At 67.0% G+C, this 50,110-nt stretch carries 50 protein-coding genes and 4 pseudogenes; 25 read left to right on the top strand and 29 right to left on the bottom strand.

Translation table 11 applies throughout. The annotated features are described in order from the left end of the window. Window positions 1-1,066, top strand: a 1,066-nt coding sequence (locus A5645_RS28415; protein WP_216638332.1) for a hypothetical protein, incomplete at its 5' end; no start/stop codon positions are given. On the opposite strand, the gene A5645_RS21740 is transcribed toward A5645_RS28415, so the two are convergent. After that, a complete protein-coding gene (locus tag A5645_RS21740) occupies window positions 1,050-1,559 on the bottom strand; it encodes a DoxX family protein (RefSeq protein ID WP_065035046.1) in 510 nt (169 codons plus the stop codon). The two genes, A5645_RS28415 and A5645_RS21740, sit on opposite strands and share 17 nt — an antisense overlap. A gap of 114 nt (window positions 1,560-1,673) precedes the next feature. Here A5645_RS21740 and A5645_RS21735 point away from each other — a divergent pair, with 114 nt between their 5' ends. Both A5645_RS21735 and A5645_RS21730 read left to right on the top strand, forming a co-directional pair. Continuing rightward, window positions 1,674-3,305 carry a pyruvate, phosphate dikinase gene (locus A5645_RS21735; RefSeq protein WP_081288483.1) on the top strand — a complete coding sequence of 544 codons (1,632 nt, stop codon included), beginning with the start codon at window positions 1,674-1,676 and terminating at the stop codon, window positions 3,303-3,305. Then, window positions 3,302-3,907: a winged helix DNA-binding protein gene (locus tag A5645_RS21730; protein ID WP_065130979.1), complete on the top strand. Its 606-nt coding sequence runs from the start codon at window positions 3,302-3,304 to the stop codon at window positions 3,905-3,907. The genes A5645_RS21735 and A5645_RS21730 overlap by 4 nt, the downstream gene beginning before the upstream one ends. 1 nt (window position 3,908) lies before the next feature. Here the strand turns inward: A5645_RS21730 and A5645_RS21725 are convergent, their stop codons facing one another. The 3 genes from A5645_RS21725 to A5645_RS21715 all read right to left on the bottom strand — a co-directional run bounded on the left by A5645_RS21725 (window position 3,909) and on the right by A5645_RS21715 (window position 6,637). Continuing rightward, the gene (locus A5645_RS21725) at window positions 3,909-5,150 is read right to left on the bottom strand and encodes a WS/DGAT domain-containing protein (RefSeq protein WP_065130985.1); all 1,242 of its coding nucleotides are present in this window, start codon (window positions 5,148-5,150) and stop codon (window positions 3,909-3,911) included. Window positions 5,151-5,154: 4 nt separating this feature from the next. Continuing rightward, window positions 5,155-6,060, bottom strand: coding sequence for an alpha/beta fold hydrolase (locus tag A5645_RS21720; protein WP_065035043.1), 906 nt, complete (start codon window positions 6,058-6,060; stop codon window positions 5,155-5,157). Window positions 6,061-6,163: 103 nt separating this feature from the next. Further along, window positions 6,164-6,637: a VOC family protein gene (locus A5645_RS21715; RefSeq protein ID WP_065035042.1), complete on the bottom strand. Its 474-nt coding sequence runs from the start codon at window positions 6,635-6,637 to the stop codon at window positions 6,164-6,166. 103 nt (window positions 6,638-6,740) lie between these two features. Here A5645_RS21715 and A5645_RS21710 point away from each other — a divergent pair, with 103 nt between their 5' ends. Genes A5645_RS21710 through A5645_RS21695 form a run of 4 tightly spaced genes read left to right on the top strand, consistent with a single transcriptional unit; the run spans window position 6,741 to window position 10,197 of the window. After that, entirely contained in the window at window positions 6,741-7,604 is an 864-nt protein-coding gene (locus A5645_RS21710) for an SDR family NAD(P)-dependent oxidoreductase (protein WP_065130978.1), read from the top strand. A gap of 33 nt (window positions 7,605-7,637) precedes the next feature. Then, on the top strand, window positions 7,638-8,708 hold the full coding sequence (locus A5645_RS21705; protein WP_065130977.1) for an NAD(P)H-dependent amine dehydrogenase family protein: 1,071 nt from the start codon (window positions 7,638-7,640) through the stop codon (window positions 8,706-8,708). Next, entirely contained in the window at window positions 8,705-9,340 is a 636-nt protein-coding gene (locus A5645_RS21700) for a TetR/AcrR family transcriptional regulator (protein WP_065130976.1), read from the top strand. Before A5645_RS21705 ends, A5645_RS21700 begins: the two co-directional genes overlap by 4 nt. Continuing rightward, window positions 9,337-10,197 carry an alpha/beta fold hydrolase gene (locus tag A5645_RS21695; protein ID WP_065130975.1) on the top strand — a complete coding sequence of 287 codons (861 nt, stop codon included), beginning with the start codon at window positions 9,337-9,339 and terminating at the stop codon, window positions 10,195-10,197. Before A5645_RS21700 ends, A5645_RS21695 begins: the two co-directional genes overlap by 4 nt. 108 nt (window positions 10,198-10,305) lie before the next feature. Here the strand turns inward: A5645_RS21695 and gnd are convergent, their stop codons facing one another. Together gnd and A5645_RS21685 are read right to left on the bottom strand one after the other, a co-directional pair. Continuing rightward, window positions 10,306-11,328, bottom strand: coding sequence for a phosphogluconate dehydrogenase (NAD(+)-dependent, decarboxylating) (gene gnd / locus A5645_RS21690; protein ID WP_065035038.1), 1,023 nt, complete (start codon window positions 11,326-11,328; stop codon window positions 10,306-10,308). A 13-nt stretch (window positions 11,329-11,341) separates the two neighbouring features. After that, window positions 11,342-12,745 carry a glucose-6-phosphate dehydrogenase gene (locus A5645_RS21685; RefSeq protein ID WP_065130974.1) on the bottom strand — a complete coding sequence of 468 codons (1,404 nt, stop codon included), beginning with the start codon at window positions 12,743-12,745 and terminating at the stop codon, window positions 11,342-11,344. A gap of 139 nt (window positions 12,746-12,884) precedes the next feature. Here A5645_RS21685 and A5645_RS21680 point away from each other — a divergent pair, with 139 nt between their 5' ends. Then, window positions 12,885-13,706, top strand: a complete 822-nt coding sequence (locus A5645_RS21680; protein WP_065130973.1) for an adenylate/guanylate cyclase domain-containing protein — start codon at window positions 12,885-12,887, stop codon at window positions 13,704-13,706. On the opposite strand, the gene A5645_RS21675 is transcribed toward A5645_RS21680, so the two are convergent. Next, window positions 13,661-13,864: a hypothetical protein gene (locus A5645_RS21675; protein WP_065130984.1), complete on the bottom strand. Its 204-nt coding sequence runs from the start codon at window positions 13,862-13,864 to the stop codon at window positions 13,661-13,663. The genes A5645_RS21680 and A5645_RS21675 overlap by 46 nt on opposite strands. Before the next feature lie 42 nt (window positions 13,865-13,906). On the opposite strand from A5645_RS21675, the gene A5645_RS21670 reads away from it, so the two are divergent. Beyond that, on the top strand, window positions 13,907-14,599 hold the full coding sequence (locus A5645_RS21670) for a guanylate cyclase (RefSeq protein WP_065035035.1): 693 nt from the start codon (window positions 13,907-13,909) through the stop codon (window positions 14,597-14,599). Here A5645_RS21670 and A5645_RS21665 read toward each other — a convergent pair. The 3 genes and pseudogenes from A5645_RS21665 to A5645_RS21655 form a co-directional block, all read right to left on the bottom strand. Next, the gene (locus A5645_RS21665; protein ID WP_065130972.1) at window positions 14,592-14,915 is read right to left on the bottom strand and encodes a putative quinol monooxygenase; all 324 of its coding nucleotides are present in this window, start codon (window positions 14,913-14,915) and stop codon (window positions 14,592-14,594) included. The genes A5645_RS21670 and A5645_RS21665 overlap by 8 nt on opposite strands. 25 nt (window positions 14,916-14,940) lie before the next feature. After that, window positions 14,941-15,453 (bottom strand): OsmC family protein, encoded by a 513-nt coding sequence (locus tag A5645_RS21660; protein ID WP_065130971.1) that lies wholly within the window; start codon window positions 15,451-15,453, stop codon window positions 14,941-14,943. Window positions 15,454-15,799: 346 nt separating this feature from the next. After that, window positions 15,800-16,320 (bottom strand): annotated as a pseudogene (locus A5645_RS21655) (hypothetical protein); the annotation flags it as partial. 307 nt (window positions 16,321-16,627) lie between these two features. Between A5645_RS21655 and A5645_RS21650 the strand changes: the two are divergent. Then, window positions 16,628-16,858 (top strand): annotated as a pseudogene (locus A5645_RS21650) (Fe-S protein); the annotation flags it as partial. Window positions 16,859-16,866: 8 nt separating this feature from the next. Here A5645_RS21650 and A5645_RS21645 read toward each other — a convergent pair. Further along, on the bottom strand, window positions 16,867-17,427 hold the full coding sequence (locus A5645_RS21645; RefSeq protein WP_065035032.1) for a VOC family protein: 561 nt from the start codon (window positions 17,425-17,427) through the stop codon (window positions 16,867-16,869). 62 nt (window positions 17,428-17,489) lie between these two features. Between A5645_RS21645 and A5645_RS27895 the strand changes: the two genes are divergently transcribed. Then, window positions 17,490-17,984, top strand: a complete 495-nt coding sequence (locus A5645_RS27895; RefSeq protein WP_065035031.1) for a hypothetical protein — start codon at window positions 17,490-17,492, stop codon at window positions 17,982-17,984. Here A5645_RS27895 and A5645_RS29540 read toward each other — a convergent pair. Further along, window positions 17,891-18,259, bottom strand: coding sequence for an Mtp family mycobacterial-type pilin (locus A5645_RS29540; RefSeq protein ID WP_495525039.1), 369 nt, complete (start codon window positions 18,257-18,259; stop codon window positions 17,891-17,893). The genes A5645_RS27895 and A5645_RS29540 overlap by 94 nt on opposite strands. 125 nt (window positions 18,260-18,384) lie before the next feature. On the opposite strand from A5645_RS29540, the gene A5645_RS21635 reads away from it, so the two are divergent. Then, window positions 18,385-18,774, top strand: coding sequence for a DUF732 domain-containing protein (locus A5645_RS21635; RefSeq protein ID WP_065130970.1), 390 nt, complete (start codon window positions 18,385-18,387; stop codon window positions 18,772-18,774). Window positions 18,775-18,792: 18 nt separating this feature from the next. On the opposite strand, the gene A5645_RS21630 is transcribed toward A5645_RS21635, so the two are convergent. Further along, window positions 18,793-19,191, bottom strand: a complete 399-nt coding sequence (locus A5645_RS21630) for a VOC family protein (RefSeq protein ID WP_065130969.1) — start codon at window positions 19,189-19,191, stop codon at window positions 18,793-18,795. A gap of 86 nt (window positions 19,192-19,277) precedes the next feature. Continuing rightward, window positions 19,278-19,703, bottom strand: coding sequence for an ester cyclase (locus A5645_RS28865; RefSeq protein WP_065130968.1), 426 nt, complete (start codon window positions 19,701-19,703; stop codon window positions 19,278-19,280). On the opposite strand from A5645_RS28865, the pseudogene A5645_RS29535 reads away from it, so the two are divergent. The 3 genes and pseudogenes from A5645_RS29535 to arr all read left to right on the top strand — a co-directional run. Beyond that, window positions 19,605-20,276 (top strand): annotated as a pseudogene (locus tag A5645_RS29535) (DUF6670 family protein); the annotation flags it as partial. The gene A5645_RS28865 and the pseudogene A5645_RS29535 sit on opposite strands and share 99 nt — an antisense overlap. Window positions 20,277-20,296: 20 nt before the next feature. Continuing rightward, window positions 20,297-20,812, top strand: a complete 516-nt coding sequence (locus A5645_RS29530; RefSeq protein ID WP_495525040.1) for a DUF6670 family protein — start codon at window positions 20,297-20,299, stop codon at window positions 20,810-20,812. A gap of 375 nt (window positions 20,813-21,187) precedes the next feature. Beyond that, the gene (arr, locus tag A5645_RS21615) at window positions 21,188-21,586 is read left to right on the top strand and encodes an NAD(+)--rifampin ADP-ribosyltransferase (protein ID WP_065130982.1); all 399 of its coding nucleotides are present in this window, start codon (window positions 21,188-21,190) and stop codon (window positions 21,584-21,586) included. A gap of 139 nt (window positions 21,587-21,725) precedes the next feature. Here arr and ychF read toward each other — a convergent pair whose 3' ends face one another. Beyond that, window positions 21,726-22,811 (bottom strand): redox-regulated ATPase YchF, encoded by a 1,086-nt coding sequence (gene ychF, locus A5645_RS21610; RefSeq protein ID WP_065130966.1) that lies wholly within the window; start codon window positions 22,809-22,811, stop codon window positions 21,726-21,728. Window positions 22,812-22,895: 84 nt separating this feature from the next. Between ychF and A5645_RS21605 the strand changes: the two genes are divergently transcribed. Further along, complete coding sequence (locus A5645_RS21605; protein WP_065130965.1) at window positions 22,896-24,107, top strand: DUF6542 domain-containing protein; 1,212 nt, start codon at window positions 22,896-22,898, stop codon at window positions 24,105-24,107. 18 nt (window positions 24,108-24,125) lie between these two features. Here A5645_RS21605 and A5645_RS21600 read toward each other — a convergent pair whose 3' ends face one another. Continuing rightward, window positions 24,126-25,142: a 4-hydroxy-3-methylbut-2-enyl diphosphate reductase gene (locus A5645_RS21600; RefSeq protein WP_065130964.1), complete on the bottom strand. Its 1,017-nt coding sequence runs from the start codon at window positions 25,140-25,142 to the stop codon at window positions 24,126-24,128. Between the two features lie 89 nt (window positions 25,143-25,231). Here A5645_RS21600 and A5645_RS21595 point away from each other — a divergent pair, with 89 nt between their 5' ends. From A5645_RS21595 to A5645_RS21580, 4 genes are all read left to right on the top strand, one after another. Then, window positions 25,232-25,843: a lipid droplet-associated protein gene (locus A5645_RS21595; RefSeq protein ID WP_065130963.1), complete on the top strand. Its 612-nt coding sequence runs from the start codon at window positions 25,232-25,234 to the stop codon at window positions 25,841-25,843. Then, the gene (xseA, locus tag A5645_RS21590; protein WP_065130962.1) at window positions 25,840-27,096 is read left to right on the top strand and encodes an exodeoxyribonuclease VII large subunit; all 1,257 of its coding nucleotides are present in this window, start codon (window positions 25,840-25,842) and stop codon (window positions 27,094-27,096) included. The genes A5645_RS21595 and xseA overlap by 4 nt, the downstream gene beginning before the upstream one ends. Next, window positions 27,089-27,325, top strand: coding sequence for an exodeoxyribonuclease VII small subunit (locus tag A5645_RS21585; protein ID WP_065130961.1), 237 nt, complete (start codon window positions 27,089-27,091; stop codon window positions 27,323-27,325). Before xseA ends, A5645_RS21585 begins: the two co-directional genes overlap by 8 nt. A gap of 66 nt (window positions 27,326-27,391) precedes the next feature. Further along, entirely contained in the window at window positions 27,392-28,522 is a 1,131-nt protein-coding gene (locus A5645_RS21580) for a 3-beta-hydroxysteroid dehydrogenase (protein WP_065130960.1), read from the top strand. A gap of 8 nt (window positions 28,523-28,530) precedes the next feature. On the opposite strand, the gene A5645_RS21575 is transcribed toward A5645_RS21580, so the two are convergent. Beyond that, window positions 28,531-30,057, bottom strand: a complete 1,527-nt coding sequence (locus tag A5645_RS21575) for a carboxylesterase/lipase family protein (protein ID WP_065130959.1) — start codon at window positions 30,055-30,057, stop codon at window positions 28,531-28,533. A gap of 74 nt (window positions 30,058-30,131) precedes the next feature. On the opposite strand from A5645_RS21575, the gene A5645_RS21570 reads away from it, so the two are divergent. Continuing rightward, window positions 30,132-31,274 carry an AI-2E family transporter gene (locus A5645_RS21570; RefSeq protein WP_065130958.1) on the top strand — a complete coding sequence of 381 codons (1,143 nt, stop codon included), beginning with the start codon at window positions 30,132-30,134 and terminating at the stop codon, window positions 31,272-31,274. On the opposite strand, the gene A5645_RS21565 is transcribed toward A5645_RS21570, so the two are convergent. Next, entirely contained in the window at window positions 31,255-32,052 is a 798-nt protein-coding gene (locus A5645_RS21565) for a dienelactone hydrolase family protein (protein WP_065035014.1), read from the bottom strand. The two genes, A5645_RS21570 and A5645_RS21565, sit on opposite strands and share 20 nt — an antisense overlap. 30 nt (window positions 32,053-32,082) lie before the next feature. Then, on the bottom strand, window positions 32,083-32,727 hold the full coding sequence (locus A5645_RS21560) for a DUF4245 domain-containing protein (RefSeq protein ID WP_065035013.1): 645 nt from the start codon (window positions 32,725-32,727) through the stop codon (window positions 32,083-32,085). Window positions 32,728-32,782: 55 nt separating this feature from the next. Between A5645_RS21560 and glpX the strand changes: the two genes are divergently transcribed. The 3 genes from glpX to A5645_RS21545 all read left to right on the top strand — a co-directional run bounded on the left by glpX (window position 32,783) and on the right by A5645_RS21545 (window position 36,367). Continuing rightward, on the top strand, window positions 32,783-33,871 hold the full coding sequence (glpX, locus tag A5645_RS21555; protein ID WP_155768112.1) for a class II fructose-bisphosphatase: 1,089 nt from the start codon (window positions 32,783-32,785) through the stop codon (window positions 33,869-33,871). Between the two features lie 26 nt (window positions 33,872-33,897). Then, window positions 33,898-35,316, top strand: a complete 1,419-nt coding sequence (locus tag A5645_RS21550) for a class II fumarate hydratase (RefSeq protein WP_065035012.1) — start codon at window positions 33,898-33,900, stop codon at window positions 35,314-35,316. A gap of 76 nt (window positions 35,317-35,392) precedes the next feature. Further along, window positions 35,393-36,367 carry a hypothetical protein gene (locus tag A5645_RS21545; RefSeq protein WP_065130957.1) on the top strand — a complete coding sequence of 325 codons (975 nt, stop codon included), beginning with the start codon at window positions 35,393-35,395 and terminating at the stop codon, window positions 36,365-36,367. 6 nt (window positions 36,368-36,373) lie between these two features. Here A5645_RS21545 and A5645_RS21540 read toward each other — a convergent pair whose 3' ends face one another. From A5645_RS21540 to glyA, 5 genes are all read right to left on the bottom strand, one after another. Then, the gene (locus A5645_RS21540; protein ID WP_436405516.1) at window positions 36,374-37,831 is read right to left on the bottom strand and encodes an adenylate/guanylate cyclase domain-containing protein; all 1,458 of its coding nucleotides are present in this window, start codon (window positions 37,829-37,831) and stop codon (window positions 36,374-36,376) included. A gap of 34 nt (window positions 37,832-37,865) precedes the next feature. Beyond that, on the bottom strand, window positions 37,866-38,741 hold the full coding sequence (locus A5645_RS21535) for a polysaccharide deacetylase family protein (protein WP_065130956.1): 876 nt from the start codon (window positions 38,739-38,741) through the stop codon (window positions 37,866-37,868). A gap of 86 nt (window positions 38,742-38,827) precedes the next feature. Beyond that, window positions 38,828-40,129, bottom strand: coding sequence for an RNA 5'-3' helicase PhoH2 (phoH2, locus tag A5645_RS21530; RefSeq protein ID WP_065035009.1), 1,302 nt, complete (start codon window positions 40,127-40,129; stop codon window positions 38,828-38,830). Window positions 40,130-40,349: 220 nt separating this feature from the next. After that, window positions 40,350-41,177 (bottom strand): acyl-ACP desaturase, encoded by an 828-nt coding sequence (locus A5645_RS21525; protein WP_065035008.1) that lies wholly within the window; start codon window positions 41,175-41,177, stop codon window positions 40,350-40,352. A gap of 174 nt (window positions 41,178-41,351) precedes the next feature. Next, complete coding sequence (gene glyA, locus A5645_RS21520) at window positions 41,352-42,632, bottom strand: serine hydroxymethyltransferase (protein ID WP_065035007.1); 1,281 nt, start codon at window positions 42,630-42,632, stop codon at window positions 41,352-41,354. A gap of 134 nt (window positions 42,633-42,766) precedes the next feature. Between glyA and coaA the strand changes: the two genes are divergently transcribed. Beyond that, on the top strand, window positions 42,767-43,705 hold the full coding sequence (gene coaA, locus A5645_RS21515) for a type I pantothenate kinase (protein ID WP_065035006.1): 939 nt from the start codon (window positions 42,767-42,769) through the stop codon (window positions 43,703-43,705). Here coaA and A5645_RS29155 read toward each other — a convergent pair whose 3' ends face one another. From A5645_RS29155 to A5645_RS21490, 5 genes and pseudogenes are all read right to left on the bottom strand, one after another. Then, a complete protein-coding gene (locus A5645_RS29155) occupies window positions 43,706-45,682 on the bottom strand; it encodes a PE family protein (protein WP_065130980.1) in 1,977 nt (658 codons plus the stop codon). Window positions 45,683-45,936: 254 nt separating this feature from the next. Further along, window positions 45,937-46,350 (bottom strand): hypothetical protein, encoded by a 414-nt coding sequence (locus A5645_RS21505; RefSeq protein ID WP_065130955.1) that lies wholly within the window; start codon window positions 46,348-46,350, stop codon window positions 45,937-45,939. A gap of 136 nt (window positions 46,351-46,486) precedes the next feature. Then, window positions 46,487-47,572 carry a methyltransferase gene (locus tag A5645_RS21500; RefSeq protein WP_065130954.1) on the bottom strand — a complete coding sequence of 362 codons (1,086 nt, stop codon included), beginning with the start codon at window positions 47,570-47,572 and terminating at the stop codon, window positions 46,487-46,489. A gap of 34 nt (window positions 47,573-47,606) precedes the next feature. Continuing rightward, window positions 47,607-48,977, bottom strand: coding sequence for a hypothetical protein (locus tag A5645_RS21495; protein WP_065130953.1), 1,371 nt, complete (start codon window positions 48,975-48,977; stop codon window positions 47,607-47,609). A 74-nt stretch (window positions 48,978-49,051) separates the two neighbouring features. Continuing rightward, window positions 49,052-50,110: pseudogene (locus tag A5645_RS21490) on the bottom strand (hypothetical protein); the annotation flags it as partial.

Here is a 50,110-nt window from a genome sequence, read left to right as displayed (position 1 = left end):
GACCGGCGGCCCCGGCGGCAACGGCGGCGGTGGCGGAGTCCTGTTCGGCTCGGGCGGTGCCGGCGGCGCGGGTGGACCCGGCGCCACCACGGGTGGCGCGGGCGGTGCCGGCGGGTCGGCCTTCCTGAACGGCTCCGGCGGCAGCGGCGGGATCGGCGGCACGGGGGTCGCGCCCGCCGGAACCCCCGGCCCGTTCACCGGGGGGCGCGGCGGCAGCGGCGGCAATGCGGGCTTCTTCTCGGGCGCGGCGGGAACGGGCGGCGCGGGCGGTGACTTCGGCAACGGCGGTGCCGGTGGCGCCGGTGGCAACGGTGGGCTGTTCGCCGGCGGCGGGGTCGGCGGGTACGGCGGATCCGCCGGCAACGGCGGGGCCGGCGGTGCGGGAGGCGCCGGCGGGCTGTTCGCCGGCGGTGGGGACGGCGGTGTCGGCGGATTCGGCACCACCACCGGAGGTGCCGGCGGGGCGGGCGGTTCCGGCGGCCTGTTCGGTGCGGGCGGTGTCGGTGGGGCTGGCGGTTACGGCCTCACCACCGGCGGCAGCGGCGGGCAGGGCGGCAACGCCGGATTTCTGTCCATGGGCCCCTCGGGCGGCGCGGGAGGCAGCGGCGGCGGCGCCAACAACGGCACCGGTGGAACCGGCGGGACCGGCGGCAACGGTGGCCTGCTCTTCGGCTCCGGCGGGACCGGCGGCAACGGCGGCGAGGGGCTGTTCAGCTCCCACGGTGGCGCGGGCGGCGCCGGCGGCAACGCCGGTCTGCTCAACGGCTCCGGCGGCGCCGGGGGCGCCGGTGGTGTGGGTGGCCCGAACCCGAACACCATCGGCGGCCTCGGCGGCGCCGGCGGCAAGGCCGGGGCAATTGGCAACGGCGGTGATGGCGGCGCCGGCGGGGGCGCCTCCGGCGCCGGCGGCGGAGGCGGCAACGGTGGTTCAAACAATGGGGCCGTGCTGATCGGCAACGGCGGCAACGGCGGCAACGGCGGAACCGGCACACCGCCGGGCGGGCCCGGCACCGGCGGCACCGGCGGCCTACTCCTCGGCCAGGACGGGCTTACGCCGCTTCTTTGACCGGCGGGCGGTAGAAGATCAACAGCTGGCCGATGGCACCGGCCAGGCCCAGGCCCAGCGAGATCGCCAAACCGTGCCAGCCGTCGAACCAGTTCTTGCCGAAGATCAGATGATCCAAGCTGAGTTTCCCGGCACCCAGGGTGGCGACGACCACCGCGCTCAGGGCCAGGACCAGGTTGTACTCCCAGCCCTCCTTGACGATGAAGAAACCGTTGGCGCGGTGCACCGTCCAAGCCGCGACGATCATCAGCGAGACGAAGCCCGCCGCCGGGATCGGGGTGAGCAGCCCGGCCGCCAAGCCCAGCCCGGCCGCGGTCTCGGTGGTCGCGGCGACGGTGGCATGGAACTTGCCCGGCTTCATCCCGATGCTCTCGAACCATCGGGCGGTGCCAGGTATGCGCCCGCCGCCGAAGAATTTGTTCAAACCGTGCGCGGCAAGGGTGAGACCCAACACCAGCCGCAGGATCAGCAACCCGAGATCGTAGGGAGTCATAGCGTCAAAACTAGAGCATCGGGCATAGCTGTAACAGCAGCGGCGGAGCGGCCGGGCCTGGCCACCCGTGTGGGACCATTGCAGGCGTTCCGGCAATGACCAGGGGGTGCAAGGATGGCTCGTCTCGCGCGACGCCATGCCCCCTCAGCAGGCACCCTGGGCGACCCCGTGGTGTTTCTTGACGGCCGGGCACAGCTGCCACGAGAGATCCTGGGCAACAAGGGCCATGGCATCGACGCCATGCGCCGTCACAATTTGCCGGTACCTCCCGCGTTCTGCATAACCACCGAAGTCGGGCTGCGTTATCTCGCCGAGCCGGGACCGACGATCGACGCGATCTGGGAGCACGTCCTGAACGGGATGCGCTGGCTGGAAGACCAAACCGCCCGCACGTTCGGGCGAGGTCCGCGCCCGCTTCTGGTCAGCGTGCGTTCGGGCGCCACCCAGTCGATGCCCGGAATGATGGACACGATCCTGGACCTGGGTATCAACGACGCCGTCGTACAGGCGCTGGCCGCGGCCACCACCACCGAGTTCGCCAACGACACCCGCCGCCGGTTCGGCCGGCTCTACCGGCGCGCCCTGTCGGGCGACGACGCCGGCCCGGAACCCCCTCCCGATCCATACGCTCAACTTCGGGCGGGCATCGAAGCCGTGTTCGCGTCGTGGAATTCGCCCCGCGCCATCGCCTACCGCGAACACCACGGCCTCGACGACCGAAGCGGCACGGCGGTGGTGGTCCAGGCGATGGTGTTCGGCAACCACGTGCCGAAGTCCGGTGCCGGCGTGCTGTCGTCTCGCAATCCGATCACCGGCGTCGACGAGCCTTTCGGCGAGTGGCTACCCGGGGGCCAGGGCGACGATGTGGTGTCCGGCCTCGTCGACGTGGAACCGATCGCCGCGCTGCGCGCCGAGCTGCCGGCCGTCTACGAAGAGTTGATGGCCGCCGCCCGACACCTCGAGCGGCTCAACGCCGACGTGCAGGAAATCGAATTCACCGTCGAGGACGCCAAATTGTGGCTGCTACAAACGCGCAGCGCCGAGCGCTCGGCGCACGCCGCGGTTCGGTTGGCACTGCAGCTGCGCCGGGAAGGCCTCATCGACGACACCGAGACACTGCGCCGTGTCACTCCGATCGACGTCCAGGCGGTGCTGCAGCCCGCCTTGGAGCCCGAAAGTCGCTTGGCGGCACCACTGTTGGCCAAGGGTCTGCCCGCCTGCCCGGGTATCGCGACCGGCACGGCATACACCGATGTCGATGAGGCACTGGACGCAGCCGACCGGGGCGAGCCGGTAATCCTGGTGCGCGACCACACCAGACCCGAGGACGTCCTGGGAATGCTGGCCGCACAAGGCATCGTCACCGAGGTCGGCGGGGCCGCAAGCCACGCGGCGGTGGTCAGCCGCGAACTCGGCCGGGTCGCCGTCGTGGGCTGCGGCCATGGGGTCGCCGCGGCATTGGCCGGCAAGCAGATCACCGTGGACGGCTACGAAGGTGAAGTGCGGCAAGGCATCCTGTACTCCACCGCATGGTCGCCGGACGACACGCCGGAGTTGCGCGAGTTGGCCGACATCGCGATGGCCGTCAGCCCACTGCGCGCGCATCCGAGTGGCGACCATCCCAAGCTGGAAGACGCGTCGGAGGCGGCGGCGCGCGCGGCGCTGAAAGCCGGGCACACCGACGTTGTCTCGCCCGCACCACTTATCACCATGTTGCATGCGATCCGCGCGAAGGCCGAGCGGTGAGCGAGCTCTGCGTGCTGCAGGCGGTCCGGTTGAAAGGCCGGGTGCGCCTGACCGACCTGGCCGCTACCCTGGCCGCCGACGAGACCGCGGTGGCCGAGAGGGTTCGCCAACTGGCCGCCGCCGGGTTACTTGTCGAGGGCCCCACCGTGCGGATCACCGCTGAGGGCCGCGCCCGGCTTGCCGAGTTGCTCACCGCCGAACGCCAGGGTGCCGATTCGGTCGTGCTGGTCACCGCATATGACGAATTCCATTCGGTGAATGCTGATTTCAAGGCGCTGGTCACCGACTGGCAACTCCGGGACGGCCAACCGAACAGTCACGAGGACGCGGCATACGACGCCGCGGTGCTGGCCCGCCTCGACGCCGTACACCAGCGAGTGTTGCCGATCATCGCAACGGTGACGGCGCAACTGCCGAGGCTGGCCGGCTATCCGACCAAGTTGAGCGCGGCCCTGGACAAGGTGAAGGGCGGCGAAACCACCTGGTTGACAAGGCCGCTCATCGATTCCTACCACACCGTGTGGTTCGAGTTGCATGAGGAACTGATTCTGGCCGTCGGGTTGACTCGCGAAGAGGCCGCCAGATCGGGTGACGCACAGTGAGTTACAACGCCGCGTCCAATACCCGCAGATAGCCGTCGATATCGGGCACCGCCGATCGTGCGGCGTGCACGCTGATCGCCACCGTGTCGCCGATGCCGTGCACCCCGTGGGTAAGGCCCATCACGCTCGACAGTGCGGGATACCCGGCGGTGAGCGTCACCGGAGCGCCACCGAAACGCAGGTCGTCCACTCCGCGGTACACGCTGGACACCACCGTATTGCCGGCCACCTGTGCCGGACGAATATCGGGGTCGAAATGCGATACACCCCAACGCAGCAACGCCGCGGGCACCGCGGCGAAAGCCCGGTCGCTGGCCCGGGTCGCGGGATGCTCGAACCGGCGGCGGGCATCGGCGAGGTCACCGGCGATCCGATTCATACGCTCAGCACGCGGCAGACCCGGGTACAACCCCACGACGGCGTTGCCGAAATGGTTGTATGCCAGCGGCGGCCCGGGTTTGACCATCGGCACCTCGGCGCCCAGCGAATCCACCTCGCCACCAAGCCATTCCGCCAGCGCCTCGGCCACTCTGGCCAGCACCCCGACCGTGACCGTGGGACCCGGTATCTGCCCGCGCCGCCGCACCAGCGTGCGCACCGCACGGTCGGCGCCAGGCCGGGCATTCGTGGCCACCAGCGGCCGCAGCCCAACCCCATGAGGTACCAGTCCCGCCTCGGTATCGCGCACCAGTCGGCGGTGGGCACGCGCCGCCGCAACCGCCAACCGGGGCGGAAACCCGGCCCGCGTCGCGGCGACCGTGGGTACCGGCGCCGGACGGCCGAACAGCCAAGCCGCCATGGCCGACGCCCGGGCGCCGTCCCCCAACGCGTGCGCGACCTGCAGCACCGCGACCGTACCGGGTCGGGACACCCCCGGAATGGCGTGCACCGGCGTGAAAACGTGCAGCCGCCACGCCATCTGGCGGATATCCAACTGGCGGGCGGCCAGGCCGGCCACCGCGGCCAGACACCCGTCCCAGCCGTCGTCGGTCAACTCCTGGCGGACTATCTGATCCGGCTCGGCCGGGGTGGGAACCCACCGCGGATAACGGGCCGCGCAGTCATCGGCGACTCGCATGCTCAGATCTGCGCAGGCGCGCGCCCGTCCGCGAACGCGGTCGAGCGCCGAGTCCAGGTCATCGGGTTCACCGTCGAACGCATACAGCAGGAACTGGTCGCTGGGAACCTTGGCCGACATCCAGTAGAACTGGGCGTCGACGGCTGCCATGCGGTGCCCGGCCACCACCTCAGCGGGGCGAACCGACGAAGGTCAGAACCAGGTTGGCGACCTTGTCCGGCTGTTCGAGCTGAAGGAAGTGCCCGGCATGCGAGACGACCGAAACCTCGCTGCCCGCAGGCAATATCGGCTCCACCCAGTGCGTGAATGCTGCCGTCATGCAGCCGTCGTCTTGACCGTGCAGGTACAACGTCGACAGCTGCGGCGGCTCCGTCCAGTAGCGGTGCAGCTCCGCATACTGTGCCGGCGGCCGGGTGTTGCGGATCGTGGCCCGGTACGGGCCCAGCGCCGCGCGCCAACTCTCCGGCGTCCCGATCGCGGCGTCGACGTGGCGCAGATCCTCGTCGGCCCGGTAGCCCGGGGACCAGCGCCGCCACAGCAGCGGCACCACCCACGACGCGGACCGCTCCGGCAGGAAGGGCAATTGGAAGTAGCTGATGTACCAACTGCGCAGCACCTGACGCGCCAACTCGCGGGCCAACCGGCCGCGATCGGACACCCCGCCCCGCGGCCGGAACGCCCCCGACGGCGGCACCGACATGATCACCGCTTTGGCGAACGGGCTTTGCGGCATCGCCGCCAGGCCCGTCGCAGCGATGGCCCCCCAGTCATGGCCGATGATCACGTCGCGGTCGGTGCCACCCGCCGCCGCCCGCACCCGCAGCGCATCGTCCATCAGCGCCCCGATGTGGTAGCTCCCGTCGACCGGAATGTCCGACGGCGCGTAGCCGCGCATGAACGGCGCGACGACCCGCCAACCGGATTCGGCAAGACGCGGCGCGAGTTTGCGCCACCCGTATGCGGTGTCGGGAAATCCGTGCAGACACAAGGCGATCGGGGCGTCGCCCGGTCCCCAGGTGAGCGCCTTCAGGTCGCCGTTGGGGCCTTTCACGTCGATCCAGCCTGGTTCAGACAACTCGACTCCTGTTCGCCGTTTGCTCGACCAGTCCAACGTAACCGGCCGTCAACGGGACAAGGAAGGGCGGCCTCGGCCGGCCTCGCCTACCAGGCAGAACAGCTCAGACTTGGGCGACCGCCTGCTCGAGATCGGCGATGATGATCTTGCTCATGCCGTGCATCGCCTTGGTGGCCGCGGCCGCCCGGGCGGGATCCGGATCGTTGACCAATTCCATCAGTCGGGCAGGCACAATCTGCCAGCTCAGGCCGAAGCGGTCTTTGAGCCAGCCGCACTCCGATTCCGTCCCGCCGTCGACGAGCCGGTTCCAGTAGTAGTCGACCTCGTCTTGATCTTTGCAGTCGACGGTGAAGGACACGGCTTCGTCGAAGGTGAACACCGGACCGCCGTTGAGCCCGATGAACCGGACACCGTCCAGCACGAACGACCCGAACGCGACCGAACCCGGCTCACCCGGCCCGACTTCGGTGTAGCGGGTGTATCCCTCGACGTAGGAGTTCGGAAACACCGAGGTATAGAACTCCGCCGCGTCTTCCAGGTTGTTGTCGAACCACAGTGAGGGGGTGATCGTCGGCATTGGCGCCTCCTTTGTCGTCTGGTCTGTCACAGGGGCAGACCGTGGCGGCATCGGAAACTCATCGGCGCTTGCCGAAAAAGATTACAAGTGTAATCATCCAACGGTGGGCTCACTTGACGGCAAAGTCGCCGTCGTCACCGGAACCAGCCGTGGGGTCGGCGTCGGCATTGCGCACGAATTGCTGCGGGCGGGGGCCACCGTGATCGGCTGTTCGCGCACACCCCTTGACGCGCTGCCCGGCGTCGAGTCGGATCCGCGGTGGGTGCAACGCAGCGCTCAAATGGTATGTGACCAAGGCGATTACCACGCGATCGACGCTCTGGTACAAGAGGTCGCCGACCACTACGGCCGGATCGACATCCTGGTCAACAACGCCGGTGGCACGGTCCCGGCACCACACGTCGACGACATCCCCGAGCTGGTGCAACGGCTGCAGGGAACACCGCGCAGCGCCGACGACTTCGAACGCACCGCGTTGTTCCACGCCTTCGCGGTGCAGATGAACCTGATCAGCCCGCTGTGGTTCGCAATCCGCGCTTATCGGCAGATGAAGACGCAGGACGGCACCGGTTGCATCGTCAACATCTCCAGCGGTGCCAGTCACCCGGCGGGGTCACCCACGCTGGTCTCCTATGGGGCCGCCAAGGCCGGGCTGAACCACATGACCCGCTCACTCGCCCAGGAATGGGGTCCCAAGGTGCGGGTCAACTGCGTGGCCCTGGGTCCGACAATCACCGACAACTTTCGCGCATTCGTGCTCAACAAGGACGACCCGACCGGCACCGAGTATTTCGCCAAAGTGCCGATGCAGCGCGGCGGTGAACCCGCCGAAGTCGGCCGGACGGTCGTCTTTCTGGCTTCGGGAACAGCCGATTACATCAACGGCACCACCATCGAGATCGACGGCGGCATGCTGCCGGGCGTGCTGTACGAAGCGGGCCTCAAGACCATCACGGACCTGATGTGAGGAGATCGTTATGACCTACTGCGAGGTATTGATATGAGCCGCAGGGTCATTCAGTATTCGACGGGCAACGTCGGCCGGCACGCGTTGCGGATGCTGATCGAGCGCGAAGACCTGGAGTTGGTCGGTGTGCATGCATCCAGCCCCGCCAAGGTGGGACGCGATGCCGCGGAGTTGTGCGGGCTGTCCACGCCGACCGGTGTGCTGGCCACCGACGACGTCGAAGCTCTACGGGCACTGGGGGCTGACTGTGTGGTCTACACGTCGCAGGCCGAGACCCGGCCCAAGGAAGCCATCAAGGAGATCGCCGGCTTTCTGCGGGCGGGTACCAACGTGGTCGGCTCCTCGTTCGTGTGGATGGTGGCACCCGAGCAGGCCGGCGACTGGTTGCGGGAACCATTGCAGCGGGCCTGCACCGAAGGTGATGCGACGCTCTACATCAACGGTGTCGATCCCGGTTTCTCCGGCGACACCCTGGCGTACACCGCGCTGAGCCTGGCCGAACGCGCGACCAGCATCACGGTGCAAGAGATCTGTGACTACGCCAGCTACGACGACGCTGAATTCACCGGTGTCAGTTTCGGTTTCGGTACGTCACCGGATCACACGCCGGTCATGTTCGCGCCCGGCGTGCTCACCTCGATGTGGGGCGTCCAGGTCCGCAGCCTGGCGCAGGACCTCGGCGTAGAACTCGACGAGGTGCGGGAGCGGTGCGAAAAGTGGGTGACGCCCGAGCCGATCGATTGCGTGATGATGCACGTCGATCCCGGACAGGTCGCCGCGGTCCGGTTCGGCGTCGACGGTATCCGCGACGGCAGGACGGTGATCACGATGGAGCACGTCAACCGACTCGGTACGACGGCCGCGCCGGACTGGGCGTACCCGCCGGACGGCCGGCCCGGGGTGCACCGGGTGGTCGTCGAAGGCACTCCGGGCGTCGAGATCAACACCCACCTGGGCGGGCACATCGATCACAACCAGGGCGGCGTCATCGCCACGGCGGCGCGGGTGGTGAACCTCATCGAGGCGGTGTGTCGCGCACCCAGCGGGATACTGGCCGCCCACGACCTCCGGCCGCTCGATCACCTGCACGGCGTGATGCGGTGAGGGCGCGCAGGCCGGCCGGTGGAACCCAGGCCCGCGCCGAGCGCAGCCGCCAGGCGGTCATCGACGAAACGGTGCGCTACGTGCTGCAGGAGGGATTCGCCCCGCCCAGCATCAGGCAGATCGCTGAGCGCGCCGGAATGACTTGGGGTGCAGTTCAATACCACTTCGGCGATCTGCACGGAATCCTGATGGCCGTGGTAGACAAGGGATTTGCGGAACTGCTCGACACGCTCGATGAGCTGCCGGGCCGAGCGGCGCAGATCGCACCCGAGGACCGTCCCGCCTTCGTCGTCGAAGCGGTGTGGCAGGCGTTCTCCAGCCCGACGTCGATGGCGGCCCTGGAAATCCTGATCGCCACCCGCAGCGCACGCACCGCGACCGCCAACGCGCATCTCGCGGCAATGTCGGCGCGGATGGCCGATATCGGCCAGCACCTGGGGACCGGCCTGGCGCCCGCGCAAGCGACCCGCCTGGGCAAGCTGATCTGGAGCACCGTGCGCGGCATGGTCGCACTGCAGCTGACCTGGCCCAAGCCGCTGGACAGCAGCCGAGACCGACAGATGCTCGTCGAAGTCATCACCGCGTACCTGACCAATGAGCACCCCCAACCGAACGAAAGGCTCACCACATGAGCACCAGCCCACAAACGGTCGAGTTCGCCGGGGTGGAGGCGATCACCCTGGTGGCCGACGAATGGAACCGCGGCGCGGCCACCGCGGCCGACCGCCCCACCATCCTGATGCTGCATGGCGGCGGGCAGAATCGCTTCTCCTGGAAGAACACCGGGCAGATCCTGGCGGACGACGGCTTTCACGTCATCGCCATCGACACCCGCGGGCACGGTGACAGCGACCGCGCCCCGGACGCCGACTACGACGTCGAGACGCTGACGGCCGACGTCATGCACGTCCTGGACGCGATCGGCCGGCCGGTGGTGATCATCGGAGCCAGCATGGGCGGATTGACCGGCATCCTGGTCGCGGACCGGGCCGGCCCCGACAAGGTGACCAAGCTGGTGCTCGTCGACGTGGTCCCGCGGTTCGAGAAGGACGGCAGCGCGCGTATCCGCGAATTCATGATGACCAACATCGACGGGTTCGATTCGCTGGACGAGGCCGCCGACGCCGTCGCCGCATACCTACCGCACCGGACCAAGCCGCGCAGCCCGGAGGGTCTGAAGAAAAACCTGCGCCTGCGCGACGGGCGCTGGTACTGGCACTGGGACCCCGCGTTCATGACGAAACCGGGCGACGACCCCGAGCTGCGTACCGAAGGCTTCGAGGAGGCCGCGGCCAACCTGTCCATCCCGGTGCTGCTGATCCGTGGCAAGTTGTCCGACGTCGTCAGCCCCGAGGGCGTGGAGCATTTCCTGACCCAGGTGCCGCGCGCGGAGTTCGTCGAACTGTCCAAGGCGGGGCACACCGCGGCGGGCGACGACAACGATGCCTTCAGCGACGTTGTGGTGGCGTTCGTGGAGCGTTCGAGCTAGCCGAGCGTGTCGAGCGTCGAGTGTGCCGAGTGTGCCGAGTGTGCAATTCCCGACGCGACACGCCGCCGACCCGTCGCGCATTGCACTCTCGGCGGCCCGGGCGCGCCGCTAGTTGGCCGGTTTCTCGGCGTGGCCGCCGAACTGCTTGCGCATCGCCGACAGTGCCTTGTTCGCAAAATCGTCGAGGTCGCGGGAGGCGAAGCGGGACTGCAGCGCGGTCGTGAGCACCGGCGCGGGAACACCCTCGTCGATCGCCGCGATGGATGTCCACCGGCCTTCGCCTGAATCCGACACGCGTCCGGAGAACTCCTTGAGATCGGGCGATTCACGCAGCGCGCTGGCGGTCAGATCCAGCAGCCACGAGCCGATGACGCTGCCCCGGCGCCACACTTCGGCGACGTCGGGAATGTCGAAGTTGTACTGGTAGAACTCGGGATTCGACAGCGGCGCGGTTTCGGCGTCGCCCTGCTCGACGCGAGTGCCGATGTCGGCGTTGCGCAGAATGTTCAGGCCCTCGGCCAGTGAGGCCATCATCCCGTACTCAATTCCGTTGTGCACCATCTTGACGAAGTGACCCGCGCCGGCCGGCCCGCAGTACAGGTACCCCTGCTCGGCTGGCGCGACCTCACCCTCGCGACCCGGCGTGCGGGGCGCCGCATCGACACCCGGCGCGACGGTGGCGAAGATCGGCTCAGCGTGGTCGAAGGCGTCCGAATCACCACCGATCATCAGGCAGTAACCGCGTTCGCGGCCCCACACCCCGCCGCTGGTACCGCAGTCCAGCAGCCGGATGCCGTTCTTGGACAACGTCTCCGCGTGCCGGATGTCGTCGCGGTAATAGGAGTTGCCGCCGTCGATCACGATGTCGCCGGACTCGAGGGTCTCGGCCAGTTCGTCGATCACCCCGGTCGTGATGGTCCCCGCGGGCACCATCACCCAAACCACGCGCGGAGCGGTGAGCTTGTCCCGCAGCTCGGCCAGCGAGGAGACACCGGTGACGTTGTCCTCGCCGGCCATGGCCTCGACCGCGTCAGGGCTGTGATCGTAGACCACGCACTCGTGCCCGCCCTTGGCCACGCGGCGCACGATGTTGGCGCCCATCCGGCCCAGACCAATCATGCCCAGCTGCATAGTTTTTCGCTCCTCACTTGCCCGAGTTCTCGGGCATCCACGGCTCTTGCCAGGGGTGGTGGCCTTCCAGCAGCGCGTCCGCGGCGTCCGGTCCCCAGGTGTCGCAATCGTAGGGATGGATTTCACCGGGATTGTCCAACAGCGGCTGGACGATGCGCCACGTGTGTTCGATGCTGTCTATCCGGGCGAAGTGCTGATGGTCGCCGGTCAACGCGGAGTGAAACAAGCGCTCGTAGGGCCGTTCCGGTTCGCCGAGATCCTCGGCGAACGAGGAGTCCAGATGCACGTCATGCCAGCCGTCGTCAACTTTTCCTGAAAGCTGCAGGCGCATACCGGGTTCCGGGTCGATGCGTAGCACGATCTGATTGGGCTCGGCGGGTTTGGCCACCGGCAGGAAACACAGGCCGGGAGTGCGCCGCAGCAACAGCCGTACCTCGGTGACCTTCTCGGGCAAGCACTTTCCGGCCCGCAGGAATACCGGCACCCCGGCCCAACGCCAGTTGTCGATCTCGGTGCGCAGCGCGACGAAGGTCTCGGTCTGCGAATCCTCGGAAACTTCCGGAATATCGGTGTAGCCGCGGTACTGACCGCGGACGCACTGTTCGGGCTGCAATGCCGTAATGGCACGCAACACCTCGGCCTTCTTGTCATTCAGGTCGTCGGCGTTGGGCCCGACCGGCGGCTCCATCGCCACCAGCGCAAGAACTTGCAGCAGATGGTTCTGCACCACATCGCGCAGCGCGCCGACGGCGTCGTAGAACTTGCCGCGGGTCTCTACGCCGAAGTTCTCGCCCATGGTGATCTGGATAGCGGCGACGCTGTCGCGGTCCCACAGTCTGGCCAGGGCGATGTTCGCGAAGCGCAGGAACTCGAGTTCGGCGACGGGCTGCTTACCCAGGAAGTGGTCCACCCGCATGATCTGCTTCTCGTCCAGCACCGCGCGCAATCGGGTGTTGAGCTTGCACGCGGACTCGTAGTCGTGGCCGAACGGCTTCTCCACCGCCACCCGCGCGTGCTCCAGCAGTCCGACCTCGCCGAGGTTCTCCACGATCGGGGCGAACAACGACGGTGGCATCTCCAAGTAGAACAACGGCCGCCGCGCGGACTTGATGCGTTCGGAAAACTCCCGGTAAAGCCCGCGGTCGGTGACGTCCCCGTGCAGATAGGACAACCGGTCTGTTAGCCGGTCGAACGTTGCGTCGTCAACCGTCTCGCCGGCGTCGTCGAGGGCTTCCCGGGCAAGTGCGACCAACTTGTCCGCCGAAAGCTCGTCGCTCGCGACACCCAGGATCGGACAATCCAGCAGCTCACGGCTCTCCAACCGGTACAGCGCGCGGAACGTCATTTTTCGCGCCAGATCGCCGGTGAGGCCGAAGATCACAAACACATCTGAGTCGTCGCATTCGCCGTCGGCCAATCCCCCACCTCCAGGACGTCAAATTGGCTTCTAGAGACTGCTTCCCCACGGCGACCAAACTCAACCCTAGACATCGCAGATTCGCCCGACAAGGAGGACTCCAGGCCGTCCTGAGGAGCCGCCTTGAGAGGATGGCCGCATGAGCGATCCGCTTCACCTGACCCTTTACGCCCTTGCCGGCCTGGCGGCCCTTGAGGCCGCCGGGCTCGTCACGCTAGCGGTGCTGCTCAAGCGCGCTCGTGCGGAACTCGACGAGTTGCGGCAACAGACCGACGTGGGGCGCCGAATCTGGTCGGGTAGCCGGGAGACGGTCAAGACGCTGTGGAACACCGCCAACCTGATGCGCAAGGAAGGCTTCGGCGCCGTGGTACGCAGCTCGATAGAGGATCTCGCCGACTGGGCGGAGGTCGAACGACCCGATCTGGCGCGGGTGACTCCGGACGGGCGGGTGGTGATTCTGTTCTCCGACATCGAGGAGTCCACCGCCCTCAACGAGCGGATCGGCGACCGCGCCTGGGTCAAACTTATTGGCGCGCATGACAAATTGGTTCAGGAGCGGGTGCGCAAGCGCGAGGGGCACATCGTCAAGAGCCAGGGCGACGGGTACATGGTCGCCTTCTCCCGCGCCGAGCACGCGGTGCGGTGTGGCATCGACATCCAGGAAGCGTTGGACAGAGATGCAAAACGCAAGCGGCACCACGATATTCGGGTACGTATCGGGATCCACATGGGCCGCTCGGTGCGCCGCGGTGACGACCTGTTCGGCCGCAACGTCGCGATGGCGGCCCGAGTTGCCGCGCAGGCGGAGGGCGGTCAGATTCTGGTGAGTGAGCCGGTGCGGGATGCCGTTGCGGAGTGCGACGGGATCGGTTTCGACGACGGCCGCGAAGCCGAGTTGAAAGGGTTCTCTGGAACTTACCGGTTGTTCGCCGTCGAGGCCGATTCCGGACCCGAGTCGTAACCGCCGGCGTCGGTCTCGGCCAGCCGCTGGTGCAATCGAGCCCGGATCTCGTCGGGCGTATACGCCCGCCGTTTACGCTGATCGCGCACCACCAGCGCACCACCGGCGACCACACCGGCGACACCGGCCAACCCGACCCACTTCCAAATGTTGCGCATCAGCACAGGCTAACGCCGCCGATCTCTGCTTAGAGTGCTCTGGTGAACTCGAGCACGCTCACCTTGGATCAAGTGCTGGCCGAAACGCGGACCGGTGACCTGTGGCTGTTCCGTGGGGTTTCCGGACCAGACCGGGCCATCCAGACGTTGACCAACGCCCCGGTGAATCACGTCGGAATGACGGTGGCCATCGACGACCTCCCGCCGCTGATCTGGCATGCCGAACTGGGCGACAAGCTGGTCGACATGTGGACCGGAACCAATCACCGCGGCGTCCAACTCAACGACGCCCGGCAGGTGTTCCACCGGTGGACGGAGCGTTATCACCAGCGGTGCTGGTTTCGGCAGTTGACGCCGTACGCCAACCGCGAGCAGGAGAACGAACTGTTGCGGGTGATCGCCCGGATGAACGGCACGGCGTTTCCCACTACCGCGCGGCTGACCGGGCGCTGGCTCCGTGGTCGGCTGCCCACCATCAATGACTGGTTCCGCGGAATTCCCGTGGTGGAGAAGAAGGTTCAAGAACGAACCGAACGACGCAGAGCGGCGCAGCGCAAGATGGGCCTGGAGACGGCCTATTGCGCCGAGACCGTGGCGATCACCTACGAGGAGATGGGCTTGCTGGTGACCGACAAGGACACCAGCTGGTTCGACCCCGGCAAGTTCTGGAGCGGAGACACGCTGCCGTTGGCGCCGGGGTATGAGCTGGGCAAGGAGATCTCCGTCGTCAACTGACGGTCATTTCGGCGATCTCCGACCAGCCGGTCGCGTCGAGGGTCTGGCTGATGATTTTGGGAGTGGCCACCAGAGCCTTGGGCAGTTCCTGCATCGCCCTCTTGAAGTGATCGCTGTTGACGTGCAGGCCGCCGGCGTCATCGTCCCGGAATGCCTCGATGAGCACGTATTCGGCGGGATTGGCCAGGCTGCGCGACCACTCGAACCACAGGTTGCCCTCTTCGGCGCGGGTTGCCTCGGTGAACGACGCGACCAAGTCCGGCCAGCGCTCGGTCCATTCGGGTTTGGTTTGGAACTTGACGACGATGAAGATCACATCGCCACGTTACGTGCGCCTGAAGTCAGGCGAGCTCCACGCGCGTGCTCACCGGCGTGGGATTGCGGGTCAGATCCAGCACCGGACAGTGCGCGTCGACGGCGTCTTGCAGCTCGCGGTAACGCTCGAGCGATTCGGGACCTTTGACCTTGACCACCACTCGGACTTCGCCGAACCCGGCGCGGACGCTGTCGTCCAGCCCGAAGAACCCCCGCACGTCGAGGTCGCCCTCGGCGTGGGCGGCGATCTCGTCGACCGCGATGCCGAGCTTCTCGGCATAGAAGCGCCAGGTCACGATCTGGCAGGACAACAGCGAGGCGAGGTAGTACTCGACCGGGTTCGGGGCTTTGCCTTCGCCGCCGAGCAGCGGCGGCTCGTCGACCTCGACACGATATGGACCGAGGCTGACGGTGCTGGCCACCGCGTCGTGGGCGGTAGCCGACGCCCGGAACACTACCTGCGCGTTCGCCTTGTCCACGGCAACTGCATCTTGGGTGGCGCTGATGACGCCGCCCAGGTGGGTGGTCGAGGTGGGCATAGACGCTCCTATCGGCTGGTGTCGGCCCATCGTAGTAAGAGCAGTCGGCGTTCATCGAGGCTACGGCTCAGCATGAATTGAACAGTCAATTCATGCGAAATACACAGGTATTCGGAAGGCGCGGAATTCTTGGTCGGGCAATCGATTATTGACACAAATCACGCCCGGCGGCGCATTGTGAGGCAGCCCACAATACGCCATCCGGGCGTTAGCTGAATTTAGTCAGTGCGTGTCGGTCTGGTTATGCGTCCGCCATTCCCGGGTCGCCGGGCGCGGCGGGTTCGGGCGCGGGTTCCGGTGCCATTTCGGGCGCCGGTTCGGGTGCCGGTGAGGCGAACTCGGGGGCGGGCGGCGCAACCTCGGGAGCCGGGGCGGGAGCGACGGCATCGACGAGTTCGACGGGCGCCTCGGGTGCCGGCAGCTCGCCTTCTGGCAGGTCAAGGTCCATCGGCAGGAACATGTGGTGGGTGAATCCTGCCTGGTAGGCGCCAGCGCCGCCGACTCGGACGCCACCGCCCTCGCCGCTGGACACCGGCGTGCCGTCCGGCAGGGTGACGGCCGTGTGACCACCGTTCCAGCCGATCACCAAGGCGTTGGGCGCGGTCCCGTACTGGAAGCCGCGGGCCGCCAAGGCGGCTTCTTCGTTACCCGTGTTGAACCGGCTACCGAACACCGGCCGCTCGACCGCGGCGTTTGCCACCCAGGAAGCCAGTCCCGAGCAATCGGTACCGGCCGGCGAATCGCCACCGGGAATATAGGGCGTCCCGGAAACCTGGTTAACGAGCGCCAATAGCGTTGCTAGACCAATCATGAGCCGGACGCTACCCAAATTATGAATAGGAAATCAAAATTTGTGGCGCTAATCACGGATTAACGAAAATGTGGGCTGACCTGCATATACAGCACCAAGATCACGCAATAACCTAAAAAGTGCAACAGATGTGATTACTGTGGCGTGCGCTATTGATTAGCAAATTACTTGAGTTGGGCTTGGCGGGACTGACGTGTACCTTCTCCGTCGGACAATGGTGGTGGCAAATTCGGTTGCCTCGCCTTTGACTGGCGGGGCGGGGCGGCGCGGTGCCCCTGCCGACCCTGTGCCGAGCAGACGCGAACGCCCCCGACACGCCGCGCGTTCGGGGGCTTTTGCGTCTGCTCGCGCAATGAACCGTGACTCTTGCGGTCGCTGCTGACCGGCCTGATCCTGGCCGCGCCCTGGCCGACCGGGGTAGTCCTGAACTATCCCAAGTTCGGCGTCAAGCTGGTGATCCTGGTGGCGTTGGGCGGTGTCCTAGGTATGGGCAGTGCCCGGCAACGCAGCTCGGGTGAGCCAGTCACGCGAGCACTGTTCGTCATCGCCGGGGCGCTGTCCTTCGCGGACGCCGGCATTGCGGCCATCTGGTAGGCCAGAGGTTACGGACCTGACCGTCGCGGTAAGCTCCGCCTCGCCTGCCAGGTGACACCGGGCACCGTATTCGCCAAGTCCGCACGACTCTTGGCGAATGCGTTGACCGCCCGATAGAACGACCAAACTTGGTGTGGCGTAGGTATTTTCGGCACCCAGGCCAACTCCCAGTGAATCCCGTTGATCGGGTCGTCGAAGAACACCGCGTAATAACCCGGCCAATACTGCGGGTACTCCTGCGGTTCGTCGGTGACGAAAACACCTCGCTTCAGCAGGAATTCGCGGTGAAAGCGGTCGACCTCTTTTCTCCCGCGAGCCCACAACGCGATGTGGTTGATCCCGACGGCCTGGTCGCTGTGCGTCAGCTTCTCGCCGGTCCGGGCCGGTTGGATGCCAATGTAGCTGTGCGGGTTGATGTATCGAGTGAAGTAGTAGATCGACTGGTACTCCATGTTCAATGACGAGAAGCTGTCATAGCCCAGCCAGCCGAACATCGCGTCATAGAACTCGATCGACACGTCGTAGTCCAAGACCGCGAACTCCACGTGACTGATACCCCGCCAGCGCATAGGTCCTCCCCAGCCGATTACTACACAGTGTAGTACTCGACTGCCGGTTCGTTCCAGCTATTTTGGCGTCAACTCTGGTCTGGGTCTTCCAGGCGTCGCCGGGTTTCCGCCACCGCGCGCCTGACCTCGGCGTTCTCCCGCTTCGCAGCGGCACGTCGGCGCTGGACGCCATCCTCGGCTCGCTGCAGGCGTTCGCGCTCACGCTGGGCGGTAACACCTTCACGGATGTCCTCGCGCGCCTCTCGGTCATCGGCGGCCAGCTCGCGGTCATCGGCGAGCTGGTCCCGCTCATCGGCAACGCGATCGCGCTCGTCGGCGACGTGTTCCCGCCTGGACAACTCGTCCTCGCGCCGCCCCACAGCCAGCTCGCGCTGCTCGAGCTCAGCGACGCGGGGTTCGGGTTCAGTGGACGGGTCGGCACGCTCCCGGGCGACCATGCCCCTCACCATAACGCCGCGGCGGTTCAGACCGGCGTCCAGATGCTGTTGTTCCAGAATCCCCAGTTATTGGCGGTGGGATTCCACATCAATTTGGCCCCGGGCGCCCACGTGGGTTGAGGCGGCCTCGGCGGCGCCCATCCTGGCGGGGGACCCCACGGCCCCCAGCCAGCCATCGCGCCCTGGCCGGCTGGCCCCTGCCAGTCGTGGCATTGATTCCAGTCCCAGTTGTAAATGTCGTCCCATCCTGGATCCCAGACATCACCAGGACACCAGTGGTTGCTCGGGAACGCCTGGGCTGATGGGCCGCCGGCACATCCGAGCGCGGCCAACACCAACACCAGCACGCCGGTGAGCCGGGCCAGCCACGGGATAGCTCGCGTTGTATTCGCCATCTGTCAAGAATTTCCCTACCTGGCTGGCCAGGCAAGTGCTGATCTCGACTCACCGCTGCTTTTGGGCTGGCTAGAATGCCGGGTACCTGGCCCGCGGTGAGCCAGATGCAACCGGAGGGGGCCTCATGCTGAGGAAAGCCGCGGTCGTAGTGGCCGTCGCCATCGCCTTGGCCGCACCGGCATACGCGGACCCCGCCGACGACGCGTTCATCGCCAATCTCAGTACCTCCGGCATGAATTTCGGTGCGCCGGACAAGGCTATCCAGGTCGCGAAGAATGTGGTCTGCGGATCGTTGAAGGACAATCCCAGCACCAGCAACGCGGACCTGATCGCCAAGGTGACCAGCGCGACCAGTTGGCCGACGCTCAACGCCGCTTACTTCACCGGCGCTGCGATCCAGGCCTACTGCCCGCAGTACGGCTCGCTGACGCCGCCGAGCGTCCCGAGCAAGGTTCCGACGGCGCCAAACACGACGCCATCGGCTCCCCCGACCCCGTCGGTGCAGTCGGCGTAGCGACAGCTCGACGCGCGGTCACATACCGAACTTGGCCCGGGCCTGCTCGGTGACCGGAGTGAACAGATTGACGAGGTTCCCGTCCGGGTCTCGGAACAACAGCGCGCGATTGCCCCAGGGCATCGTCGTCGGCTCAGTCACTACCTGATCGACCACGCCGCGGAGCCTTTCGTACTCGGCGTCGACGTCTTCCACGAGGAACTCGATGATCGCCGTGCGGTTGGACGCCGGCTCGGCGGACCCGTGCCCGAACAACGGAACGGTCTTGTCGCTGCCGATGGCTAGCGTGCCGACCGGCGTGGGAATCTCCGCGAAGAACTCGTTTCCCCAGACGGCGGTCGCCTCCGCGACCGTCTCATAGAACGTGACGAGCCGTTTCACGTCGGCGGTGATGATGCGGGTCGAAACGAATTTCATCAGGGTGTTCTCCTCGGGGTGCCGCCGACGGCTCGGCGGATGGGCTCGGCGGAGCACATGCTAGGTACGCCCACCGACAAGACCTCTCAGAGCCGCGGCGATCCAGACAACTGTTCGCGGATGGCCTCTATGTCGATCACCGACCAGACTTCGAGGATGCGCGGATTCTCGAACTTGTAAAAAGCATGCTCCGCGAACGTGACCTGCCCACCCGTCGGTGCGAAACCGAGGAACCTGTGGCGCGGAGTGCAACTGAATACCAGCCTGCAGGTCACGATGTCGTTGTCGACGAGTAGGAGATCCGGCTGGAAGCGGAGGTCCGGTACCGCCCGCGCGTCACCCTGCAGCATTTCCCGATAGTCGTTGAGACTCATGCGGTTCCGTTGTAACGCACATTGTCGGCTGAAACGCGCATGGACGGCCACGAACTCTCCGAGCCGGTCCCACTCCCGTGCGTTCAAACAGGCCAGGTAATCGCGATAGCCGGCCAGCAGGTCGCGGTGCTTCGTCACTTCGGGCGACGCTACCCGACGATGCCGCTGTGTAGCGTCTCTACCGTGGGGCCTCACCCGATATGGCGCGTCGTCACGCCGGCGCTTGCGCGAACACTCCGCGTGGCGTCCTGGTCGGCGATACGGGCCACCGGTCAGCCGTTTTCGCGGCCATCGATGCTCAGGCCGTACGTCGGCGGGCACCGCTACGGGTGGACGCACTACGGGGTGATGATTCCCGACCTGCCCGAACCGCATCGCTACTTCAGCACGATGATCATCGCCGGCCTTCCCGGCGCCACCGCGTTCGACAACGATGCGGCCGTCACCACCAGCCCACGTGACACCGCTACGGTGTCGGTGTCCACGGCCGCGCCTGCGGCGGCGACGTTCGCTGCGTATTCGATGACCGAGGAATGTCACCTCGAACCCGACGGTTCGCGGTTGGACTTCGGCGGTGCCGTGACGATCGAAGGTCGCTATCCAAATCTGCAGATCTCAACTACTGCAACCGATTTTCATGCTGAGCTACGTGTGACGGGTAGCGATCAGGCCGCATGGTTCGTGCGCACACCGGTCTACGACCACTTGAGCCTGTGTGCGAGGTATGACGGCTGGATCACTGCGCATGGCGAGCGCACCGAAGTGGCTACCGTCGAACGTTCGAATACGCCGCGTGCGCCGGCCTGCACGGATTGCGCGACCGTACGCTCGGCGACTCGGCCAAGGTGCCGGTGGACTTCTTCACCTACCACGTCATCGCCGTGGACGAACGCACGCAGCTGCTGCTGGTGGAGGTGCACGCCACCGGCAAGCCGGTGGCGACCATGGCCTATCACCGTCCGGTCGGCGGATCGACGTGGGTGACACACCGCGGCGTCCGCTTCGAGGTCACCGAATACGCGACCACGACGACGACCGACCCGTTCGGCAACCAGATGCGCCTGCCGGTCAGCTTCCGCTGGACCGCGGGCCGCGACCTCGCCGTCGAAGGCGCGGTCGACACGCCACCTCGCTTCGGTGTCGGCCGCGGTTACATAGTCGGTTACCAGTGCCACGGACATTTCCAGGGCCGTCCGTTCGAATCGCGCGGGTACATGGAGTACGTCGACACCGGGACGGCTTGCTGATTGCGGTGATAGAGGACGCGGTCGACCGCCTCGTCGCATCTCTTGAGGTGTTGGCCGACTCAGAACAGGCTATGGACACCGAAGCCATGGTGCGCGCGGCGTGGGACGCATTCGCCAATCCAAAGGCCATGGCCGGGTTGGAGATTCTCATCGCGACCAAGGACCTGCGAGGCGTCCTGGGCGGGCAACATTGCCGAAATGTTCGCCACGCCTCCGCTGACCACCCGCGAGGCCCAGGAAGCTATCGCCAGATTGATCGACGAACATCGCTGAGTGATGGCTCCGAACATCGGCGTGGTCTGCGAAATTGACTGCCAAACAACCTTTTACGGTCATGGCACCGTGGATTGATAACCTGTGCCGGTGAACGAGGCGATGGGCGAGGGACCATTCTTTCACGGCACCAAGGCCGACCTGCGGATCGGAGATCTCCTTACCGCCGGCTTCCCCTCCAATTACCGGCCTGAGATCGTGATGAACCACATCTACTTCACCGCGTTGCGCGACGGCGCGGGCCTGGCCGCCGAGCTCGCCCCCGGCGATGGAGAACCGCGCGTGTACGTCGTCGAACCTACCGGGGAATTCGAGAACGACCCCAACGTCACCGACAAGAAGTTTCCTGGCAATCCCACCCGCTCCTACCGCAGCAGGGCACCGCTCCGGATCGTTGGTGAGGTCACCGACTGGACGCGACAAACACCCGAAGCGCTGCGGATGTGGCGGGAGCGACTGGCCGCAGGCCTACGCGATGGGCGCGCGGAGATCGTCAACTAACTCTTCGGACTAACGTGCGAGGAACTCCTGCGACGTCGAATTCGCGCACAGGGCCATTTCCGCGCCTCAGCTTCCAGCGCGTACCCGAGCCGAAAGCGGGAAAGGTTCGCCGGCAAGCGGCTTACGTCACCCGCAGCGCTTACACGTTGAACCGGAACTCCACCACGTCCCCGTCGGCCATCACGTAGTCCTTGCCCTCCATGCGCACCTTGCCCGCCGCCTTGGCGGCAGCCATCGAACCGGCGGCGATCAGGTCGTCGTAGGACACGATCTCGGCTTTGATGAAGCCCTTCTCGAAGTCGGTGTGGATGACGCCGGCGGCCTTCGGTGCGGTGTCCCCCTGGTGAATCACCCAGGCCCGGGCCTCTTTCGGGCCCGCGGTCAGGTAGGTCTGCAACTTGAGGGTATGAAAACCCGCCCGCGCCAACGCATCCAGCCCTCGCTCGGTCTGCCCGATCGACTCCAGCAGTTCCGCGGCCGATTCGTCGTCGAGCTCGACGAGCTCGGATTCGATTGCCGCGTCAAGGAAAACGGCATCCGCCGGCGCGACGAGTTCACGCAGTTCGGCCACTCGCGCGGCGTCGGTGAGCACCGACTCGTCGGCATTGAAGACATAGAGGAAGGGCTTGGTGGTCAGCAGGTTGAGCTCGCGCAGCAACGAGGTATCGAGTCCGGGCTGCGGGCCGGCGGCAAACAACGTCTTGCCGCCATCGAGGATCTCTTGCGCGACCACGGCCGCCTCGTGCACCGGTTTGCGGTCCTTGTGGGTGCGGGCCTCCTTCTCGAGCCTGGGCAGGGCGCGCTCGAGTGTTTGCAGGTCGGCCAGGATCAGCTCGGTCTCGACCACCTCGATGTCGGACTTGGGGTCGACCTCTCCGGCGACATGGGTCACATCGTCGTCGGCGAACACCCGCACCACCTGGCAGATGGCGTCGCATTCGCGGATGTGCGCCAGGAACTTGTTGCCGAGCCCGGCCCCCTCCGACGCCCCCTTCACCAGACCGGCGATATCGGTGAACGTCACCGGCGCAGGCACGACGCGCGCCGATCCGAACAGCTCCGCGAGCTTGTCCAGCCGAGGATCGGGCAGCGACACCACACCCTCGTTCGGTTCGATCGTCGCGAACGGGTAATTGGCCGCCAACACGTTGTTCCGCGTCAGGGCGTTGAACAGGGTCGACTTCCCGACGTTGGGCAGACCCACGATTCCCAGGCTTAGGCTCACGGAAAATCAAGTCTAGGGGCACGACAAGCGCGACTGTCCCGGCCATATACGGGGCTTTCGCCGTATTGCCGGTACGGTCAACATGTGTCAGCGCAGCGGGAGAGTGCGGCGGCGGAGGCAAGTCACCGCTCGATCGTCCCCAACATCCCAGGTGTGCCGTGGTGGGCGGCGGTACTCATCGCCGTCGGCGCGACGGCCGCGGGCTACGCGATCGACGCCGGCCAGAAGGACCTGACTCACGTTTTCGCCGGTTTCTACGTCGCCGGATGTGTGGCGGCGGTGCTGGCGGTACGGCAGGCGGCGGTGTTCACCGCAGTCATCCAGCCGCCGCTGATCCTGTTCTGCAGCGTGCCCGGCGCCTACTGGTTGTTCCACGGCGGCAAGGTCGACAAGTTCAAGGACCTGCTGATCAATTGCGGCTATCCGCTGATCGAGCGCTTCCCGCTGATGCTGGGCACCGCCGGGGGCGTGTTGTTGCTCGGCATGATCCGCTGGTATGTCGGCAAGAACTCCCCGAGCACCCGCACCACCCGGGAGACCACCGGGGAAACCAAGGCCGACTCCGCGCAAGCCGCCGCTGTGCCACAGCCGTCCAGGTTCAGGGGTTTCGTCGCCAAGTTCAGCGAGTTGCTGACCGGCGAGCCCGACGACGGCGTGGAAGCCCCCGCCCCGCCCGCGCACGGCCGGGACCGGACCGCCCGCACCAGTCGGTCTGCCCGTACCAACGGCCGATCGGCTGAGCGCCCGGCTCGCAGCCGCAACCGGCACGCCCGACCGGACGACACCTACGAGCCCGGCGGTGAACGGCCGCGTCGGAGCACCCGTCGAAGTTCGGTGCCGCCGGCCGATTACGACCCGGCCGACCCGCCGCGGCCGCGCCGTCGCCGTCCGCCCGAGGACCCCGACCTCGGCGCGCTGCCGCCCCGGGAGATGCGTCGCGAGCCGCACTCGCGGCGCAGCCCCTACGAGCGGTCCTACGAGCGTTCGGAGCCGCGCAGCCGTCGCTTCAACCCCTACGAGACCTACGACCGCCCGGAACCGCCCGAGCGTCCGGAGCGTCGCAACCGCCACGAGCGCCGTCCCGGCTACGAGCCGTACGAGCCTTTCGAGCCGCCCTACGAACCACGCCGGCGCCGCGCCGCCGGCAACGGGGCAAGCAACGGCAACCCGACCCACCACCCGATCTCACAGGTTCGCTACCGCGGCCAGCCGCCCCGAAACGATCCGCGCGACGAACCCGGCCGGCGCAGCAGGTCGCGGACACCGCGCCGGGACTACCCGGACTACGAGGACTGACCGCCGCCGCTGGGCTGGTCAGCCGCGCGACCGCGCCGGCCGGATCTCCCGCGGCAGCGCGAACACCAGGGTCTCGTTGGCGGTCGTGACCGGCTGCACCATGTCGTAGCCATACTCGGCGAGCCGTTCCAGCACGCCGCGCACCAGCACCTCGGGGACCGACGCCCCGGAAGTGACACCGACCGTCGTCACCCCGTCAAGCCAGGCCGGGTCGATGTCGTCGGCCCAGTCCACCAGGTAGGCCGCGCGGGACCCCGCGCCGAGCGCCACCTCGACCAGTCGCACCGAGTTCGACGAATTCCGCGACCCGACGACGATCACCAACTCGCATTCGGGCGCCATCGCCTTGACCGCCACCTGGCGGTTCTGGGTTGCGTAGCAGATGTCGTCGCTGGGCGGATCCTGCAGCTTGGGAAAGCGTTCGCGGAGCCGGTCGACGATCTCCATGGTCTCGTCGACCGACAGCGTGGTCTGCGACAGCCACACGACCTTGTCCTCGTCACGGACCGTGACGTGCTCGACGGCCTCCACGCCGTCGACCAGCTGCACGTGGTCGGGCGCTTCCCCGGCCGTGCCGACGACCTCCTCGTGGCCCTCGTGGCCGATCAGCAGGATGTCGTAATCGTCCCGGGCGAAGCGCTTGGCCTCGTTGTGCACCTTGGTGACCAGCGGACAGGTGGCGTCGATGGTCTTCAGGTTGCGCTCGGCGGCGGCCGCGTACACCGTCGGCGCCACGCCGTGCGCCGAGAAAACGACGATCGCGCCCTCGGGCACCTCGTCGGTTTCCTCCACGAAGACAGCACCGGCGGCGGCCAGGGTGTCGACCACGTGCCGGTTGTGCACAATCTCGTGTCGCACGTAGACGGGCGCGCCGTGCTTCTCCAAAGCCCGCTCGACCGTTTCCACCGCCCGGTCCACGCCCGCGCAGTAGCCACGCGGCTCAGCCAGCAGGACCCGCTTGCGGTTTTGCACTCCGGATACCGAGCTGACCGATATCGAAGCGCCGGGAATCCCCATGTCAATAGTCGGCGCCATGCCTCTCAGGGTACGTTCCGCCGACGCGGGGGCGCCATTTCGCCGCCCTCAGCTTGGCGTCAGCCGCTGCGTGAGGCAGGCTGGGACGCATGGCTACTGCACCGTACGGGGTTCGGCTGCTGGTCGGCGCGGCGACGATCGCGGTCGAGGAGACGATACGGCTACCGCGGACGATCATGATGTACCCGATGACCCTGGCCAGCCAGGCGGCGCACCTGGTGATGCGCTTCCAGCAAAACCTGGCCGAACTGGTCATCAAGGGCGACACCACGCTGGAATCGCTGTTCCCGCCCAAGGATGAACAACCCGAGTGGGCGACGTTCGATGAGGATCTGGAGGTCATCGACGGCGGTGCCGGCGGGTTCTCCAACATCCCGGTCGATGCCGCCGACGGTGAACGCCGCGCCGAAGGGCGGTTCGCGCTGTACTCGGTGGCCGACACCGGCGAGTCCGGTGACCTCCCCACCCAACCGGTGGCGTCCCGGCAACCCAAGTCGAGCGCCGCGTCCAACGTGCCGACCCCGGCTGTTGCCACCGAACTCGACTACCCGCAGCTGACCCTGGCGCAGCTGCGAGCCCGGCTGCAGTCGCTGGATGTCGCCGAACTCGAGGCCCTGCTGGCCTATGAGCAGGCCACCAAGGCCCGCGCCCCGTTCCAGACGCTGCTCGCCAACAGGATCACCCGCGCGACCGCCAAGTGACGCGCGCCTCGCAGCGAGAACCCGCTTCGAATTCCGCGGACAACCCGTTCCCGGTCCGCGCTGTCGCCATCCGGGTAGCCGGCTGGATCGACAAATTGGGCACCGTGTGGGTCGAGGGCCAACTGGCTCAGATCAACCTGCGGCCCAACTCCGGCACGGTGTTCATGGTGCTGCGCGACCCGGCGGCCGACATGTCGCTGACGGTCACCTGTTCGCGTGATCTGGTCCTCAACGCGCCGGTTAAGCTCACCGAGGGGACGCAGGTCGTGGTCTGCGGCAAACCCTCATTCTACACCGGGCGCGGCACATTCTCGTTGCGGCTCAGCGAGATTCGCGCCGTCGGAGTGGGTGAACTGCTGGCCCGCATCGAGCGGTTGCGCCGGCTGCTGGACGCCGAGGGACTCTTCGACCAACGGCTCAAGCGGCCGATTCCGTTCCTGCCCAACGTGATCGGGTTGATCACCAGCCGGGCCAGCCACGCCGAGCGGGACGTCACGACGGTGGCAGCCGCCCGCTGGCCCGCGGTGCGCTTTGCCATCCGGCACGCCGCCGTACAGGGCGTGAACGCCGTCCCGCAGCTGGTCGAGGCATTGGGTGACCTCGACCGAGACCCGCAGGTCGACGTGATCGTGATCGCCCGGGGCGGCGGCAGTGTGGAGGATCTGTTGCCGTTCTCCGACGAGACGCTATGCCGGGCGATCTCGGCCTGCCGGACGCCGGTGATCAGCGCCGTCGGGCACGAACCTGACAATCCGCTCTGCGATCTGGTCGCCGACCTGCGCGCGGCCACCCCCACCGACGCCGCCAAGCGAGTCGTCCCCGATACCGCTGCCGAGCAGCGGCTGATCGACGACTTGCGTCGGCGCAATGCCGGGGCGCTGCGCAACTGGGTGTCCCGTGAAGAGCGCGCTCTGGCGCAGCTGCGCAGCCGGCCGGTGCTGGCCGACCCGGTGCGCATGGTGACCACTCGTGCCGAGGAGGTGCACCGCGAGCGACTGGCGATGCGTCGCGACATCACCCGGATGGTCACCGTTGAAACTGAGCGCGTCGGCCACCTCAGCGCCCGGCTGGCCACCCTGGGCCCCGCGGCCACGCTGGCCCGCGGGTACGCCGTGGTGCAGGTCCTGGGCGAGGACGACGCGGCGACGGAGGTCTTACGCTCGGTCGCCGATGCACCGGCCGGCGCGCGGCTGCGGGTACGCGTCGCCGACGGCGCGATCACCGCGACAAGTGAAGGACGTACCGATGGTTGACGACGAGGGCGGCTCCATTACTCCCATTAGTTCACTCGGTTATGAGGAATGCCGAGACGAGCTAATTGAAGTCGTACGCCTGCTGGAGCAGGGCGGGCTCGATCTCGACGCGTCGCTGAAATTGTGGGAAAGGGGCGAGCAGCTAGCTAAACGCTGTGAACAGCACTTAGCTGGTGCCCGCCAACGCATTGCCGACGCATTGGCCGCCGGAGAGACCGAGCAGAACTGAATTCCGGAAAATTGAGCGGTCCATTCTCATTCCGAATTGGAACACGTTTCAGTTAAGCTCCCCCGCATGGGTGATGCATCTCTCACAACCGAACTCGGCAGCGTCCTGGTGACCGGAGGTTCGGGCTTCGTCGGCGCCAATCTGGTGCGAACGCTGCTGGAACGGGGGCACCAGGTCCGCTCCTTCGACCGCGCGCCGTCGCCACTGCCCCAGCACCCGAAGCTCGAGGTGCTGCAGGGCGACATCACCGACAAGGCCGTCTGCGAAGCAGCCGTCGCCGGTATCGACACGATCATCCATACCGCCGCGATCATCGAGCTGATGGGCGGCGCCTCGGTGACCGAGGAGTACCGGCAGCGCAGCTTCTCGGTCAATGTCGGCGGCACCGAGAACCTGATCGAGGCGGGGCGCAGAGCCGGCGTCAAGCGTTTCGTGTACACCGCATCCAACAGCGTGGTGATGGGCGGCCAGAACATCGCCAACGGCGACGAGACGATGCCCTACACCGATCGGTTCAACGACCTCTACACCGAGACCAAGGTGGTGGCCGAGAAATACGTCCTGTCGCAGAACGGCGTGGACGGCATGCTCACCTGCTCGATCCGGCCGAGCGGCATCTGGGGCAGCGGCGATCAGACGATGTTCCGCAAGCTTTTCGAGAGCGTGATCAAGGGCCACGTCAAAGTGCTGGTCGGGCGCAAGTCGGCGAAATTGGATAACTCTTACGTGCACAACCTGATTCACGGTTTCATCCTGGCCGGTGAGCACCTGGTGCCTGGTGGCACCGCGCCCGGCCAGGCGTACTTCATCAACGACGCCGAACCGATCAACATGTTCGAGTTCGCCCGCCCGGTGGTAGAGGCGTGTGGCCAAAAGTGGCCGAAGATAAGGGTTTCCGGCCCCGCGGTGCACTGGGTGATGACCGGTTGGCAGCGGCTGCACTTCCGGTTCGGATTCCCCGCGCCGCTGCTGGAACCGCTGGCGGTCGAACGGCTGTACTTGGACAACTATTTTTCGATTGCCAAGGCGCGTCGCGACCTGGGTTACGAGCCGCTGTTCACCACCGAGCAGGCGTTGAAGGAATGCCTGCCGTACTACGTCGACCTGTTCCACCAGATGAAGGGCGAGGCGGAGGCGGCCAAGCGGGCGGGCAAGAGGGCGCCAGACGCGGGCAAGGCCACCAGTGGCTCGAAATAGCTTGTCCGCTAACGGAAGCTGACCAACTGGTCGCCCCAGGCACCACGGATGCGAGCATCCACGTCCTGCACCGCGTCATGTTTGTCGATCACCAGGCAGGCGCGATCGGTCGCCCGATAGCACGGCCATTTCGGCTCGCCGGGCAGACCGTCGGGGCTGCCGTGGGTGGCGAAATTGATCCACCGGGTCTGCATCCTGGTGGACACGGCCGTCGCGGTCTTGGTGCCGCCGAGCTTCAGCGTCAGGTCCTGCGGCCCGCCGAGATTGCCCCACACATAAGGCAATTCGGTGGCGTGCGCGGCTCCCACCAACAAGACCTTGTACAGCGGCGTCGCGTAGTCGAATCGGTACATGTGCACCGGCGCCACCATGCTGTGGCCGTCGGCCAGCCACACCGTGGGCATCCGGAACCCGATATCGGTGGCCATCCTGACCGAGCGGGCCTTTCGCCGGCCCGAGTAAGCCGAACCGATCTCGTCCACGGACGGTAGTTGCAAATCGGGCTGCTCGGCAGTGATCTGGTCGAACATCGAGGTGATTGCCCGCGGCGTGATGGGCATCAATGACGAACGCATCAACCGGAACAGCGCGGCCTCGTGTTTGTTGGTCCCGATGATCAGCGGGACCGGAAGGGACCGACCCTCCTGCGCCAGTTTGACCGGGAGGTCATCCAGCAGGTCCCCGTCGACGATCGGGACGAATGCCAGGGTCCCCGGATTTTGGACCGGCACTTCGTCGAAGACCTGCTGGGTGGCGGCTACCAGTCGCGCGGACGGGACATCGGTCACCCGCTGAGCTTCGGACTCATCGATTCCCAGTTTGTCCAGGACGGCCAGGGCGACCCGTCGTCCCCTGTCGCGGTCGTACACCGAGGTGGCCGGCGAGCTCTGCGCGATCGCACGGACGAACAGTCCCTCGGCCGCCGGACTGGTCAGCAGCGTGGTGACAAGTCCGGCGCCGGCGGACTCACCGAACAACGTGACGTTGGCCGGATTGCCGCCGAACGCCGCGATGTTGTCGCGCACCCACGCCAGCGCGAACAGCACGTCGCGCAGCCCGATATTGGTGTCGAACCGTCGCTGCCGGCTGCTGAAGGACGACAAGTCCAGAAAGCCCAGCGCACCGAGCCGATAGTTGAGCGTCACCACCACCACGTCGCCACTGCTGACCAGCGCGCGGGCGTCGTAAAGCGGCTGGCTGCCGGAGCCCAGCACGTACGCGCCTCCGTGCAGCCACACCATGACGGGTTTGCCGGCGCCCGGTTCGGTGCCGGCGGGTGCCCAGATGTTCAGCCGCAGACAGTCCTCCCCCAGCGGGGCGCCGAGGTCGAGTGGCATCCGGGGAACCACCGGCTGCGGGCAGGCCGGCCCAAAGCCGCTGGCGTCGAAGACTTCGATGAACCGTTCGGCCGGCTCGGGTGCCCGAAACCGCAGGTCGCCGACGGGTGCCGCCGCGTATCGAATGCCCTTCCACGTCGTGACGCGGCCGTCGTCAAAACCCCGGACGGGACCATAGGTCGTGTCGACGACAGTCATACGTTTCCTTCTGGCGAGCGGGCTAGTGTTACGGAGCGCGCAACATCGACGCGGAGGGCGGTCCCGGTTCTTCCATGAACACCGAGTTCACGCTTACCCAGAAGCGGGCGCTGGCGATCTTCACCCTCGTTGCCGTGGTATTCGGCGCCTATTTTCTGCGCGACTATTTCGTGCTGATTGTAGTGGCCGCCGTCGGCGCGTATCTGTTCACTCCGCTGTTCAATCGGTTCAACAAACGCCTCAACACCGGCTTGTCGGCCACCTGCACCCTGCTCTCGGCGCTGGCCATCGTGATCGTGCCGCTGGCCTTGCTGGTCACCTTGGCGATCATGCAGATCGCCCGCATGGTCGACTCCGTGGCCGGGTGGGTGAAATCCAACGACCTGAGCACCCTGGGCGACAAGACACTGCGGCTGACCAACGAGTTGCTGGCGCGGCTGCCGTTTGGGCATTTCACGGTCAGCGCGGAGACGCTGCGCAAGGCGATAGTCTCGGCCGCGCAGAACGCCGGTCAATGGCTGCTGCACGTGCTGCAGAACACCGCGGGCAGCCTCGCCACCACCATCACCTCGGCGATCATCTTCTTGTACGTGTTCGTCGCGCTGCTGGTGCACCGGGAGAAGATGCGGACGCTCATCGCCCAGCTCAACCCGCTCGGCGAAGAGGTCACCGACCTGTACCTGAAGAAGATGGGCTCGATGGTGCGCGGCACCGTCAACGGCCAGTTCGTCATCGCGTTCTGCCAGGGTGTGGCAGGGGCAGCGTCCATCTATCTCGGCGGGTTCCACCAGGGCTTCTTCATCTTCGCGATCGTGCTGACCGCGCTGTCGATCATTCCGCTGGGCGGCGGCATCCTTACCATTCCGTTCGGCGTGGGCATGATGCTGTTCGGCAATATCGGCGGCGGAATCTTCGTGGTGCTGTTCCACTTCATCGTGGTCACCAATATCGACAACTTCCTGCGTCCGGTTCTGGTGCCGCGCGATGCCCGGCTGAATTCGGCGTTGATGCTGCTGTCGGTGTTCGCCGGAATCCGGATGTTCGGCCCCTGGGGCATCATCATCGGCCCGGTGCTGATGATCCTGATCGTCACCACGATCGACGTCTACCTCGCCGTCTACAAGGGCGTCGAACTCAAGCCGGTGGAGGAGAAACCCGTCCGCCGCGGGTGGTGGCGCAAAGCCCTGGCGAAGTGGCCTAAGTCAGCCGCTGAGTGAGGAATTCGACGACGCGCTTGCGCGCCTCGTAGGCGGGGTGACCGTCGACCTCGCGCACCTCATCGGTCAGCACCGAGTGCGCCATGCGGGCAAAGCCGTGTTCGTTACCCGGGCCGGAGTCGATCTCGATCACCTCGAAAGCGTCGCCGAGCCGTTGCTTGAGAGTGGTGAACCGCTCCCCCGGCGCCATCTTGTCCGCGCTGAAGCGCAGTCCCAGCGCGCAGAGGCCGTCATTGGCGCAGCGGTCGGCGACGACGCCGAGTTCGGTTTCGCTCATCCCCGGGTCGCGGCGCTGCTTGCCGGTAAGCGGGAACGGCACCGAGGGTTGGCTGAGCACCGGGGCCAGCACGCTGTCGTCCACGGCGGCGGCCAGCGCGAAACCACCGGTGAAACACATGCCGATGACACCGACGCCGTTGCCGGGCGTGGACGCGTTGAGGTCGCGGGCCAGGGCACGCAGATACACCGAGACCGGGCGCTGCTTGTTTGTGGCCATCGCGGCGAATTCCCTGGACACGCACGCCCGGCTGATCCCGGCGACGACATACGGGACGGAGACGGGCCGGCCCGGTTCACCGAACAGGGACGGAATGGCCACGGTGAAACCGTTTTCCACCAGGTGATTGCCCAGCGCCAGGACGCCGGGATGGATGCCGGGCATCTCGGGTATCAGCACCACTCCGGGGCCGGACCCCTTGCGGTAGACATCGTGGGTGTAGCCGGCGGCGCTGAACGGCGCGGCCGACCAGCCGGAGAGATCAGCTTCGGGTGCGGTCACCTGGCGTCCCTTCTGGTGGCGATCGATCGGCTAACGGGGCGGTAGCGGCTGCTGCGACTGGGTCGCGGCAGCCAGCGTACGGAATTGGTCGGGGGTACCGGCACCCGTGATCGCCACCTGGGTGGGACCCGCGGGGCTGGCCAGTCGGGTGGTCCACACCGGCTCGAAGGGTCCGCGGTCGTCGGCGCCCTGATAGACGACCCATTTGGTGCCGTCTACGTCGACGGTCCCGCTCGGATACATGCCGGGGTGGATCGAGCCCACCAGCTTGTCCTCGTCGGCGTTGCTCTGGGTGACGCTGAGATACAGACCGGTCGGGCTGATGTAGCCGACGGTGGAGGTGGCCGCGTGCAGCCGCTGTCCAGCCGATGCGTCGGTACGTCCGGCGTCGATGCCGCCGCGGCTGCCGGAATTGGGTTGCCAGCCTGGGGGCGGCTGCGGCAGCCGAATCGGGAAGCCCAGCGCCGCCGCGTCGGCCCGCAGCGCCGCCGCCGCGTCATAGGAGGGCACGGTGCCCCGGTTCGTCCCTCCCGGTTGGAAGGAACACATTCCGACCATGCCCGCCAGCAGGATGCAGCCGATCACCAGGGGCGCCAGCGACCAGAACATATCGCGACCGTCCTGCAGCAGCCGCGGCTTGGCCGGCTTGGGCGTCGGCTGGGGCTCGGCGGTCACTCCCCGAGTATCCCAGCTCCAGCCCGGTGTTCAGCTTCTGGGAGAATCACCAACCATGACTGCACAGGGATCCGGCTCGCCGTCGAGCGCGATTGCGAGCCCCGCCCCGTCCGCCGCGCGCCAGTCGCGGGGCGAAGCACCCGACCGCAACCTGGCGATGGAGCTGGTCCGCGTCACCGAGGCCGGGGCCATGGCCGCGGGACGCTGGGTGGGCCGCGGCGACAAGGAGGGTGGCGACGGCGCCGCCGTCGACGCGATACGCCAGCTCGTCAACTCGGTGTCGATGCGCGGCGTCGTGGTGATCGGCGAGGGGGAAAAAGACGAAGCGCCGATGCTCTACAACGGCGAAGAGGTCGGCAACGGCGACGGCCCCGAGTGCGACTTCGCCGTCGACCCGATCGACGGCACCACGCTGATGAGCAAGGGCATGCCCAACGCGATCTCGGTGCTGGCTGTGGCGGACCGGGGCGCGATGTTTGACCCGTCCGCGGTGTTCTACATGAACAAGATCGCGGTCGGGCCAGAGGCGGCCCACGTGCTGGATATCACCGCGCCGATCGCCGAGAACGTCCGGGCGGTCGCCAAGGTCAAGGGGCTCTCGCCGCGGGACATGACGGTGTGCATCCTGGACCGCCCGCGGCACGCCCAGCTGATCGCCGACGTCCGCGACACCGGCGCCCGGATCCGGCTGATCACCGACGGTGACGTGGCCGGTGCCATCTCGGCCTGCCGGCCGCAATCGGGCACCGACATGCTGGCCGGGATCGGCGGCACCCCGGAGGGCATCATCGCGGCCGCGGCCATCCGTTGCATGGGCGGGGCCATTCAGGCCCAGTTGGCGCCGACGGACGAAGCCGAGCGCCGGAAGGCCCTGGACGCCGGGTATGACCTCGATCAGATTCTGACCACCCGCGACCTGGTGTCCGGAGACAACGTCTTCTTCTGTGCCACCGGCGTCACCGACGGAGACCTGCTCAAGGGCGTGCGTTACCAACCGGGTGGCTGCACCACCCAGTCGATCGTGATGCGGTCGAAGTCGGGCACCGTGCGCATGATCGAGGCCTACCACCGGCTGTCCAAGCTCAACGAATACTCGGCGATCGACTTCACCGGCGACACCAATGCCGCCTACCCCCTGCCCTGACCCACACAACCAGCAAGGAAGGCACCATGGCCGCTGACGCCGGCGATAACGACGCCGAATACCGCATTGAGCATGACACCATGGGCGAGGTCCGGGTGCCGGCGAAGGCGTTGTGGCGGGCGCAAACTCAACGAGCCGTGGAGAACTTCCCGATCTCCGGCCGGCCTCTCGAACGCGCACAGATCCGCGCCCTGGGGTTGCTGAAGGGCGCCTGCGCGCAGGTGAACAAGGACCTGGGACTGCTGGCGCCGGAGAAGGCGGAGGCGATCATCGCGGCGGCCGCCGAGATCGCCGACGGCAGGCACGACGACCAGTTCCCGATCGACGTGTTCCAGACCGGTTCGGGCACCAGCTCGAACATGAACACCAACGAGGTGATCGCCAGCATCGCGGCCGCCAATGGGGTAAAGGTGCACCCGAACGACGACGTCAACATGTCTCAGTCGTCCAACGACACCTTCCCGACCGCCACCCACATCGCGGCGACCGAGGCCGCCGTGAGCCATCTCATCCCGGCGCTGCAGGTGTTGCAGGATGCGCTGGGCGCCAAGGCACTTGAGTGGCAGACGGTGGTCAAGTCGGGCCGCACGCACCTGATGGACGCCGTTCCCGTCACGCTCGGCCAGGAGTTCAGCGGATACGCGCGCCAGATCGAGGCCGGCATCGAGCGGGTGCGCGCGACGCTGCCCCGGCTCGGCGAGCTGGCCATCGGCGGCACCGCCGTCGGCACCGGCCTGAACGCCCCGGAAGACTTCGGTGTCCGGGTGGTGTCGGTCCTGGTCGAATCCACCGGGATTCCCGAACTACGCACGGCGACAAACTCTTTTGAGGCCCAGGCGGCGCGCGATGGATTGGTTGAGGCATCCGGCGCGCTGCGCACCATCGCGGTGTCGCTGACCAAGATCGCCAACGACATTCGCTGGATGGGGTCGGGACCGCTGACCGGTCTGGCCGAGATTCAGTTGCCGGACCTGCAGCCGGGCAGCTCGATCATGCCGGGCAAGGTGAATCCGGTGCTGCCGGAGGCGGTTACGCAGGTTGCCGCTCAGGTGATCGGCAACGATGCCGCGGTGGCGTGGGGCGGCGCCAGCGGTGCCTTCGAGCTCAACGTCTACATCCCGATGATGGCCCGCAACATCCTCGAGTCGTTCAAACTGCTCACCAACGTCTCGCGGCTGTTCGCCGAACGTTGCATCGTCGGGTTGCGGGCCAACGTCGAGCGCCTGCGCGAACTGGCCGAGTCGTCGCCGTCGATCGTGACCCCGCTGAACTCGGCGATCGGCTACGAGGAGGCCGCCGCGGTGGCCAAGCAGGCGCTCAAGGAACGAAAGACCATCCGCCAGACCGTGATCGACCGCGGCCTGATTGGCGACAACCTGTCGATCGAGGAGTTGGATCGGCGCCTGGACGTGTTGGCAATGGCCAAGGTCGAACCGACCGAATAGACCGGGCAAGGCATATCGCGGGCTACTGCATGGCCGCCTCACCATGGGCGGCCGGCGAAAGTGAGGGTATTCAGTAATGACGGTTCCCCCCGGCGGTCCCTACGGACAAGATCCGTACGGAACGAATCCGTATGGCCAGCAGCCTTATTGGGGCGGCCAGCCGCAGGGCCAGCCGCAGGGCCAGCCGCCGAGCGGCCAGTACCCCTACCCGCCGCCGGGTGGCCAATACCCGCCCGGTAGCGATCCCTACGCCCAGCCCGGCTATCAGCAGTACGGCCAACCGGGACAACAGGTCCCGCCGCCCGGCTGGCAACCCGGGCCGTACCCACCCGGGCCGCCGCCGTCCAACTCCAAGCTGCCGTGGCTGATCGTCGCGGGCATCGCGGTGCTGGGCGCCATCGTTCTGGTGGTGATTCTGGTGGTGAACCTCAACAGCGGCGGCGACAAGCCGTCGGCCAACCCGTCGGAGACCACCAGCGCCGCGACGTCGGAGCCGCAGAACTCGCTGCAGACGGCCACCGACTGCACACCCAACGTGTCGGGCGGCAACAAGCCCACCGGTGACACGGTCAGCGCGGGCAAGCTGAGTTTCCCGGCCAGCGCCGCACCCGGATGGTCGCCCTTCGTGGACGACCAGAACCCGAACCTGATCGAAGCGGTCGGCCTGGGCCAGGAGGTGCCCGGCGCCAGCCAGTGGATGATGCAGCTCGAGGTCGCCATCACGAACTTCGTGACCAGCATGGACATCAATGCCCAGGCATCGAAGTTGATGGACTGCATCGCCAACGGCCCCGGCTACAACCAGGTGTCGCCCACGCTCGGCCCCAAGAAGACGTCGTCGCTGACGATCGACGGGACCAAGGCAACCCGGGTGGATGCCGAGATCACGATCGCCGACACCACCCGCGGGGTGAAGGGTGACTCCGTGACGATCGTCGCCGTCGACACCAAGCCGGTCACCATCTTCTTGGGCGCGGTCGCCATCGGTGACGCGGCGTCGGCGGCCACGCTGAACAACGTGGTTGGGGCGCTGAAGGTTTCGAAGAAATAGCCTGGCTCAGGCGGGAACCGGCGCGGACACGTGCGTCGGCTCCGAGCGCCCGCGCAGGACGGTCGAATAGCTCGCGGTCCAGTGCCCGCATTCAGCGGCGTCGGCCCGGTCCAGGGCAGCACCGGAACACAGGACGCGCCGCTCGGAGGTCTTGGCGAGATCGGCCAGACGGGCCGCCTCGTTGACGGCATCGCCGATCACGGTGTACTCGTAGCGGTTTTCGGCACCGATGTTGCCGGCGAACATCCGTCCGGCCGATACCCCGATGCCGAAGTCCACAGGTAGCTCACGCAGTCTTTCGGCCAGCGCCCGCGCCGTCGTCAACGCCGAGGATGCCGGGTCATTCGTGTGCAGTGGCGCGCCGAAGACCACCAGCGCGGCGTCGCCCTCGAATTTGTTTATCAGGCCCTGATGGTCGTCGACGGTGTCGACGACGATGCGGAAGAAGTCATTGAGCACCCGGGCAACCTGTTGTGGTGGAAGGCTTTCCGCGAGCCGGGTGGAACCCACAAGATCGATGTAAAGGACGGCGGCCTCCACCACGTCACCCGATAACGAGGAGCCCTCTTCCAGGGCGCGGCGCGCGACGTCGGTTCCGACATGACGGCCGAACAGGTCGCGGATGCGGTCGCGTTCCTCCAAGCCGGCGACCATTCGGTTGAATCCCGTTTGCAGGCGCCCGATTTGCGAACGCTCATAGACGCCGACGTAGGTACCGATATGACCGTGCTCCACCTCGGCCATGGCGTCGGCGACCTCAGCGACCGGATCGGAGATCGATCGCGACGTCAGGATCATGGTCGGCAGTCCCAGTACCAGCGCCGCCAACGACACCACCAACACCGGCACGTCCAACGACGTCGACTTGTCGATGAGCAGGCCGTAGGACCGCAGCACGACGAACGCCGCGATCACCCCGAACGGTACGGCGCTGCACAGGAACCACAGCAACACCATCCGAGCGAACACGCCCGGCACCGTCATGCGAGGTTCACGGCCCCGGGTGGCGACCGCCAGGATCGGGCGCATGGTGCGTTGCGCGAGCAGTAGACCGGTGCCCGCGGCGGCGGCGCCGCCGAGCACCAGGCCCAGGGCGATGGGGAACAACAGCGCTGAACCGCCCTGGAGGTTCAGCAGGATCAGGATTCCCCCGCAGGTGACCCAGACCGCCGAGAGCAATGCGGATTGCCGGCTGCCGAGCTTCATCGCGGCGTCCCGCTCGTCCTCGGTGGGCTCCCGGCCCGCGACGTACCACCGCAGCGTCGGGGCCAGGATCACCGGGCCGCCCACCGCGACACATGCCACTCCGAGCAGGATCAGTAGCGCCACCAATCCGGTGTTCCGCTCGGCGAAGTCGGCGTTCGCGGCGGCCGTGTGACCCCGCAGCGGGATCAGTATGGCGACCGCGTCGACGGCCGCGAGGATGTAAGCGAAAGCCAGGTCGGTCCCGTACCGGATGGACAGGCGTACGGCGGATTTCGGCGCGTCGGTCTTGCCGCTAGGCACCGTTGTTCGGCCCGCCGGAATTCTGGCCTGGAATGTCGGTGATCGGCAGGTTCGGCATCGGCTTGGGCGACGGCGTATTCGGCAAGGAGGGGATATCAGCCGGCGGGATGTCGTGCAAAACATTGGCGGGCGGCCCGTTTTCCCGGCCGCCGTAGCTGCTCCCGGGCGTCCGCGGGCCCAGCAGCTCGCTGACCGTGACCAGCCGGTAGCCGTTGGCCTTGAGTACCGGGATGAACTGGTACACCAGATCCACGGTGCTGGAATAGGTGTCGTGGAACAGCACCACCGACCCCGGCTTGATCTGTGTCATCAGCACCTGCCGGGTGGCGGCGGTATTGGAGTCGTTGGCCCAGTCGAATGGGATTACGTCCCACAGGATTTCGGCCAGCCCGAAGGTGGCGGCGGTCTGGCGGACCGCGGGGTTGGACAGCCCGCCGGCGGGACGGTAGACGTTGGGCTTGCGGCCCGTCGCGGCGGCGATCGCATCATTGGCCCGGGAGAACTGGGCGGCGACGTCCTCGGGCGGGATCGTCGTCATGTTGGGGTGTTCCCAAGTGTGACTGCCGACCTCCATCCCGGCCTCGGCGATCCGCCTGGCTCCTGCGGGGTTGGCCGCTACTTTGTTTCCGATCAGGAAGAACGTGGACTTGGCGTCATTGGCCTTCAGGATCTGCAGTAAGCGGTCCGTGTAGGGGCTGGGCCCGTCGTCGAAGGTCAGCGCGACGCACTTGACCATCGAGCAGTTGAGGCTGTCGGCGCGGGTGACGTGGCCGGTGAGACCGCCGATGACCAGGACGGCCGCGGCAGCGACGACGCCCAAGACCGTGCGCCAATAGCGCCAGGCCTGGTTGTCGGGTCGTTTCGGCACGGCGAAAGTTTACCCGCGAGCAGACACAGAATCGCACTCGCGAGGTGCTTGCGACGCGATTCTGTGTCTGCTCGCCAGGGACGGGCTCAGTGCGGCCCCGTGATCTCCTCTAGCATCTCGGTGACCAGCGCGGCGATAGGCGACCGTTCGCTGCGCAGCAGCGTGATGTGGGCGAACAGCGGGTGACCCTTGAGCTTCTCGATCACCGCGGCCACCCCGTCATGGCGGCCGACCCGCAGGTTGTCGCGCTGCGCGATGTCGTGGGTCAGCACCACCCGGGACCCGGTGCCCAGCCGGGACAGCACCGTCAGCAGCACGTTGCGCTCCAGCGACTGGGCTTCGTCGACGATGACGAACGAGTCGTGCAGCGAGCGGCCCCTGATGTGGGTCAGCGGCAACACCTCGAGCATGCCGCGTGAGAGCACCTCGTCGAGCACGGCGGGACTGGCCAGTCCTTCCAGGGTGTCGAAGACGGCCTGCGCCCACGGACCCATCTTGTCGCTCTCGCTGCCGGGCAGGTAACCCAGTTCCTGGCCGCCGACGGCGTAGAGCGGGCGGAACACCACCACCTTGCGCTGCGTGCGGCGTTCCAGCACCGCTTCCAGGCCCGCGCACAACGCCAGCGCGGACTTCCCGGTGCCCGCCTTCCCACCGAGGGACACGATGCCCACCGACTCGTCGAGCAACAGGTCCAGTGCCACCCGTTGCTCGGCGGAGCGGCCCCGCAACCCGAACACCTCACGGTCGCCGCGGACCAATTGGACGCGCTTGGCGGGGGTGACCCGGCCCAGGGCGTGTGAGCTTCCGCCGAGCAACCGGATGCCGGTGTGGCACGGCAGGTCGCGGGCCTCGGCCAGGTCGATCTCCCCGTCGGCGAACAGCGCGTCGATATCCTCGGCGGCTGTCTCGATCTCGCGCATCCCCGACCATCCGGAGGCGACGACGTCCTGCGCGTGGTACTCGTCGGCGGCCAGACCCACCGCGGCCGCCTTGACTCGGAGCGGAATGTCCTTGCTCACCAACGTGACTCGCTTGCCCTCGGCGGCGAGGTTGGCGGCACAGCTCAAGATTCGGGAGTCGTTGCTGTCGGTCCGGAATCCGGCGGGCAGGACGGAGGGATCGGTGTGATTGAGCTCGACGTGCAGCGAACCACCCTGGCTACCAACCGGAATGGGCTGGTCAAGCCGCCCGTGCTCAAGGCGCAGGTCGTCGAACAGCCGCAGCGCTTGGCGCGCGAACCAACCCAGCTCGTGGTGGTGGCGTTTGGCTTCCAGTTCGCTGATTACCACCAGCGGTACCACCACTTCGTGCTCGGCGAACCGGCTGCAAGCCCAGGGGTCGGACAGCAGTACGGAGGTGTCGAGCACGTACGTCCGGGTTTCGGTCACGGGGCGCTCCTCGAGCGAATGACGCCCGGGCGGACCCACGCGAGCGTGTCGGCGGGGGCCGCGGCACCAGGACCGGGGCCGGTCCTGCCTAGATGGTGACCGGTGCAGAAACCGGGGGTGCCGCCCTGGCAGCGGAGTGAATCGCTGGCCATCAACGGCGACGCTACTCCGGTGCTTGCATCCCTGCAGTGCAGGCGCGCCGAAGCACGGCGAATCCGGTTCAGTCCGTGACGAATTGCTTGAGCGCGGGCTCGTCGGCCAGCCCCCATGCGGTGATGCGCTCGGAGATCGCCTGCTGCAGCTGCGCCTTGTCGAAGATGCCAGCGGCCGCCACATTCTCCAGCTTGTCGCGGTAGGCCTCGATGTCAGCGCCGGGGACCTCCAGGTCGGCAGCGCGGGCCGCGATCGCCGCGATCGTCTCGTCACGGGTGTAGCCCAGCAGGTGGGCCACCAGGTTGGCGAAAAACTCCTCGTGCCGAGCTTCGTCCTTGGCGATCTTGTCGATCAGCCCGGCCAGGATCGGCTCTTCGATGCGCGCCGCGAGATTGCGGCAGAAGGTGCCGTAGGAACGCTCGGAGAGCGCCATGTACACCAGGGTCTCGACCTGGGAGTACGTCTCGGCGCGGTAGCCCTTCATCACGTATTGGACGCGGGCTTCCTCGTTCTCGACCGGGTCGACCTCGCGGGTCACCACCAGGTACTCCCGCAGCGCGATGGCATGCAGATGTTCCTCAGCGGTCCAGCGGCCGATCCAGCGGCCCCAGTAGTCCTCGAGGATGAAGTGGTCGACGAACTCACGGTGATGGGCCGCCAGGTTGTCCTTGAGCAGCAGCAGGATCTCGCAGGCGTCGGTGATCGCGCGGGGCAGCGTGGCCTGGGACGGGTCCCAGTCGTGGCCGCCGAGGAACGCGAAGTTCTCACCGCGGTCGAACGGTACGTAGTCGTGAGCGAACCAGAGGTTCTCGGTCGCCAGGTGGCGCGCCCAGTTCGCTTCGACGACGGGCTCTAATTCGAGTGTCAGCGCGTTAGCGACAGGTTTCTGTGCCATGCGGTAACTGTAACTCCCATACACAGGTTCTCTCAAATCCGCGCACGCGTGTCGCGTTGCGTTTGCGCGGGGGGCGCGGGGGGGTTTGCGCGAGCAGACGCGAAAGCACCCGTTTCGTGCCGAAACGAGGGGCTTTCGCGTCTGCTCGCGCCCCTTTGGTGCCGCCCGCGCGGGCTAGCGACCGACGAGGCTCCAGTCCTCCAGGCCCTCGTACAGCGGGAATTCCCTGGCTAGCCGCGTCACCCGGTCGCGCAGGCCGGAGATGTCGGCCGAGGTGCCGTCCGCCAGCGCGGTCGCAATGACGTCGGCCACTTCGGTGAACTCGGCGTCGCCGAAGCCACGGGTTGCCAGGGCCGGGGTTCCGATCCGCAGCCCCGAGGTGACCATTGGGGGCCGGGGGTCGTTTGGCACGGCGTTGCGGTTGACGGTGATCCCCACCTCGTGCAGCAGATCCTCGGCGGCCTGGCCGTCCAGCGGCGAGTTGCGCAGGTCGACCAGCACCAGGTGCACGTCGGTGCCGCCGCTGACCACCGAGACGCCCGCTTTGGCCACATCGTCGGCCAGCAGCCGGTCGGCCAGAATCCGGGCACCGGACAGCGTCCGCTCCTGACGCTCGGCGAATTCCGGCGTGCCGGCGATCTTCAGCGCGACGGCCTTGCCGGCGATGACGTGCATCAGCGGTCCGCCCTGCTGACCGGGGAACACCGCCGAGTTGATGGCCTTCGCGTATTCCTGCTTGCCCACGATCATGCCGGAGCGGCCCCCGCCCAGGGTCTTGTGGATGGTGGTGGACACCACATCGGCGTGCGGCACCGGCGACGGGTGCAGCCCCGCCGCCACCAGGCCGGCGAAGTGCGCCATGTCGACCCACAGCTTGGCGCCGACCTCGTCGGCGATCGAGCGGAACGCGGCGAAGTCAAGGACCCGCGGGTATGCCGACCAGCCGGCGATGATCACCTGCGGACGGAACTCGAGCGCCTGCGCCCGCACCACGTCCATGTCCACCAGATGCGTCACCGGGTCCACGCCGTAAAAGCCGTTCTCATACAACTTCCCGGAGAAGTTCAACCGCATGCCGTGCGTCAGGTGGCCGCCGTTAGCCAGATCCAGGCCCAGCAGACGCTCGCCGGGCGACATCAACGCGTGCAGCACCGCGGCATTGGCCTGGGCTCCCGAATGTGGCTGCACGTTGGCAAAGTCGGCGCCGAACAGCGCCTTGGCCCGGTCCCGGGCGATGTTCTCGACGACGTCGACGAACTCGCAACCGCCGTAGTACCGCCGGCCCGGCAGGCCTTCGGCGTACTTGTTCGTCAGGACGCTGCCCTGGGCCTGCAGCACCGAGCGCGGCACGAAATTTTCCGACGCGATCATCTCGAGGGTGTCGCGTTGACGCCCGAGTTCCTTGCCCAGCAGCTCTGCGATGTCGGGATCGACCTCGGCGAGTGGGGCGGACATCACACTGGAAGAAACACGGGCATCGGGTGCAGCAGTCACGCGCGTCAGTCTATCGAGCGCCGCGCTGCACAGCGGAATCGCGTTTTGGCCAGCCCCGGTTTAAGACCCGCTCGCGTTCCTGCAAGACTGACACAATGCCACGGCCGAGCGAGCCGAGCCCTTATGTGGAGTTCGACCGGAAGCAATGGCGTGCGCTGCGTATGGCGACGCCGTTGGCCCTCACTGAAGAGGAGCTGATCGGGCTTCGTGGTCTCGGCGAGCAGCTCGACCTCCTGGAAGTCGAGGAAGTGTATCTGCCGCTGGCCAGGCTCATTCACCTGCAGGTTGCCGCCCGGCAGCGGTTGTTCGCCGCCACAGCGGAGTTCCTCGGTGAGCCTCAGCAGAATCCGGACCGGCCGGTGCCGTTCATCATCGGGGTGGCCGGCAGCGTGGCGGTCGGCAAATCCACCACCGCGCGCGTACTGCAGGCGCTGCTGGCGCGCTGGGATCACCATCCGCGGGTGGATCTGGTGACCACCGACGGTTTCCTTTACCCCAACGCCGAACTGGATCGGCGAAACCTGATGCATCGCAAAGGTTTTCCGGAAAGCTACAACCGCCGGGCGCTGATGCGGTTCGTCACGTCGGTGAAATCGGGTTCGGACTACGCCTGCGCGCCCGTGTATTCACACTTGCGCTACGACATCATTCCCGGCGCCAAGCACGTGGTCCGCCATCCCGACATCCTGATCCTGGAAGGCCTCAACGTGCTGCAGACCGGCCCGACGCTGATGGTGTCGGACCTGTTCGACTTCTCCTTGTATGTGGACGCCCGGATCGAGGACATCGAGCAGTGGTATGTGTCGCGGTTCCTGGCGATGCGCAGCACCGCATTCGCCAACCCGGAGTCGCACTTCCACCACTATTCCGCGCTGTCGGACCCGCAGGCCGTGGTCGCCGCGAAGGAGATCTGGCGGTCGATCAACCGGCCGAATCTGGTGGAGAACATCCTGCCGACCCGGCCCAGGGCAACCCTGGTGCTGCGCAAGGACGCCGATCACTCCATCAACCGGCTGAGGCTGCGCAAGCTGTAGCTAGGGCGTCCCGTTCGTTCCGGCCAGTCCGAATAACACTCCTCTGGAGCCGCCCGCGCCGCCCTTCCCGACGGGCGTGCCGGTGCCGCCGTTGCCTCCGTTGCCGCCGTCGCCGATCAACTGTGCGTTGCCGCCGCTTCCACCGGTCCCGCCCGCGCCGGCGACAGCGCCGGTCCCACCGCTGAGACCGCCGGCCGCGGCGTTGCCGCCCGAGCCGCCGTTGCCGTACAGCCAACCGCCGGTGGCGCCATAACCACCGTCACCACCGGAACCGCCGTTGCCATTGGGGCCTGCGCCACCAGGACCGGTGCCGCCTTGAGCACCGCCACCGCCGGACCCACCGGCTCCCCCGGCACCGCCGCCGCCGAACATCCAGGAACCGCCGCCGGCGGCTCCTCCGCCACCAGCGCCGCCGTCACCGCCATCACCACCGCTGCCGCCGGCACCGCCTTTACCGGCGATTCCGCCGCCGGCCGCACTGCCGCCGGAGCCGCCGATCCCAGCTGTACCGCCGCCGGCACCGTGCCCGCCCGCGCCGCCCGTGCCGCTGAGCAATCCACCGGCGCCGCCGGCGCCGCCGGAGCCACCGCTGCCGCCGGAGCCACCGATACCGCCCGTGCCACCGTTGACGGGGCCGCTGATGGAGATGCCGTTGCCGGCGTCACCGCCACGCCCGGCAAATGCACCTGCACCGGCATTTCCACCGGCACCCCCGCTGCCCAAGAGCCTGGCATTTCCGCCGGCCCCGCCGGAGCCGCCGTTTCCGCCGTCACCACCGGCCCCGCCATTTGAACCGCCGCTGGTGGAGCTCACGCCATTCGATCCGTTGCCGCCGGTTCCTGCGGCAGCACCGTGTCCGCCGGCTCCACCGTCGCCGAAGAGGAGTCCACCGGTGCCGCCGGCACCGCCGCTCCCCCCATCTCCACCAGCCCCGCCGCCGACGGTCCCGATTGCACCGCCGGTGCCGCCATTACCCGCAGCTCCGCCGTTCCCGCCCGTCCCGCCAGAGCCCCACAAGCCGGCATTGCCCCCGGCACCGCCGGTACCGCCGGACCCGCCGGCGCCGTTGAAGCCAGCAGGGTTGACTCCGGAGCCACCCCCGGCCCCGTTACCGCCGTGACCACCGGCGCCCGCGTTGCCGAACCATCCGGCGTTGCCCCCGGCGCCACCATTGCCACCATCACCGCCGGCTCCGCCTCCACCGAGGCCACCTGCACCGTTACCTCCGCGTCCGCCGGCACCACCGTCACCGAAGAATCCAGCGGAACCGCCCGCGCCGCCAACACCGCCGGACACGCCCCCGCTGAGCGCCGTCCCGCCGGCACCGCCGGCTCCGCCGCTGCCGATCAGCCAGCCGCCGGCGCCGCCGCGACCGCCGGATGCGCCGGCGCCACCGCCGCCGCCGAGCCCGCCGTTCCCGATCAGCCCAGCAGCGCCGCCATTGCCCCCGGCCACTCCGGCGGTGGTGCTGGTGCCGCCGTTGCCGCCGTTGCCGTACAACAGTCCACCGGCGCCGCCGTCCTGTCCCGGCGCGCCGTTGACACCATCACCGATGAGTGGGCGCCCAAGCAATGCCTGGGTGGGAGCGTTGATCAGGTCCATCGGGTTCAGCGACTGGCCCGCCGGAAGGCCAGGGAGTCGATCGAGGAAGCCTTGCAGGTCCAGCGCGGCAGCCGCGCCGCCCATCGGTGCGGCATTGAATGCCTCGGCTAACGCGTAAGAGCCCCCGGCACGTGCCATCGTCTGCGCAAACTGCTCGTGAAACAGGACAGCTTGAGCGTTGACCTGTTGGAAGGCCTGCGCGTGCCCAGAGAACAGAGCGGCTATCGCCGCCGAGATCTCGTCGGCGCCGGCGGCGGCCAGTGCCGTGGTGGGGGCGGCCGCTGCGGCCGCGGCTTCGGAAATTGATGAGCCAACACCGGCCAAATTGGTTGCGGCTTCCGCCAATAGGTCCGGGGCGGCAATCAAGAATGCCATCACTTCCTCCATTCATTAACCCGTCGGCGCTAATTAGCCAGCACGTTAATACGCCGTCGGGACCGGCAGCCGATTTTTGAGGAGAAGCCTGGTCAATTTTGATTTGGCGGGCACCGGCGTAATGCACACCTCCGAGAGCGGTGAATGTGCACATTGCACTATGTGGCTTGCACTATGTGGCCGGAACAAGGAAGGCCGATACGGGGCACGCACCGCATGTCGCTGCGGCGGCCCCGTATCGGCGGGGAGGGGAGCTACACCTTCAGGCGGCGCACTCCCAGGTATTGCAGGCCCGCGAACGCGGCGGTGTACACGCCGCTGGCCAGCGTGGCACCGACTCCGACAGCCGTCATCGGCACCAGCTCGGCAGCGGCGATGGCCGCGACGGTGTAGACGATGTTGGCACTGACGACGCCGATGCCGGCGCGACGCAGATCGGGAAGCGCGGCCAGGCTGAACACCGCCAATCCATAGAGCACGAAGAACGCACCCACGCTGTACTCCTGGGCGGAGGTGAGGCCGGTCAACCGGGACACCGGGTCTGCAGCGGCGGCTACGGCCAATCCCATGAGCCCTGTAAGGGTCGCATCGGCCCGCATCGCGAAACGCAGTAGCGAGTCGGTGGAATCGGAAAGGGGACGGGCGGTTACACCGGGTATTGCGGTCATGCTGGGTTCTCCTTGGCTCCGTTGGTTCGGTCGAACACATTTGACGGTGCCGTTTTTGCACTGCCAGATCGACGCGTGGCGCTGCCAATTACTGCCACGGAGACAATGACCAGGGAGTTCGGTCAGGTATTCCCGATCACACCGCCTGAGCCTCGATCACGTGGAACGGCGACGCGGTCGGCACCACCCGCTTCAAGCGGTAACCGGCATCCGCGAAGAGTCGCTCGTACTCTCTGGCCGAGCGCTCCCGTGCATCGAGCGCGAGCAGCATCTCTAGGTCGAGCCAGTTGCCCGCGTATTCCCGGTGATGCTCAGGGAGGACGAATTCGACGAGAAGCAGGTGTGACCCGACCGCTGCGGCGGCGCGCACGTTGCGCAGGATTCGCAGCGCGTCGTCGTCCGCCCAGTCGTGGATGACGCTCTTCATCACGTAGGCGTCGCCGCCGGCGGGAACCGACTCGAAGAACGAACCCTCGACGATCTGGACGCGGTCCTGCACTCCCTGCTCGGCGAGCACGGCTGGAGCTCCCGCCACCACCTGGGGCTGGTCGAACAGCACACCGCGCGCCCCGGGTGTGGCGGTGAGAACCTCGGCCAGCAGCCGGCCGTGGCCACCGCCGACATCGACGATGGTGGCGAAGCGACTGAAGTCATAAGCGGCGATCACGGGCCCGATCGAAAGCGCGGATCCGGCGGTCATGGCTTGATTGAAGATCTCGCCGAGTTCGGGCTCGGACGCCAGGTATTCGAACGTCGGCTTGCCGCGCAACACAGGCACGACTGACCGTCCGGTGCGAATGGCATCGGCCAGGTGGCTCCAATGCTCGCGGTGCTGGGGTGAACCCAACCAGCGGGCCCATCCGGCCATTGGGATCTCCGCATCGCGACGAAGTGTGTCCGCGAGCGGGGTGAGTTCGTAGCGGCCATCGCGGCGCTGCCGGAAGATGCCACGGCTTATCAGCGCCCGGAGCAGTCGCCTGATCGCATCGGCGTCAGCGTTGACCGCCGCTGCCACCTCTTCGGCCGATAAGGGTCGGTCGGCAAGCGCGTCGGCGATGCCGAGTTCGGCGGCTGTCGTGATGGCCTGCGCAACCCACCCATCGATGATCATCTCCATGATCGCGGCTTGCGGGGGCACCATGCGACGGTGCAACCGGGCGAGGTGATGCCGAACAGTCTCGAGGGCGAGCGCAACTTTGGCTGGCGGTGGTTTGGTCGGCATGGCTGTTCCCCGTTCAAGGTCGGATACACGTGGGCTAGTCGGCCGAAACCGTAACCCGCCCACGCAGATCCGCTGCAATCAGGCGTGCTGCCGCGTTTTGCCAGTTGTGCAGCGAGCGCTGCGGCACCTCGGTGACCAGCCACTGCCAGGCTTGGCGCGCGGTCGGGTCCAGACCGGCGGCGGTGGCGTTCTGGGCATAGGCCCGTACGCCCACGACATATGGGAAATACAGGGAGTTGTAGTAGCGCCACTCCTCGGTGGTGCCGAAATCGCCGCCGTCACGGGGTTTGAGCCGTGCGATGCCGTCGGCGAGCACCGCCTTGAGTTCATTGGCCCGTTCCACCGGGTGGTCGGGGGCGCCCCGGGCGGCCAACCTTTCGTCGATCACCGGCAACGCGGTCAGCGGACTGGCCACCAACTTGGTTAGGTCGCCGTAGTGACCCAGGGCTCGACGGGTGAGCCGGACGAACGTGTCGTCGTCGATGTCGTCGAGCGGATCCGTCGAGCGCAGCGGCAAGGCCGCCTCGGCGTTGCGCAGCGCGGCGCGATCGGCCCGCAGTTCGGGTGATCTCGAGAACGCCAGCCGGTCCAGCACGCCCGCTAAGGGGTCGGCCAACACCTGCACCGTGAGCGCGATCGCGAGGCTGGTGAACAGCAGCACCGTCAGGGTGGTCTGGGCGCCGGGATCGTTGCGGGTGACGGCCAACCCGACCAACGCCTGTCCGCCGAACAGCGCCGTCACCGCAGCGCAGCCGGCGAACGACCTCAGCATGTCGGCGCGCAGCGCCTGGCCCTCGTCGAACGCGTCCCACAGGGCCACCGCGACACCGAGCAGCAGCACGTCGAATCCGGTCGACGCCAAGGCAAGCCAGCTCGGCACCAGGCCGAGCGGAATGATCAGGATGGCATTGGCCAGCGCGAAGAACAGCGTCGCGACCACCACCGCGCCGGTGACCGGCGCGGGCCGGACCGGCCGCAGCGCGTTGCGGGCCATCGCCCCCAGGGTGGACAGTGAGATCACCGCGGACATCAGCCAGTGGCCAAGCCGCAGCGGGCCGTCCACGCTGCCGGCCAGCCGGGCGGCCGCCAGGGCCAGCGCCGCGACGATGCCGACGAGCAGCAACTCGCGAGTTCGTCCCCTCGGGTGGTCAGCCGGGCGAGCCAACTCGAGGAGCACCGCGAACCAGGCCACTCCGGGCACGGCCACCAGGTACACCTCGACCTGGCTGAGCAGGTGGGCATGCGTCGCGCTGGTATTCCGCACCGCATCCAGAGCCACCACCAACGCGAAGCCGCACAGCCCGATCGAGGCCAGCACGAGCACCGGCTTGCGCGGATCGCGGGCCAGCAGATACAACCCGAGCCACCCGCTCAGCGTGAACACCACCGCCGACAGCGCAGCCATGGATCCAGTTTGTCACGCGGCTGTTGCCCGCATAACGAGTGCCGTTAATCGACCGAGAGGTGCGGCCGCTGCCACTACGTGGTGGTGGTGACGAGGTTCGCCTGGATCGGCGACAGGGCCGCTAGTGCCGCCTGCAGCACGCTGGCCTGCCCGTGCAAGAAGCCGGAGACCTGGCTGCCGATGTTGCCGATACCGGAGATCAGGGCCGGGGCGTTGGCGGCCAGCGTGCTGGTGTTGGCGAAACCGGAGATGGCGTTGCCGATGTTCTGCCAGCCCGACAGCAACGAACCGGAGTTGTACCAGCCCGAGGTCAGCGCCCCGTTGGCGTTGGCGAAGCCCGAACTCAGATCGCTGGAGTTGAAGAAACCGGAAGTGCCGCTGGAATTTCCGTTGAAGTAGCCCGACGACAACGACCCCGAGGAGTTCCCCATACCAAGCAGTCCCGGGACACTGAGGTTGAGTTGGCCAAAAACCGTCGTCTGGAACGGTATAAGCAAGTTCGCGCCAACCACGAGGTCGTCCAGGACGATCGGGTTGATGACGATCTCGCTTATCGTTGGGCTCAGGAGGGTTCCAGCGACGTCCACTGAGAGAACGAAGTTGACCGTTACGTCGATCGGGATTCCAAACTGAGGGATCGGTTGGATGGTGATCGCCTTGAATTGACCGGTGATCGGGATCGCCACGTTGGCGCCGGCTACGAGGTCGATCGGAATGGCCGGGAAATTGAGCGGGATGGTAGTTCCCTTGAACCCGTCGGCCAGCATGAACGAACCCAGGTTCCCGCTGCCGGTGTTGAACGACCCGGTGTTGAGGTCACCTAGGTTGGCGAAGCCGGTGTTGATGCTGCCGGCGTTGAAGCTTCCGGTGTTGCGATCGCCCGCGTTGGCATCACCGGTGTTGAAGCTGCCGGTATTGAAACTGCCCGTGTTGTTGCTGCCGGTGTTACCGACACCGGTGTTGTAGCTGCCGGTGTTGCCGATGCCGGTGTTGGCAATGCTGGTGTTGCCGATACCGGTGTTGTAATCACCGGCATTACCGATACCGGTGTTGCCGTTGCCGGAGTTGAAAAAGCCGCGGTTACCGTGACCGGAGTTGAACAACCCGACGTTATCGGTGCCCGCGTTCAACCC

It is taken from the genome of Mycobacterium asiaticum (assembly GCF_001673635.1).
Lineage (GTDB): Bacteria > Actinomycetota > Actinomycetes > Mycobacteriales > Mycobacteriaceae > Mycobacterium > Mycobacterium asiaticum_C.
Note: the sequence above shows the minus strand (reverse complement) of the source record. Positions and strands in the feature narration are given on the sequence as shown.

What these genes read in the sequence shown, in the direction of transcription:
- A5645_RS21740 (WP_065035046.1), bottom strand. Translation starts at nt 1,559, where the DNA reads ATGACTCCCTACGATCTCGGGTTGCTGATCCTGCGGCTGGTGTTGGGT.
- A5645_RS21735 (WP_081288483.1), top strand. Translation starts at nt 1,674, where the DNA reads ATGGCTCGTCTCGCGCGACGCCATGCCCCCTCAGCAGGCACCCTGGGC.
- A5645_RS21715 (WP_065035042.1), bottom strand. Translation starts at nt 6,637, where the DNA reads ATGCCGACGATCACCCCCTCACTGTGGTTCGACAACAACCTGGAAGAC.
- A5645_RS21705 (WP_065130977.1), top strand. Translation starts at nt 7,638, where the DNA reads ATGAGCCGCAGGGTCATTCAGTATTCGACGGGCAACGTCGGCCGGCAC.
- A5645_RS21695 (WP_065130975.1), top strand. Translation starts at nt 9,337, where the DNA reads ATGAGCACCAGCCCACAAACGGTCGAGTTCGCCGGGGTGGAGGCGATC.
- gnd (WP_065035038.1), bottom strand. Translation starts at nt 11,328, where the DNA reads ATGCAGCTGGGCATGATTGGTCTGGGCCGGATGGGCGCCAACATCGTG.
- A5645_RS21680 (WP_065130973.1), top strand. Translation starts at nt 12,885, where the DNA reads ATGAGCGATCCGCTTCACCTGACCCTTTACGCCCTTGCCGGCCTGGCG.
- A5645_RS21675 (WP_065130984.1), bottom strand. Translation starts at nt 13,864, where the DNA reads ATGCGCAACATTTGGAAGTGGGTCGGGTTGGCCGGTGTCGCCGGTGTG.
- A5645_RS21660 (WP_065130971.1), bottom strand. Translation starts at nt 15,453, where the DNA reads ATGCCCACCTCGACCACCCACCTGGGCGGCGTCATCAGCGCCACCCAA.
- A5645_RS21645 (WP_065035032.1), bottom strand. Translation starts at nt 17,427, where the DNA reads ATGCGCTGGCGGGGTATCAGTCACGTGGAGTTCGCGGTCTTGGACTAC.
- A5645_RS29540 (WP_495525039.1), bottom strand. Translation starts at nt 18,259, where the DNA reads ATGGCGAATACAACGCGAGCTATCCCGTGGCTGGCCCGGCTCACCGGC.
- A5645_RS21635 (WP_065130970.1), top strand. Translation starts at nt 18,385, where the DNA reads ATGCTGAGGAAAGCCGCGGTCGTAGTGGCCGTCGCCATCGCCTTGGCC.
- A5645_RS21630 (WP_065130969.1), bottom strand. Translation starts at nt 19,191, where the DNA reads ATGAAATTCGTTTCGACCCGCATCATCACCGCCGACGTGAAACGGCTC.
- arr (WP_065130982.1), top strand. Translation starts at nt 21,188, where the DNA reads ATGGGCGAGGGACCATTCTTTCACGGCACCAAGGCCGACCTGCGGATC.
- A5645_RS21600 (WP_065130964.1), bottom strand. Translation starts at nt 25,142, where the DNA reads ATGGCGCCGACTATTGACATGGGGATTCCCGGCGCTTCGATATCGGTC.
- A5645_RS21595 (WP_065130963.1), top strand. Translation starts at nt 25,232, where the DNA reads ATGGCTACTGCACCGTACGGGGTTCGGCTGCTGGTCGGCGCGGCGACG.
- A5645_RS21585 (WP_065130961.1), top strand. Translation starts at nt 27,089, where the DNA reads ATGGTTGACGACGAGGGCGGCTCCATTACTCCCATTAGTTCACTCGGT.
- A5645_RS21580 (WP_065130960.1), top strand. Translation starts at nt 27,392, where the DNA reads ATGGGTGATGCATCTCTCACAACCGAACTCGGCAGCGTCCTGGTGACC.
- A5645_RS21575 (WP_065130959.1), bottom strand. Translation starts at nt 30,057, where the DNA reads ATGACTGTCGTCGACACGACCTATGGTCCCGTCCGGGGTTTTGACGAC.
- A5645_RS21570 (WP_065130958.1), top strand. Translation starts at nt 30,132, where the DNA reads ATGAACACCGAGTTCACGCTTACCCAGAAGCGGGCGCTGGCGATCTTC.
- glpX (WP_155768112.1), top strand. Translation starts at nt 32,783, where the DNA reads ATGACTGCACAGGGATCCGGCTCGCCGTCGAGCGCGATTGCGAGCCCC.
- A5645_RS21550 (WP_065035012.1), top strand. Translation starts at nt 33,898, where the DNA reads ATGGCCGCTGACGCCGGCGATAACGACGCCGAATACCGCATTGAGCAT.
- A5645_RS21545 (WP_065130957.1), top strand. Translation starts at nt 35,393, where the DNA reads ATGACGGTTCCCCCCGGCGGTCCCTACGGACAAGATCCGTACGGAACG.
- A5645_RS21525 (WP_065035008.1), bottom strand. Translation starts at nt 41,177, where the DNA reads ATGGCACAGAAACCTGTCGCTAACGCGCTGACACTCGAATTAGAGCCC.
- glyA (WP_065035007.1), bottom strand. Translation starts at nt 42,632, where the DNA reads ATGTCCGCCCCACTCGCCGAGGTCGATCCCGACATCGCAGAGCTGCTG.
- coaA (WP_065035006.1), top strand. Translation starts at nt 42,767, where the DNA reads ATGCCACGGCCGAGCGAGCCGAGCCCTTATGTGGAGTTCGACCGGAAG.
- A5645_RS29155 (WP_065130980.1), bottom strand. Translation starts at nt 45,682, where the DNA reads ATGGCATTCTTGATTGCCGCCCCGGACCTATTGGCGGAAGCCGCAACC.
- A5645_RS21505 (WP_065130955.1), bottom strand. Translation starts at nt 46,350, where the DNA reads ATGACCGCAATACCCGGTGTAACCGCCCGTCCCCTTTCCGATTCCACC.
- A5645_RS21500 (WP_065130954.1), bottom strand. Translation starts at nt 47,572, where the DNA reads ATGCCGACCAAACCACCGCCAGCCAAAGTTGCGCTCGCCCTCGAGACT.
- A5645_RS21495 (WP_065130953.1), bottom strand. Translation starts at nt 48,977, where the DNA reads ATGGCTGCGCTGTCGGCGGTGGTGTTCACGCTGAGCGGGTGGCTCGGG.